This window comes from Variovorax sp. LjRoot84, assembly GCF_964254305.1.
In the GTDB taxonomy this organism is placed as follows: Bacteria; Pseudomonadota; Gammaproteobacteria; order Burkholderiales; family Burkholderiaceae_C; genus Variovorax.
Genome location: NZ_CAXUTE020000001.1, coordinates 108887 through 162688 on the forward strand (window position 1 = coordinate 108887; position 53802 = coordinate 162688).

The 53802-nt window shown below is 66.4% G+C and carries 60 protein-coding genes (2 of these 60 only partly in view); 28 read left to right on the forward strand and 32 right to left on the reverse strand.

Annotation, left to right across the window (positions count from 1 at the left end; translation table 11 throughout):
• The 7 genes from ACSQ9I_RS00565 to ACSQ9I_RS00595 form a co-directional block, all read right to left on the reverse strand.
• On the reverse strand, positions 1-188 hold the beginning of the coding sequence (locus ACSQ9I_RS00565; protein ID WP_436311921.1) for a branched-chain amino acid ABC transporter permease. It extends 766 nt beyond the left edge of the window; only the first 188 of its 954 coding nucleotides appear in the window; its start codon is at positions 186-188; the stop codon falls past the left edge of the window.
• 1 nt (position 189) lies between these two features.
• Positions 190-1062: a branched-chain amino acid ABC transporter permease gene (locus tag ACSQ9I_RS00570; protein ID WP_436311922.1), complete on the reverse strand. Its 873-nt coding sequence runs from the start codon at positions 1060-1062 to the stop codon at positions 190-192.
• A gap of 20 nt (positions 1063-1082) precedes the next feature.
• The gene (locus ACSQ9I_RS00575) at positions 1083-2249 is read right to left on the reverse strand and encodes an ABC transporter substrate-binding protein (protein ID WP_436311923.1); all 1167 of its coding nucleotides are present in this window, start codon (positions 2247-2249) and stop codon (positions 1083-1085) included.
• A gap of 136 nt (positions 2250-2385) precedes the next feature.
• Positions 2386-3207, reverse strand: a complete 822-nt coding sequence (locus ACSQ9I_RS00580) for an alpha/beta fold hydrolase (protein WP_436311924.1) — start codon at positions 3205-3207, stop codon at positions 2386-2388.
• 115 nt (positions 3208-3322) lie between these two features.
• Positions 3323-4873 (reverse strand): benzoate-CoA ligase family protein, encoded by a 1551-nt coding sequence (locus ACSQ9I_RS00585; RefSeq protein ID WP_436311925.1) that lies wholly within the window; start codon positions 4871-4873, stop codon positions 3323-3325.
• A 37-nt stretch (positions 4874-4910) separates the two neighbouring features.
• Positions 4911-6470: a 3,4-dehydroadipyl-CoA semialdehyde dehydrogenase gene (locus tag ACSQ9I_RS00590; protein WP_436311926.1), complete on the reverse strand. Its 1560-nt coding sequence runs from the start codon at positions 6468-6470 to the stop codon at positions 4911-4913.
• An 8-nt stretch (positions 6471-6478) separates the two neighbouring features.
• Complete coding sequence (locus ACSQ9I_RS00595) at positions 6479-6946, reverse strand: 4-hydroxylaminobenzoate lyase (RefSeq protein WP_436315688.1); 468 nt, start codon at positions 6944-6946, stop codon at positions 6479-6481.
• Between the two features lie 160 nt (positions 6947-7106).
• On the opposite strand from ACSQ9I_RS00595, the gene ACSQ9I_RS00600 reads away from it, so the two are divergent.
• From ACSQ9I_RS00600 to ACSQ9I_RS00620, 5 genes are all read left to right on the forward strand, one after another.
• Positions 7107-8036, forward strand: coding sequence for a helix-turn-helix transcriptional regulator (locus ACSQ9I_RS00600; protein ID WP_436311927.1), 930 nt, complete (start codon positions 7107-7109; stop codon positions 8034-8036).
• A 134-nt stretch (positions 8037-8170) separates the two neighbouring features.
• Positions 8171-9841 carry a 2,3-epoxybenzoyl-CoA dihydrolase gene (gene boxC / locus ACSQ9I_RS00605; protein ID WP_436311928.1) on the forward strand — a complete coding sequence of 557 codons (1671 nt, stop codon included), beginning with the start codon at positions 8171-8173 and terminating at the stop codon, positions 9839-9841.
• Between the two features lie 103 nt (positions 9842-9944).
• Positions 9945-11372 (forward strand): benzoyl-CoA 2,3-epoxidase subunit BoxB, encoded by a 1428-nt coding sequence (boxB, locus tag ACSQ9I_RS00610; RefSeq protein ID WP_093104585.1) that lies wholly within the window; start codon positions 9945-9947, stop codon positions 11370-11372.
• Between the two features lie 122 nt (positions 11373-11494).
• Positions 11495-12775, forward strand: a complete 1281-nt coding sequence (gene boxA / locus ACSQ9I_RS00615; RefSeq protein WP_436311929.1) for a benzoyl-CoA 2,3-epoxidase subunit BoxA — start codon at positions 11495-11497, stop codon at positions 12773-12775.
• A 9-nt stretch (positions 12776-12784) separates the two neighbouring features.
• The gene (locus ACSQ9I_RS00620) at positions 12785-13222 is read left to right on the forward strand and encodes a MaoC family dehydratase (protein WP_436311930.1); all 438 of its coding nucleotides are present in this window, start codon (positions 12785-12787) and stop codon (positions 13220-13222) included.
• Here ACSQ9I_RS00620 and ACSQ9I_RS00625 read toward each other — a convergent pair.
• The 3 genes from ACSQ9I_RS00625 to ACSQ9I_RS00635 are packed head-to-tail and all read right to left on the reverse strand — an operon-like array spanning position 13206 to position 15500.
• Positions 13206-14078 carry a DMT family transporter gene (locus ACSQ9I_RS00625; protein ID WP_436311931.1) on the reverse strand — a complete coding sequence of 291 codons (873 nt, stop codon included), beginning with the start codon at positions 14076-14078 and terminating at the stop codon, positions 13206-13208. The two genes, ACSQ9I_RS00620 and ACSQ9I_RS00625, sit on opposite strands and share 17 nt — an antisense overlap.
• Positions 14071-14901 carry a DUF2182 domain-containing protein gene (locus ACSQ9I_RS00630; RefSeq protein WP_093104579.1) on the reverse strand — a complete coding sequence of 277 codons (831 nt, stop codon included), beginning with the start codon at positions 14899-14901 and terminating at the stop codon, positions 14071-14073. Before ACSQ9I_RS00630 ends, ACSQ9I_RS00625 begins: the two co-directional genes overlap by 8 nt.
• Positions 14898-15500: a DUF1326 domain-containing protein gene (locus tag ACSQ9I_RS00635; protein WP_436311932.1), complete on the reverse strand. Its 603-nt coding sequence runs from the start codon at positions 15498-15500 to the stop codon at positions 14898-14900. Before ACSQ9I_RS00635 ends, ACSQ9I_RS00630 begins: the two co-directional genes overlap by 4 nt.
• A 184-nt stretch (positions 15501-15684) precedes the next feature.
• Between ACSQ9I_RS00635 and ACSQ9I_RS00640 the strand changes: the two genes are divergently transcribed.
• The 3 genes from ACSQ9I_RS00640 (at position 15685) to ACSQ9I_RS00650 (ending at position 18544) form a co-directional block, all read left to right on the forward strand.
• Positions 15685-16245, forward strand: a complete 561-nt coding sequence (locus ACSQ9I_RS00640) for a GAF domain-containing protein (protein ID WP_436311933.1) — start codon at positions 15685-15687, stop codon at positions 16243-16245.
• A gap of 84 nt (positions 16246-16329) precedes the next feature.
• Positions 16330-17130, forward strand: a complete 801-nt coding sequence (locus ACSQ9I_RS00645) for an alpha/beta fold hydrolase (RefSeq protein ID WP_436311934.1) — start codon at positions 16330-16332, stop codon at positions 17128-17130.
• A 220-nt stretch (positions 17131-17350) separates the two neighbouring features.
• The gene (locus ACSQ9I_RS00650; RefSeq protein WP_436315689.1) at positions 17351-18544 is read left to right on the forward strand and encodes a DUF4382 domain-containing protein; all 1194 of its coding nucleotides are present in this window, start codon (positions 17351-17353) and stop codon (positions 18542-18544) included.
• A 35-nt stretch (positions 18545-18579) separates the two neighbouring features.
• On the opposite strand, the gene ACSQ9I_RS00655 is transcribed toward ACSQ9I_RS00650, so the two are convergent.
• Positions 18580-18744, reverse strand: coding sequence for a hypothetical protein (locus ACSQ9I_RS00655; RefSeq protein ID WP_436302318.1), 165 nt, complete (start codon positions 18742-18744; stop codon positions 18580-18582).
• Between the two features lie 76 nt (positions 18745-18820).
• On the opposite strand from ACSQ9I_RS00655, the gene ACSQ9I_RS00660 reads away from it, so the two are divergent.
• Positions 18821-19288, forward strand: coding sequence for an ASCH domain-containing protein (locus ACSQ9I_RS00660; RefSeq protein WP_436292239.1), 468 nt, complete (start codon positions 18821-18823; stop codon positions 19286-19288).
• A 13-nt stretch (positions 19289-19301) separates the two neighbouring features.
• On the opposite strand, the gene ACSQ9I_RS00665 is transcribed toward ACSQ9I_RS00660, so the two are convergent.
• Positions 19302-19841, reverse strand: coding sequence for a cysteine hydrolase family protein (locus ACSQ9I_RS00665; protein WP_436311935.1), 540 nt, complete (start codon positions 19839-19841; stop codon positions 19302-19304).
• 214 nt (positions 19842-20055) lie between these two features.
• Here ACSQ9I_RS00665 and ACSQ9I_RS00670 point away from each other — a divergent pair, with 214 nt between their 5' ends.
• Positions 20056-20628, forward strand: a complete 573-nt coding sequence (locus ACSQ9I_RS00670; protein WP_436311936.1) for a hypothetical protein — start codon at positions 20056-20058, stop codon at positions 20626-20628.
• Between the two features lie 177 nt (positions 20629-20805).
• Here the strand turns inward: ACSQ9I_RS00670 and ACSQ9I_RS00675 are convergent, their stop codons facing one another.
• Complete coding sequence (locus ACSQ9I_RS00675; RefSeq protein WP_436311937.1) at positions 20806-21192, reverse strand: SMI1/KNR4 family protein; 387 nt, start codon at positions 21190-21192, stop codon at positions 20806-20808.
• Between the two features lie 45 nt (positions 21193-21237).
• Complete coding sequence (locus tag ACSQ9I_RS00680) at positions 21238-21762, reverse strand: class IV adenylate cyclase (protein WP_436311938.1); 525 nt, start codon at positions 21760-21762, stop codon at positions 21238-21240.
• A 199-nt stretch (positions 21763-21961) separates the two neighbouring features.
• On the opposite strand from ACSQ9I_RS00680, the gene ACSQ9I_RS00685 reads away from it, so the two are divergent.
• Complete coding sequence (locus ACSQ9I_RS00685) at positions 21962-22720, forward strand: carbonic anhydrase (protein ID WP_436311939.1); 759 nt, start codon at positions 21962-21964, stop codon at positions 22718-22720.
• A 72-nt stretch (positions 22721-22792) separates the two neighbouring features.
• Here the strand turns inward: ACSQ9I_RS00685 and ACSQ9I_RS00690 are convergent, their stop codons facing one another.
• The 5 genes from ACSQ9I_RS00690 to ACSQ9I_RS00710 form a co-directional block, all read right to left on the reverse strand.
• Entirely contained in the window at positions 22793-24040 is a 1248-nt protein-coding gene (locus tag ACSQ9I_RS00690; RefSeq protein ID WP_436311940.1) for a cation:proton antiporter domain-containing protein, read from the reverse strand.
• Between the two features lie 123 nt (positions 24041-24163).
• Positions 24164-24364: a hypothetical protein gene (locus ACSQ9I_RS00695; RefSeq protein WP_436311941.1), complete on the reverse strand. Its 201-nt coding sequence runs from the start codon at positions 24362-24364 to the stop codon at positions 24164-24166.
• Positions 24365-24487: 123 nt separating this feature from the next.
• Positions 24488-24802, reverse strand: coding sequence for a DUF1090 family protein (locus tag ACSQ9I_RS00700; RefSeq protein WP_436311942.1), 315 nt, complete (start codon positions 24800-24802; stop codon positions 24488-24490).
• 127 nt (positions 24803-24929) lie between these two features.
• Entirely contained in the window at positions 24930-25466 is a 537-nt protein-coding gene (locus ACSQ9I_RS00705) for a GrpB family protein (protein ID WP_436311943.1), read from the reverse strand.
• A gap of 94 nt (positions 25467-25560) precedes the next feature.
• Positions 25561-26472, reverse strand: coding sequence for a LysR family transcriptional regulator (locus ACSQ9I_RS00710; protein WP_436311944.1), 912 nt, complete (start codon positions 26470-26472; stop codon positions 25561-25563).
• 128 nt (positions 26473-26600) lie between these two features.
• On the opposite strand from ACSQ9I_RS00710, the gene ACSQ9I_RS00715 reads away from it, so the two are divergent.
• The 4 genes from ACSQ9I_RS00715 to ACSQ9I_RS00730 are packed head-to-tail and all read left to right on the forward strand — an operon-like array spanning position 26601 to position 30401.
• Entirely contained in the window at positions 26601-27533 is a 933-nt protein-coding gene (locus ACSQ9I_RS00715; protein ID WP_436292249.1) for a dihydrodipicolinate synthase family protein, read from the forward strand.
• Between the two features lie 29 nt (positions 27534-27562).
• Positions 27563-28531 (forward strand): Bug family tripartite tricarboxylate transporter substrate binding protein, encoded by a 969-nt coding sequence (locus ACSQ9I_RS00720; protein WP_436311945.1) that lies wholly within the window; start codon positions 27563-27565, stop codon positions 28529-28531.
• The gene (locus ACSQ9I_RS00725) at positions 28521-29216 is read left to right on the forward strand and encodes an SDR family NAD(P)-dependent oxidoreductase (protein ID WP_436311946.1); all 696 of its coding nucleotides are present in this window, start codon (positions 28521-28523) and stop codon (positions 29214-29216) included. Before ACSQ9I_RS00720 ends, ACSQ9I_RS00725 begins: the two co-directional genes overlap by 11 nt.
• 18 nt (positions 29217-29234) lie before the next feature.
• Entirely contained in the window at positions 29235-30401 is a 1167-nt protein-coding gene (locus ACSQ9I_RS00730; RefSeq protein ID WP_436311947.1) for a mandelate racemase/muconate lactonizing enzyme family protein, read from the forward strand.
• A gap of 18 nt (positions 30402-30419) precedes the next feature.
• Here the strand turns inward: ACSQ9I_RS00730 and ACSQ9I_RS00735 are convergent, their stop codons facing one another.
• Together ACSQ9I_RS00735 and ACSQ9I_RS00740 are read right to left on the reverse strand one after the other, a co-directional pair.
• Positions 30420-30791, reverse strand: a complete 372-nt coding sequence (locus tag ACSQ9I_RS00735; RefSeq protein ID WP_436311948.1) for a hypothetical protein — start codon at positions 30789-30791, stop codon at positions 30420-30422.
• Positions 30792-30855: 64 nt separating this feature from the next.
• Positions 30856-31881, reverse strand: coding sequence for an alpha/beta hydrolase family protein (locus ACSQ9I_RS00740; protein ID WP_436311949.1), 1026 nt, complete (start codon positions 31879-31881; stop codon positions 30856-30858).
• Positions 31882-32015: 134 nt separating this feature from the next.
• Here ACSQ9I_RS00740 and ACSQ9I_RS00745 point away from each other — a divergent pair, with 134 nt between their 5' ends.
• Positions 32016-32921 carry a DMT family transporter gene (locus tag ACSQ9I_RS00745; RefSeq protein WP_436311950.1) on the forward strand — a complete coding sequence of 302 codons (906 nt, stop codon included), beginning with the start codon at positions 32016-32018 and terminating at the stop codon, positions 32919-32921.
• 2 nt (positions 32922-32923) lie between these two features.
• Here the strand turns inward: ACSQ9I_RS00745 and ACSQ9I_RS00750 are convergent, their stop codons facing one another.
• Positions 32924-35080, reverse strand: coding sequence for a TonB-dependent receptor family protein (locus ACSQ9I_RS00750; protein ID WP_436311951.1), 2157 nt, complete (start codon positions 35078-35080; stop codon positions 32924-32926).
• Positions 35081-35125: 45 nt separating this feature from the next.
• Positions 35126-36256 (reverse strand): PepSY-associated TM helix domain-containing protein, encoded by a 1131-nt coding sequence (locus ACSQ9I_RS00755; protein WP_436311952.1) that lies wholly within the window; start codon positions 36254-36256, stop codon positions 35126-35128.
• Between the two features lie 169 nt (positions 36257-36425).
• Between ACSQ9I_RS00755 and ACSQ9I_RS00760 the strand changes: the two genes are divergently transcribed.
• Together ACSQ9I_RS00760 and ACSQ9I_RS00765 are read left to right on the forward strand one after the other, a co-directional pair.
• Entirely contained in the window at positions 36426-37364 is a 939-nt protein-coding gene (locus tag ACSQ9I_RS00760; RefSeq protein WP_436311953.1) for a hypothetical protein, read from the forward strand.
• Between the two features lie 70 nt (positions 37365-37434).
• Complete coding sequence (locus ACSQ9I_RS00765; protein ID WP_436292257.1) at positions 37435-38724, forward strand: phospholipase D-like domain-containing protein; 1290 nt, start codon at positions 37435-37437, stop codon at positions 38722-38724.
• 27 nt (positions 38725-38751) lie between these two features.
• Here ACSQ9I_RS00765 and ACSQ9I_RS00770 read toward each other — a convergent pair whose 3' ends face one another.
• Positions 38752-39414 carry a MarR family winged helix-turn-helix transcriptional regulator gene (locus ACSQ9I_RS00770; protein WP_436311954.1) on the reverse strand — a complete coding sequence of 221 codons (663 nt, stop codon included), beginning with the start codon at positions 39412-39414 and terminating at the stop codon, positions 38752-38754.
• Here ACSQ9I_RS00770 and ACSQ9I_RS00775 point away from each other — a divergent pair.
• Positions 39355-40620, forward strand: coding sequence for a nucleotide disphospho-sugar-binding domain-containing protein (locus ACSQ9I_RS00775; RefSeq protein WP_436311955.1), 1266 nt, complete (start codon positions 39355-39357; stop codon positions 40618-40620). The two genes, ACSQ9I_RS00770 and ACSQ9I_RS00775, sit on opposite strands and share 60 nt — an antisense overlap.
• Here the strand turns inward: ACSQ9I_RS00775 and ACSQ9I_RS00780 are convergent.
• A complete protein-coding gene (locus tag ACSQ9I_RS00780) occupies positions 40601-41056 on the reverse strand; it encodes a GNAT family N-acetyltransferase (RefSeq protein WP_436302341.1) in 456 nt (151 codons plus the stop codon). The two genes, ACSQ9I_RS00775 and ACSQ9I_RS00780, sit on opposite strands and share 20 nt — an antisense overlap.
• A 74-nt stretch (positions 41057-41130) precedes the next feature.
• A complete protein-coding gene (locus tag ACSQ9I_RS00785; RefSeq protein ID WP_093104533.1) occupies positions 41131-41619 on the reverse strand; it encodes an adhesin in 489 nt (162 codons plus the stop codon).
• Between the two features lie 273 nt (positions 41620-41892).
• Between ACSQ9I_RS00785 and ACSQ9I_RS00790 the strand changes: the two genes are divergently transcribed.
• The 8 genes from ACSQ9I_RS00790 to ACSQ9I_RS00825 all read left to right on the forward strand — a co-directional run bounded on the left by ACSQ9I_RS00790 (position 41893) and on the right by ACSQ9I_RS00825 (position 47311).
• Positions 41893-42060 (forward strand): hypothetical protein, encoded by a 168-nt coding sequence (locus ACSQ9I_RS00790; protein ID WP_170855548.1) that lies wholly within the window; start codon positions 41893-41895, stop codon positions 42058-42060.
• Between the two features lie 33 nt (positions 42061-42093).
• Positions 42094-42477, forward strand: coding sequence for a hypothetical protein (locus tag ACSQ9I_RS00795; protein ID WP_436292262.1), 384 nt, complete (start codon positions 42094-42096; stop codon positions 42475-42477).
• A 70-nt stretch (positions 42478-42547) separates the two neighbouring features.
• The gene (locus ACSQ9I_RS00800) at positions 42548-43222 is read left to right on the forward strand and encodes a response regulator transcription factor (RefSeq protein ID WP_093104530.1); all 675 of its coding nucleotides are present in this window, start codon (positions 42548-42550) and stop codon (positions 43220-43222) included.
• Entirely contained in the window at positions 43209-44600 is a 1392-nt protein-coding gene (locus ACSQ9I_RS00805) for a sensor histidine kinase (RefSeq protein ID WP_436308309.1), read from the forward strand. The genes ACSQ9I_RS00800 and ACSQ9I_RS00805 overlap by 14 nt, the downstream gene beginning before the upstream one ends.
• Before the next feature lie 144 nt (positions 44601-44744).
• Entirely contained in the window at positions 44745-45461 is a 717-nt protein-coding gene (locus tag ACSQ9I_RS00810) for a TerC family protein (protein ID WP_093104527.1), read from the forward strand.
• 10 nt (positions 45462-45471) lie between these two features.
• A complete protein-coding gene (locus tag ACSQ9I_RS00815) occupies positions 45472-45903 on the forward strand; it encodes a universal stress protein (protein WP_093104525.1) in 432 nt (143 codons plus the stop codon).
• Positions 45904-46050: 147 nt separating this feature from the next.
• A complete protein-coding gene (locus ACSQ9I_RS00820) occupies positions 46051-46731 on the forward strand; it encodes a hypothetical protein (RefSeq protein WP_436311956.1) in 681 nt (226 codons plus the stop codon).
• Between the two features lie 214 nt (positions 46732-46945).
• Positions 46946-47311, forward strand: coding sequence for a hypothetical protein (locus ACSQ9I_RS00825; protein WP_436311957.1), 366 nt, complete (start codon positions 46946-46948; stop codon positions 47309-47311).
• A 309-nt stretch (positions 47312-47620) separates the two neighbouring features.
• Here the strand turns inward: ACSQ9I_RS00825 and ACSQ9I_RS00830 are convergent, their stop codons facing one another.
• From ACSQ9I_RS00830 to ACSQ9I_RS00850, 5 genes are all read right to left on the reverse strand, one after another.
• Positions 47621-47881 carry a hypothetical protein gene (locus ACSQ9I_RS00830; protein WP_436311958.1) on the reverse strand — a complete coding sequence of 87 codons (261 nt, stop codon included), beginning with the start codon at positions 47879-47881 and terminating at the stop codon, positions 47621-47623.
• Between the two features lie 212 nt (positions 47882-48093).
• The gene (locus ACSQ9I_RS00835) at positions 48094-48285 is read right to left on the reverse strand and encodes a hypothetical protein (protein ID WP_093104516.1); all 192 of its coding nucleotides are present in this window, start codon (positions 48283-48285) and stop codon (positions 48094-48096) included.
• A gap of 657 nt (positions 48286-48942) precedes the next feature.
• Entirely contained in the window at positions 48943-49155 is a 213-nt protein-coding gene (locus ACSQ9I_RS00840) for a hypothetical protein (RefSeq protein ID WP_436311959.1), read from the reverse strand.
• Between the two features lie 177 nt (positions 49156-49332).
• Positions 49333-49740, reverse strand: coding sequence for an MAPEG family protein (locus ACSQ9I_RS00845; RefSeq protein ID WP_436311960.1), 408 nt, complete (start codon positions 49738-49740; stop codon positions 49333-49335).
• Positions 49741-49917: 177 nt separating this feature from the next.
• Positions 49918-50511, reverse strand: coding sequence for a TetR/AcrR family transcriptional regulator (locus ACSQ9I_RS00850; RefSeq protein ID WP_436311961.1), 594 nt, complete (start codon positions 50509-50511; stop codon positions 49918-49920).
• 268 nt (positions 50512-50779) lie between these two features.
• Between ACSQ9I_RS00850 and ACSQ9I_RS00855 the strand changes: the two genes are divergently transcribed.
• A complete protein-coding gene (locus ACSQ9I_RS00855; RefSeq protein WP_436311962.1) occupies positions 50780-51982 on the forward strand; it encodes an aromatic ring-hydroxylating oxygenase subunit alpha in 1203 nt (400 codons plus the stop codon).
• Here the strand turns inward: ACSQ9I_RS00855 and ACSQ9I_RS00860 are convergent.
• Positions 51979-53802, reverse strand: partial view of an ATP-binding protein gene (locus tag ACSQ9I_RS00860; protein ID WP_436311963.1) — the 3' portion only. 1008 nt of this gene lie beyond the right edge of the window; only the last 1824 of its 2832 coding nucleotides appear in the window; its start codon lies beyond the right edge, outside the window; its stop codon occupies positions 51979-51981. The genes ACSQ9I_RS00855 and ACSQ9I_RS00860 overlap by 4 nt on opposite strands.

The window sequence follows — 53802 nt, forward strand, 5'->3', positions numbered from 1 at the left end:
CCGTAGAAAGCCGCATGGCCGAGGCTCACCAGGCCGGTCATGCCGACCAGCAGCTCGAGGCTCAACGCGAAGATCGAGAGGATCATCACCTTGACCACGAGGTCCGAGAGGTAGGGGCTCAGCATCGGGCCGAGCAGCGCGAGCGCGATGGCGCAGACGAGCGGGAGGAAATGCGAGAAGCGTTTCATGTCAGGTCTTGCGCCCCATCAAGCCTTCAGGACGCCAGATCAGCACGATGGCCATCAGCACATACACCCCCATGCCGCTCAGCTCGGCGAAGAACACCTTGCCGAAGGTGTCGACGAAGCCGACCAGGAGCGAAGCGACCAGCGCACCCGTGATCGAGCCGATGCCGCCGATCACCACCACCACGAAGCAGATGATCAGCACGCTCGCGCCCATGTTCGGATAGACCGAGGACATCGGCGCCGCGATCATGCCGGCCAGCGCGGCCAGCGCCACGCCGGCCGCGAACACGATGCGGTAGAGCCGGCGGATGTCGATGCCCAGGCCGCGCACCATGTCGCGGTTGCTGGCGCCGGCGCGGATCATCATGCCCAGGCGCGTGCGGTTGACCACGTAGTAGAGCCCGACTGCGAGCACCACGCAGGCCGCCGAAGCGAAGAGCCGGTACCACGGGTAGCTCATGAGATCGCCGAGCGCGAAGCTGCCGTCCAGCCAGGGCGGCACCCTGACGCCGTGCACGTCGTTGCCCACCAAGAGCGAGCGCAGCTCCTCGAACACGAGGATCAGCCCGTAGGTCATCAGCACCTGCTGCAGGTGGTCGCGCTGGTAGAGGTAGCTGAAGAAGGCCCACTCCAGCAGATAGCCGAAGAGCGCGCTGAGCACCACGCCCGCCAGCAGCATCACGATGAACTGGTCACCGAAGAGCGGCGAGAGCGCGAACGCCATGTAGGCGCCGATCATGTAGAAGCTGCCGTGGGCCAGGTTGATCACGCCCATGATGCCGAAGATCAGCGTCAGTCCGGAGGCCACCAAAAACAACAGAAGCCCGTACTGCACCGAATTCAGGCATTGGACTAGAAAGGTACCGAGGTCCACGACAGGTCGTCACTTTCCGCTCAGAGTTTGCAGCCGCGGGCCGGGTCGGCCAGGCCCTTGATGGCCACGTTGACCATCTTGTTTTCCTTGCCTTCCACCTTGCGCAGGTAGATGTCCTGCACCGGGTTGTGCGACTTGCCGATCGTGAAGGCGCCGCGCGGGCTGTCGATCCTGGCCTTCTCGATGGCGCCTGCGAACTCGGCCTTCTTGCTGATGTCGCCCTTGGTCGCCGCCAGGCCGATCGCGAGCATCTGCGCCGCGTCGTAGCCCTGCACCGCGTACACGTCGGGCTGCAGCTTGAACATCTTGGCGTAGGCGGTGCGGAAGCTGTTGTCGCGCGGCGTGTTGAGGCCGTCGGCATAGTGCAGCGTGGTCAGCATGCCCTGGGCCGATTCGCCCTGCGCGTCCAGCGTGCCGTCGGTCAGGAAGCCGGGGCCGTAGAGCGGGATGTTCTTGTTGAGGCCGGCCGCCGCGTAGTCCTTGACGAACTTGACCGCGCCGCCGCCCGCGAAGAAGGAATACACCGCATCGGGCTTGGCCGCCGCGATCTCGGTCAGGAGCGCCTGGAACTCCACGTTCGGGAAGGGCACGGTGAGCTGCTTCACGACCTTGCCGCCGCCCTTCTCGAAGCCTTCCTTGAAGCCGTTGACCGACTCGTCGCCGGCCGCGTACTTCCAGGTGAGCGTCATCGCGGTCTTCTTGCCCTGCTTGGCCGCGACCTCGCCCATCGCGTAGGCCGGCTGCCAGTTCGAGAACGAGCTGCGGAAGATGTTCTGCGCGCACATCGGGCCGGTCACCGCGTCGGCGCCGGCATTGGGCACGATCAGCACGGTGCCGCTTTCCTTGGCGGCCTTGGCCATTGCCATCGCGACGCCGGAGTGCACGGTGCCGACGATCACGTCGACGTTGTCGCGCTTGATCAGCTTGTTGACGTTGTCGGTGGCCTTGGCCGGGTCCGATTCGTCGTCGACCTTGATGTATTCGATCTCGCGGCCGCCGAGCTTGCCGCCCTGTTCCTCGACGCGCAGCTTGAAGCCGTTCTCGATGGCCACGCCGAGCGCCGCATAGGTGCCGCTGAAGGGCAACATCAGGCCGACCTTGAGCTTGCCCTGCTGGGCGTGGCCGACGGTCGCGATGCAGGCCAGCGCAAGAGCGGTTAGCGTGGTGCGTGCGATGCGAGTGGTCATGGGTATCTCCTGGCGTTGATGATGAGTGAAAAGGACGGGAACGGCCTGGCGACGGATCGGCAGGGGATGGGTCGGGACGGGTTTCTCCATGGCGAACCGTGAGACGCAGATACTTTAAGGGTAAATCATTTATCTCTCAAACACGAGTTTTCCCTGCCCGCCGATCCGCTGCTTCGACAAACGAAACGGCCGCCACTATGACCTGTTCCGGCTGGTCCCGATGCGGGGAATGCCCGCAGTCGCGCAGCTCGAGCAGCCGGGTTCCTGGCACCCGCTCGGCGATGCCGCGAACCTGGCGGAGTGTGCCGTACTCGTCGTCGATCCCCTGGATAGCAAGAACCGGGCAACGGATGGCGTCGAGCTCAGCCTCGATGTTCCATTGCTTGAAGGGCGGGTGCAGCCAGATGCGGTTCCAGCCCCAGAAGGCCGAATCCACGTCCTCGTGGTAGCGGCCCAGCTTCTTCGGCAGGTCGGATTCCAGGTAGGCCTGGCGTGCCAGCTCGATGTTGGCGACCGTCACCTCTTCCACGAAGATGTGCGGCGCGAGCACCACCAGGCCGGCCACGCGCTCCGAGAAGCGCGACGCGTAGAGCAGCGAGATCGACCCGCCGTCGCTGTGGCCGAAGAGCCAGGGCTTCTCCTTGAGGCCGATGGCCTCGAAGAAGGCCGGCAGCACCTCGTGCGCCTGGCGATGCATGAAATCCACGTCCCAGGACTCGTCGGGTTCGCGCGGCGTCGAGCGGCCGTAGCCGGGGCGCGAGAACACCAGGCCGCGAAAGCCGCCGCGCTCGCAGAGCTTCTCGGGGAAATCCTTCCACATCGCGATCGAGCCCAGGCCTTCATGCAGGAACACAAGCAGCGGCGCATCGGTCCGTTCGGGTGCGATGCGCTGATACTCGATGCGCACTTCGCGGTCGCGCCACGCGATCACGGCGAACGCTGTGTTGTGGCCGCTCATGGCATTGCTCCTTCCCCCTCTGGGGGAAGGTGGGGATGGGGACCGCCGTCGATGGTGGCGCCGCGTGCCCCCACCCCAGCCCTCCCCCAGAGGGGGAGGGAGACGGACCGGGGCCTCAATGCTGATGCTCCCGCTCGCGCAGCCGGAAGCGCTGGATTTTTCCTGTGGCCGTCTTCGGCAGCTCCTCGACGAACTCGATGAAGCGCGGGTACTTGTAGGGCGCGAGGCGCTCCTTGACGAAGGCCTTGAGTTCCTCGTCCGTCACCGACTGGCCGGACTTGAGCACCACGTAAGCCTTGGTCTTGGTCAGCCCATCGGCGTCTTCCTTGCCGATCACCGCGGCCTCGAGCACCGCCGGATGCTGCATCAGCGTGGCCTCGACCTCGAAGGGCGAGACGTAGATGCCGCTGACCTTGAGCATGTCGTCGCTGCGGCCGGCGTAGGTGTAGTAGCCGTCGGCGTCGCGCGAGTACTTGTCGCCGCTCTTGGTCCAGCCCTCGCGGAAGGTGTCGGCGCTCTTCTCGGGGTTGCCCCAGTACATCACCGCCGTGCTCGGCCCCTTGATGTAGAGGTCGCCGACTTCGCCCACGGGCACGGGCTTGCCGTCCTCGCCGCGCAGCTCGATCGCATAGCCCTCGACCGGCCGGCCGGTGGTGCCGTAGCGGATGTCGCCGGGCCGGTTGGAGATGAAGATGTGCAGCATCTCGGTGGAACCGATGCCGTCGATGATCTCGCAGCCGAAGTGCTGCTTGAAGCGTTGGGCGAGCTCGCCCGGCAAGGCTTCGCCGGCCGAGGAGCACATGCGCAGCGACACGGCTTCGCGCGCAGGCAGATTGGGCGAGGCCAGCATGCCGGCGAAGCCCGTGGGTGCGCCGAAGAACACCGTGGGTTTGTGCGTGCCGGTCCAGCGCTTGAAGACCGCGTCGGGCGTCGGCCGCTCGGCCATCAGCAGCACCGTCGCGCCGACCGAAAGCGGGAAGGTCAGCGCATTGCCCAGGCCGTAGGCGAAGTAGAGCTTGGCGGCCGAGAAGCAGACGTCGTTCTCGGTCAGCCCCAGCACCGGCTTGCCATAGAGCTCGGCCGTCCACCACGGGTTGCCGTGCGTGTGCACCGTGCCCTTGGGCTTGCCGGTGGAGCCGGAGGAGTAGAGCCAGAAGGCATGGTCCTGCGGCGTGGTGGCGGCGGGTTCGGCCAGCGGCTGGTGCGCGGCGATCACCGCTTCGAAATCCTGTGCGCCGTCGGGCAGGGCGCCGGTGGGTTGCGAGACGATCAAGGTCTTGAGTTCGTTCGACCCCTTGACCCGCGCGTCCTGCAGCACCGGTAGCAGCGCGCCCGAGACCAGCGCCGCCTTGGCGCCGCTGTGTTCGAGCATGTAGGCGTAGTCCTCGGTCGTGAGCAGCGTGTTGACTGCCACCGGCACGATGCCGGCATAGAGGCAGCCGAGAAAACTCACCGGCCAGTCGCTGCTGTCGAGCATCAGCAGCAGCACGCGCTCTTCGCGCTTCACGCCTGATGCGAGCAGCGCCGCGGCGAGCCGCCGCGCGCGGTCTTCGAGCTGGCCGTAGGCGAGGGTGCCGCGGTCGTCGACGTAGGCGATCTTCTGCGCGCGGCCACGGTTGAGGGCGAGCAGGTGTTCGGCGAAATTGAAGGATGCTGGCAGGCTCATCGTGTCTCCTCGGGTCGCATTTTTCTTCGGGCGGTCTTCAGCCGGCCGAGAGGCCGAGCTGCGCGAGAACCGCCGGGCTGGCCTGCACCGCGCTCTTGCGGTGATAGAAGTCCAGCGCCCGCAGGCCGCCCAGTTCGGCGCCGCCGCCCGCGCGGCCGGGGCCGCCGTGCAGCGACTGGGGCATCACGTTGCCATGGCCCGTGTGGGCCTGCGCCACGTCCGGCGTGATCACGTGCACGCGGCCGTGGCTCGCGGCCAATTGCACCGCTGCTTGGCCGAGCGCCGCCTCGTCGGCGCCGTAGAGCGAAGTCACGAGCGAGCCCTGGCCGCGGTGTGCGAGCGCGATCGCATGCTCGACGTCACGATAGGGCAGCAGGGTGGCGACCGGGCCGAAGACCTCGACGTCGTGCACGCGCTGCGCGGCATCGGCATCGCGCGCGCCCAGCAGCACCGGGCCGATGCAGGCGGCGATGGCAGGGTCGGCATCGACCGGCGGGGCCGTGCTGCCGTCATGCAGCACGCTCGCCTGCGCCTTGAGTTCCTCCAGCCCTTCGCGCACGGCATTCAGTTGCGCACGGCTCACCAGCGAGCCCATGCGCACGCTCTCGTTGCGCGGATTGCCGACCGTGATGCCGGCCAACTTGGCGCCGATGGCTTCGGCCGCCGCGTCGTAGACGGCAGCCGGCACGAGGATGCGGCGGATCGCGGTGCACTTCTGGCCCGACTTGACCGTCATCTCGCGCACCACCTCGCGCACCAGCAAATTGAAGGCCTCGCTGCCCGGCGCCGCATCGGGCAAGAGCAGGGCGGAATTCAGGCTGTCGGCCTCGATGTTGACGCGCACCGAGCGCTGGGCCACCGCGGGGTGCGAGCGGATCACGGCGCCGGTATCGGCCGAGCCGGTGAAGGACACCACGTCGAAGCCCTGCAGCTGGTCCATCAGACCGTTCGAGCTGCCGCAGATCACCGACAGCGCGCCGGCCGGCAGCACGCCTGCCTCGACCACGTCGCGCACCATGCGCTGCGTGAGCCAGGCGGTGGAGGTGGCGGGCTTCACGATCACCGGCACGCCCGAGAGCAGGGCGGGCGCGGCCTTCTCCCACAGGCCCCAGGACGGGAAGTTGAAGGCATTGATGAAGAGCGCCACGCCGCGCGTTGGCACCTGCAGGTGCAGCGACTGGAATACCGGCTCCTTGCCGAGCTTGGTCGCATCGCCGTCGCGCAGCGCGCGCACATCGCCCAGCGCATCGCCCCACTTGGCGTACTGGCCGAGCGTGAAGATCGCACCGTCGATGTCGACGGCCGAGTCGTTCTTCACCGTGCCCGAGTTGGCGGTGGCGATCTCGTAGTAGGCGTCGCGGTTCGCCTGCAGCACCTTCACGACCGCGCCCAGCAGCGCGGCGCGCTCTTTATAAGTGAGGGCGCGCAGGGCAGCGCCGCCGGTCTCGCGCGCGAAGCCGAAGGCCGCGGCCAGGTCCAGCCCGGTCGCATCGACCCGGGCCAGCTCGGTGCCGAGCACCGGATCGACAAGCGCCGTGCCGGCGCCGCTGCCGGCCTGCCAGCGGCCGGCGACGTAGTTGGAAAGAAGTTCGGTCATGGAGCGTCTCAAGTCTTGGTGAACTGGATCTGGCCTTCGGGCAGCAGGTAGAGGACCAGCGCGCGCCCTTGGGCGACGGTGGGGTGATGAGCCGTTCCCGGCGGATAGACGCACCAGCCCGCCGCCCGCCCGTCGAAGGTGGCATCGCCCTCCAGCGGCATGATCAAATCGATCTCGCCATTCGGATGCGTGTGGTGCGGGCCGGCGATGTCCTTCATGTCAACCACGTCGACCGAGAAGCGATGCAGCGCGTCCTCGGCCTTGAAGACCCGGCCGTACTTGATGCCGCCGCCTTCGCGATCGCACAGCCAGCCTTCCGCCACGCCGTCGATGCAGGCCTGTTTCAGGCGCTCGAAGGCGGGGCTGCCGGCGCCGTGGACGGTGTTGAGCCAGCGGTCGAGTTCGTGATCGAGCGCTCTGCCGGCGAGCTGCGCTGTCACGTCGGCAACGATCTGGTGGAAGGCTTCCTTGGACATCGTGGTGGTGCTCATGCGTGGGTGGAACTTGCGGCAATTGGCCGCGTGCAGTATCTTGCCTGTGCACGAACCATAAGCATCGACACAAAAGGTGTCAAGCAATATAGTGCATATATGGTGTTTACCCGGATAGGGGTGAACCGGGAGACGAAGGAGCGACATGAATGAGCGAGCCGACGCGGTGCTGACCGCACCCGCGGACCCGGCCCTGCCGGCCGAAGAAGCGAAGAACCCCCTGCTGGTGGCGCTGGGCGAGCGCGTGCGCAACCTGCGCGCGCGCCGCGGGCTCACGCGCAAGGCCGTGGCGCAGGCGGCGGAGGTCTCGGAGCGCCACCTGGCCAATCTCGAATACGGCATCGGCAATGCGTCGATCCTGGTGCTGCAGCAGGTGGCGACCGCGCTGCAATGCTCGCTGGCCGAGCTGGTGGGCGACGTCACGACCAGCTCGCCCGAGTGGCTGCTGATCCGCGAGCTGCTGGAGCGCCGCGACGAGGCCGACCTGCGGCGCGCCCGCATCGCGCTCGGCGAGTTGCTCGGCACCGCTGCCGGCGACCCGGCGCGCAACCGCCGCATCGCGCTGGTGGGCCTGCGCGGCGCGGGCAAGTCCACGCTGGGCCAGATGCTGGCGGACGATCTCGAGGTGCCCTTCATCGAGCTGAGCCGCGAGATCGAAAAGCTGGCCGGCTGCAGCGTACGCGAGATCCACGACCTCTACGGCACCAACGCCTACCGCCGCTACGAGCGCCGCGCGCTCGAGGAGACGGTGCAGATCTACAGCGAGGTGGTGATCGCCACCCCGGGCGGCATCGTGTCCGACCCCGCCACCTTCAACCAGCTGCTGGCCCACTGCACCACCGTCTGGCTGCAGGCCGCGCCCGAGGAGCACATGGGCCGCGTCGCCGCCCAGGGCGACACCCGTCCGATGGCCGCCAGCAAGGAAGCGATGGACGACCTGCGCCGCATCCTCGCCGGCCGCGCCGCCTTCTACTCCAAGGCCGACCTCAGCGTCGACACCAGCGGACAGGATCTGGCGCAGAGCTTCCACGCGCTGCGCTCGGCGGTGCGGGAGGCGATGAGCCGGGCCGGCTGACGGCGCCAACGAGGAACGTAAAAAAAGTCCGTCGCAGGGTTGACGCGCCTCGGAACATGCAGCATGATGCATGCTCAGTCGCCAGACAAATGCATTATTGTTCCTAGACCCCACGGCACCCAGGAGACCTCGACATGACCGACACCGCCGCCCATCCCGCCCGCGTCGACTACCGCACCGACCCCACGCAATACCGCCACTGGAAGCTCAGCGTGGAGGGCCCCGTGGCCCGCCTGTCGCTGGACATCGCCGAAGACGGCGGCATCCGTCCCGGCTACAAGCTCAAGCTCAACAGCTACGACCTGGGCGTGGACATCGAGCTCAACGATGCGCTGAACCGCGTGCGCTTCGAGCATCCGCAGGTGCGCTCGGTCATCGTCACCAGCGGCAAGGACCGCATCTTCTGTTCGGGCGCCAACATCTTCATGCTCGGCGTCTCCAGCCACGCTTGGAAGGTGAACTTCTGCAAGTTCACCAACGAGACGCGCAACGGCATCGAGGATTCGTCCAAGCACTCGGGCCTCAAGTTCATCGCGGCCGTGAATGGCGCCTGCGCCGGCGGTGGCTACGAGCTGGCCCTGGCCTGCGACGAGATCGTGCTGGTCGACGACCGCTCCTCCTCCGTCTCGCTGCCGGAGGTGCCGCTGCTCGGCGTGCTGCCCGGCACCGGCGGCCTGACCCGCGTCACCGACAAGCGCCACGTGCGCCATGACCTGGCCGACATCTTCTGCACCAGCGTCGAGGGCGTGCGCGGCCAGCGCGCGGTCGAGTGGCGCCTGGTCGATGCGATCGCCAAGCCGGCGCAGTTCGGCGCCGCGGTGCAGGAGCGCGCCGCCAAGCTGGGCGAGGGCAGCGACCGCCCCGCCGACGGCAAGGGCGTGAGCCTCACGCGCCTGGAGCGCGAGGACGGCGCCGACAGCCTGCGCTACGAACACGTCACGGTCGAGATCGACCGCGCACGCCGCACCGCCACCTTCACCGTCAAGGCGCCGAAGGGCGCGCAGCCGGCCGACATCGCCGCGATCGAAGCCGCCGGCGCCGCCTGGTGGCCGCTCGCGATGGCGCGCCAGCTCGACGACGCGATCCTCAACCTGCGCACCAACGAGCTCGACATCGGCACCTGGCTGCTCAAGACCGAGGGCGATGCGCAAGCCGTGCTCGCGAGCGACAAGACCATGCTCGCCCACAAGGACCACTGGCTGGTGCGCGAAACCATCGGCGCGCTGCGCCGCACGCTGGCGCGGCTCGACGTCTCCTCGCGCAGCCTGTTCGCGCTCGTCGAATCCGGCTCCTGCTTCGCCGGCACGCTGGCCGAGATCGCCTTCGCGGCCGACCGCGCCTACATGCTCGCGCTGCCCGACGATGCCGAGCGGGCACCGAAGATCACGCTGGACGAGTTCAACTTCGGTTTCTTCCCGATGGTCAACGACCAGAGCCGCCTGCAGCGCCGCTTCTACGAAGAGGCCGCGCCGATGGAGGCCGCGCGCGGCGCGGTCGGCCGCGCGCTGGACGCCGACGAGGCGCTCAAGCTCGGCCTCGTCACCGCCGCGCCCGACGACATCGACTGGGAGGACGAGATCCGCATCGCCATCGAGGAGCGCGCCGCCATGTCGCCCGACGCGCTCACCGGCCTCGAAGCCAACCTGCGCTTCGCCAGCCAGGAGAACATGGCCACGCGCATCTTCGGCCGGCTGACCGCCTGGCAGAACTGGATCTTCAACCGCCCGAACGCCGTCGGCGAGAAGGGTGCCCTCAAGGTTTACGGCACCGGCGAAAAAGCCGGCTTCGATCTCAACCGCGTCTGAGTCCACCCCGACCGTTCGGGCTGAGCTTGTCGAAGCCCCCCGCGAGCCTTCGACAAGCTCAGGCCGAACGGATTTTCGGATTTCCATCCAAGCAGGAGCCCCCATGAGCACGATCAACTACAGCGAGAAGATCCCCAACAACGTCAACCTCGGCGAAGACCGCACGCTGCAGCGCGCGCTCGAAGGCTGGCAGCCGAACTTCATCAACTGGTGGGACGACGTCGGCCCCGACGGCTCGACCAACTACGAGGTCTACCTGCGCACCGCCGTCAGCGTCGACCCGCAGGGCTGGGCCCAGTTCGGCCACGTGAAGATGCGCGACTACCGCTGGGGCATCTTCCTGAACCCGGGCGATGCCAACCGCGAGATCCACTTCGGCGATCACAAGGGCGAGAAGGCCTGGCAGGACGTGCCCGGCGAACACCGCGCCAACCTGCGCCGCATCATCGTCACGCAGGGCGACACCGAGCCGGCCTCGGTCGAGCAGCAGCGCCACCTGGGCCTCACCGCGCCGAGCATGTACGACCTGCGCAACCTGTTCCAGATCAACGTGGAAGAGGGCCGCCACCTCTGGGCCATGGTCTACCTGCTGCACAAGCACTTCGGCCGCGACGGCCGCGAAGAGGCCGAGGCGCTGCTGCAGCGCACCTCGGGCGACGAGAACAACCCGCGCATCCTCGGCGCCTTCAACGAGAAGACGCCCGACTGGCTGGCCTTCTTCATGTTCACCTACTTCACCGACCGCGACGGCAAGTTCCAGCTGTCGGCCCTGGCCGAGAGCGCCTTCGATCCGCTGGCACGCACCACCAAGTTCATGCTGACCGAGGAAGCGCACCACATGTTCGTGGGCGAGAGCGGCGTCTCGCGCGTGCTGCAGCGCACCGCGCAGGTGATGAACGAGCTGAAGACCGACGACCCGCAGAAGGTGCGCGCGGCCGGCGCCATCGACCTCGGCACGATCCAGCGCTACCTCAACTTCCACTACAGCGTGACCATCGACCTGTTCGGCGCCGACCAGTCGAGCAACGCTGCCACCTTCTACAGCTCGGGCCTGAAGGGCCGCTACGAGGAAGGCAAGCGAGGTGACGACCACGTGCTCAAGGGCCAGACCTACAAGGTGCTCGAGGTGCAGAACGGCCAGCTCGTCGAGAAGGACGTGCCGATGCTGAATGCGCTCAACGAAGTGCTGCGCGACGACTTCATCAAGGACTCGGTGGCCGGCGTGAGCCGCTGGAACAAGGTGCTGGAGAAGGCCGGCATCCCGACCCGCCTGGTCGTGCCGCACAAGGCCTTCAACCGCCAGATCGGCGCCCTGGCCGGCATCAAGATGTCGCCCGAAGGCCGCGTGGTGAACGAGGCCGAATGGGCCGCCAAGAAGGACGAGTGGCTGCCCACGGGCGAGGACTTCGCATTCGTGGCATCGTTGATGGGCCGCGTGGTCGACCCGGGCAAGTTCGCCGGCTGGATCGCGCCGCCGGTGATGGGCATCAACCGGCAGCCGGTGGATTTCGAGTACGTGAGATTCGGCTGATCGGTGTGACTCCTTCCCCCTCTGGGGGAAGGCAGGGACGGGGGCAAGCAGCGTACCCACGACAAGCGCCGCGTGCCCCCACCCAACCCTCCCCCAGAGGGGGAGGGCTTTAGGAGAGACTAATGGAAACGGCCACCATCGACATCGGCGTCATCAGGCAGCACCTGATCGACCCTGAAATCTGCATCCGCTGCAACACCTGCGAAGCCACCTGCCCGGTCAACGCGATCACGCACGACGACCGCAACTACGTGGTGCGCGCCGATGTCTGCAACGGCTGCATGGCCTGCATCTCGCCGTGCCCGACCGGCTCGATCGACAACTGGCGCACCATGCCCGTGGCGCGCGCCTATTCGATCGAGGAGCAGCTCACCTGGGACGAACTGCCGGCCGAACTCACGCCCGAGCAGCTCGAAGCCGAAGGCGTCGCATCGCCTGCCGAAACGCTGGCGCCTGCGCCGGCCGCACCGCCGCAGCCGCCGGCCGAGCCGGGCGAAGTGCCCTTCAACTCCGCACAGTACGGCGCCACCACGCCGCCCTGGTCGGCTGCGCACGCCTACACCAACCTGTTCCCGCCGAAGAGCCCGACCACCGCCACCGTGGTGGGCAACTTCAACTGCACCGAGGCCGGCTACGAGAACCAGACGCACCACATCGTGCTGGACTTCGGCAGCATGCCCTTCCCGGTGCTGGAGGGCCAGTCCATCGCCATCATCCCGCCGGCCACCGATGCCAACGGCAAGCCGCACTTCGCGCGCCAGTACTCCGTCGCCAGTCCGCGCAACGGCGAGCGGCCCGGCTACAACAACGTGTCGCTCACGGTGAAGCGCGTGCTGCAGGACCACCAGGGCAAGCCGGTGCGCGGCGTCGCCAGCAACTACGTGTGCGACCTCAAGGTCGGCGACAAGGTGCAGGTGGTCGGCCCCTTCGGCGCCTCCTTCCTGATGCCGAACCATCCGAAGTCGCACATCGTGATGATCTGCACCGGCACCGGCAGCGCGCCGATGCGCGCGATGACCGAATGGCGCCGGCGCCTGCGCAAGAGCGGCAAGTTCGAAGGCGGCAAGCTGATGCTCTTCTTCGGCGCACGCACGCAGCAGGAGCTGCCGTACTTCGGCCCGCTGCAGACCCTGCCCAAGGACTTCATCGACATCAACTTCGCGTTCTCGCGCACGCCCGGCCAACCCAAGCGCTATGTGCAGGACGCGATGCGCGAACGCGCCGCCGACCTGGCCGCGCTGCTCAAGGACAGCCAGAGCCACTTCTACGTGTGCGGCCTGAAGAGCATGGAAGAGGGCGTGGTGCTCGCGCTGCGCGACGTGGCGGTGGAAGCCGGACTCGACTGGGACACGGTCGGTGCCAGCCTGAAGCGCGAAGGCCGCCTGCACCTCGAAACCTACTAAGCTCGGCCGATGAAGTTCGCCGAGTTCCACACCGGCCAGGTCATCGAGGCCGGCCCCTATCTCGTGACCGAGGCGGAGCTGCTGCAGTTCGCGAAGGCCTACGACCCGCAGTGGTTCCACACCGATCCGGAGGCGGCGGCCGAAGGTCCCTTCGGCGGATTGATCGCGAGCGGCTGGCATACCGGCGCGATCGCGATGCGGCTGGTCACCGATGCGGCGCTCGCGGGTTCCGAATCCTTCGCATCGCCGGGCCTCGGCCACGTGAAATGGCCGAACCCCGTGCGGCCCGGCGATTCGCTGCGACTCGTGGCCGACGTGATCCAGGTGCGCCGTTCGGAGAAGCGCCCCACGCTGGGCATCCTGCGCTGGCGCTGGCGCCTGTTCAACCAGCGCGAGCTGCTCGTGCTCGACCTCGAGGCGACCAGTCTGTTCAAGCTCGGCGCTTAGCCTTGGCCATCAGCACCAGCGCGATGCCTCCGAGGATCGCGACCGAGGCGAAGGCCAGCCGCGGCGAAATCGCTTCCGACAGGAACAACACGCCGCCGAAGGCGGCGATCAGCGGCACCGACAGCTGCACCGTCGCCGCGCGCATGGCCGAGAGCCCCGGCAGCGCCGCATACCAGATGACATAGCCGATGCCGGAGGTGACCGCGCCGGAGGCCACGGCCAGCGCGATCCCGGCCGCGTCCGCGTGGGCTCGGGACGCCAGCGCCAAGCTAAGCAGCAGCGCAAGCGGCGCCGCGCGCAAGAAGTTGCGCGCGGTGGCAGCCAGCGGGTCGGCCACGCCGCGGCCGCGCAGCGAGTACACGCCCCATGCGATGCCGGCGATGGCCATCAGTGCGGCCCCGAGCGGCGGCGGCGCCGTCACGCCCGGCGAGACCAGGTAGACCAGGCCCGCGACCGCCAGCACGAAGCCGGACCAGGCGAGCGGTCCGAACATCTCGCCCGAACGCAGCCCGACGCCCAGCATCGTCAGCTGCACCGCGCCGAACAGGATCAGCGCCCCCGTGCCCGCCGACAGGCTGAGGTAGGCGAAGGAGAAGAAGGCGACGTAGGCGAACAGCATGGCCGCAGCCAGCCAGTCGGCGCGGCCCGCGGCCGGCGGCATCGTGCGCAGCCGCACGATGAGCGTGAGCGCGAGCGCGCCCGACATCAGCCGGATGCTGCCGAAGCTGGCCGCGTCGATGGCCTCTTGCTGCAGCGCCAGCCGGCACAGCAGCGAGTTGGCCGCGAAGGCCAGCATGGCGGCCACGGTGAGCGCGAGGGTCTGCAGGCCGGGCGGGCCGTCGCGCGCTTCAGGCATGAACGGCCACCAGGACCATGGCCCATGCCAGCAGCGCGACGCCGAGCGGCGTGCTGAGGCGATGGCCCCAGCGAAAGTTCTTCTCGATCGCCATCACGGCGGCCAGCAGCAGCATCCAGCCCAGGCTGCCGGTGCCGAGCGCGAACATCAACAGCATCAGCGCCCAGCAGCAACCGACGCAGAACAGGCCGTGGTGCATGCCCAGCGCGAAGGCGTGGCGCGCCTGCGCCTGCCCGCGCCAGTGCTCGATGACGAAGCTCAAGGGCGTGCGGCACTTCTCCAGGCAGCGGTGCTTGAGCTTGCTGAACTGGAAGGCCCCGGCCAGCGCGATGGTCGCGGCGCCGATCAGCCAGCCATGCCAGGCCAGCGTGGGCGCGCTGGAAAGCAGCGCCAGCAGGGTGCCGTGCAGCGCATGCGCCAGCAGGCCGAAGGCGCCCCACACCGCCATGTAGCCCAGGGCGAGCAGCGCCAGCAGGCGCCCATGGTCCGGGCGCTCGGCCGTCAATCGGTCGAAGGCGTTGAAGAGCGGCAGCGTGGTCGGCAGCATCATGGCCGCCGTCATGAGGATCCACGCGAGGCCGTAGAGCAGCGCGGGCACGAGCACGTCGCCCGCCGGAACGACGCGGCACAGGAACGCCGCCGGTCCCGATGCCGTCCAGTCGCCGTGCTCGAGATAGCGTCCGTAGGGGCTGCGCGCCCAGGCCCACAGCGCCAGCCACGCGAGCGCAATCAGCGCGGCCAGCAGCGGCAGGAACACGCGGCGGTGACGGGAGGCGCCGGCGGGCAGCCGACCCGCTCGCCCGGCGCCTGCGGCGGCGCTCATGCGTCGAAGACGAAGGTGCTTTGCAGGGCGTTGTGGTTCTTGATGTCGAGATCGATACCGAGGGCCGGGTTCTTGGAGCGATAAGTCGGCGCCTTGCCGACGAACACCGGCGCGCCCGGTACCGTCGAGAACACGGTGTCGGAGAGGGTGGTCAGGCCGCCCATCGCGCCGCGATAGGGCTCGAGTTCGGCGTAGTAGTTCTTGCCGATCGCGAGTTCGCCCTTGCCCTCGTCCACGGTGAAGCGGATCGGCGCCCGCTCCACCGACACCACCGTGCCGATCAGCTTGGCGAGGTCGGCAATCGGCCCGCCGGCCTGGCCGGTGTAGACCTTGATCAGCGCTTCCTCTTGCGCCTTGGAGGCGTTCTCGTCGACGAAGATCGCGGCGGTCCAGTTGCCTTCCAGGATGTTGCCGGGCACATGGGCCACGGCTGCGATGGTGTTGCCGCCCACGTCAAGGCCGTCCACCGTTCCCTTGTCGATGCGCCACGCGACGATGGTGTCGCAGGTGCCGTTGTCAGGGTCCTCGCCGATCCAGCAGGGGCACAGCACATTGCAGTTGCAAACCTCGAGCAGGCGACCTTCCAGGTGATAGCTCATACGCACCTCCGTTGAAGCCACTGGGACATGGACTTGTCGCCGCGACGTTGGCGCCAAGGGGGAATCGATGCTACGCCGCGTGCCGGGCCAAGTCCATATCGGAGTTTCTGTGCCTTTCAAGGCTATTCTTCACGCGCGAAATCGCCGGGGTCCGCTTAGGATCGATTCATGAAAGTGGATATACATGAGAACGATCTTCGACAGTGAATCGGAGAACCCGGAGGGCTGGGAGACGCGCATCGCCGCCATCACAGCGGACGCAGTCGCGAATGCGGACGCCGGCCTCATCGAGCGTTGCATCGGCAGTCTTCTGCGCGTCGTGCGCGAACAGCTCAATCTCGAGGTGCTGTTCGTCGGCGAGTTCGTGAACGCCAATCGCGTGTTCCGCCACATCGATTCGAAGACCGCGCCGGCCATCGTTCAGCCGGGGCAGTTCCACCCGCTGGACGAAACCATCTGCCAGCGGATCATTGACGGCCGGATGGATTGCCTGGTGCCCGACATCACGCGCGTGCGGATCGCGAATGGTTTGCCCGACTACTACGACGGCATGGGCGCCCACATCGGCGTGCCGGTGCGGTTCACCGACGGCACCCTCTACGGCGTGCTGTGCGGTTTCAGCTTCGAGCCGGGCGCCGATCTCGAAGAGCGCGACGTGAAGCGCCTGGAAATGGCGGCCGACGCGATTGCCCAGCTCCTGGCGCAGGCCGAAGGGCATGAGGTGAGGCTGTCCCACACGCGTTGACGGCAGCGACATGCGGACGATCGGGCAAGCATGCCCGACGCGCGGGCAGGACGCCGCCGCGCATCGGCACGACAGTCGGTGCCCATGCCACAACAGCAACCGCCTTATTTCCGCGAAGCCGGCGCCGGGCCCGGCGTCGTCTGCATCCACGCCAATGCGAGCGCTTCCGCGCAGTGGCGTGCGCTGATGGAGCGCCTGTCGCCGAGTTACCGCGTCTTCGCTCCCGACTCCTTCGGCGCCGGCAGGAGTCCTGCCTGGCCGCCTGACCGTGTCGTCGCGCTGGGCGACGAGGTCGCGCTCCTGGAGCCTGTGTTCGCGGCGGCCGGCGAACCTTTCTTCCTGGTCGGGCACTCCTACGGCGCCGCGGTGGCCCTGATGGCGGCGCTCGCCCGCCCCGAGCGGATTCGCGCCATCGCGTTGTACGAACCGACCCTGTTCGCGCTGCTCGAAGAAGAAGCGCCAGGCCAGGAGGCGGCGAACGGCATCCGCTTTGCCGTGGCCGATGCCGCCGCGGCCATCGATGCCGGCGACCAGGCTGCCGCCGCCCAGCGCTTCATCGACTACTGGATGGGCCCGGGAAGCTGGAGCGGCATGCCCGAGGCGCGCCAGGCGCCCGTCGCCGCATCCATGGTCAACGTCGCGGGCTGGGCCCGGGCGCTCTTCTCCGAGCCCACGCCCCTGCGGGCCTTTCGCGCGCTCGATCTCCCGGTGCTGTACATGATGGGCGGGCAGTCTCCCGCTTCGTCGCGCGGGGTGGCCAGGCTTTTGACCGGCACGCTGGCCAAGGTCACCGTCATCGAATTCGCCGGGCTCGGGCACATGGGGCCGCTCACGCATCCGGAGCTGGTCAACGACGTCGTGGCGGGCTTTCTCGCATGCCATTGAGGATTCGGCCGAAGGCCAGCCTGTCGGTTGCCGGGACGAGCCAGGAGCTTGACCAACGACCACATCGCCTGCTGATAACACCATCGTTGTCTTGCAGCGTGCACCCCTGCCTTGTAGGATTCAGACGTCGAATGTGACTTTTTCACATTTGCTTCTGAACCTCGAAACAACAGAGCCGGACATGCTGAAAATCAAGAACCCCTTGGCGTACTCACTTCGCATGCTGACCCTGAGCAGTGCCCTCGTGCTCTCGGCCTGCGGAGGTGGGGGCGGCGGAGGCGGCGGGTTCTCGGCCGGGTCCGGGACGACGGCTGCCAATTCTTCAGGCACGCTGCGCGTATCGATGACAGATGCGCCCGCCTGCGGCTTCGACAATGTCTTCGTCACCGTCGAGAAAGTGCGGGTCCACGGCGATGCCGGCGTCGACGCAGGCGGATCCGGATGGGTTGACATCGCGGTCGATCCGGCTCGACGCATCGATCTTTTGTCGTTGACCAACGGCGTGCTCACGACGCTTGGCCAGACGCCGCTCGCAGCCGGCACGTACCAGCAGATTCGCCTGGTGCTCGCGGCCAACGGGGCCGGCAAGGTCGCCAACTCGGTGGTGCCTACCGGCGGTGTCGAGCAGCCGCTCGACACCCCCAGCGCGGTGCAGTCCGGCATCAAGATCATCCGTCCCTTCACCGTGGCGGCCGACACGCTGACCGACCTGATCCTGGACTTCGATGCCTGCAAGTCGATCGTGACGCGCGGCAACGGCACCTACGGCCTCAAGCCGGTAGTGACGGCGCTTCCGAGCGCGGTCAGCGGCTCGGTGACCGGCGTGTTGGGCAGTGCGCCGGGTGCCAGGGTCTATGCCGAACGCAACGGTACGGTGGTCAAGGCTTCGGTGGCGGACGCGAACGGCAACTTCACCTTGTCGCCGATCGAGCAGAGCAGCAGCGTGGGCACCGTGGACGTGGTGATCGTGCCCACCTCGACCAACGCTCGCGGCACCGGCATCATTCGGGACGTTCCGGTCACCGCCGGCGGCAGCACGGCCCTGGCCACCGCGGGCGCCCCCATCACACTGCCGAGCTCGGCATTTCGCAAGGTTTCCGGGGCTGTCAGCCCGGCCAGCGCGCAGGCAACGATCCGGGCCCTGCAGCTGAGCGGCGCGCGCACATTCGAGATCGCCGCCACGGCGAGCAACCTCGATACAGGAGCCTACGGCCTTTTCGATGCGCAGCCGGCGCTGCCGGCGGCCGCGCCCATGGTGGGCACCTATCAGACGACGCTTCCCATTCCGCTGACGGCAGACACCGCCGCCGCGGGCAAATACAGCATCCAGGCAACCAGTGACGCGGGCACTGTCAGCACGCGGCAGGTCGACATCACTGCGAGCGACCTTGTCGATCAGAATTTCCAGTTCTGATCGATCGGACTACCTTCGCACGCGCAGCCGCAACTTCAGCCCCACCAGCGGCGTTCGAAGCGCTGCGTGACCTTCACCAGCGTGGGATGGAAGGCCTTGATATGGGCCGGGTCCGGGCCGCGCAGCACCATGGGGCGCTGCCGCTTCCGATGATCGCCATGTCGGCCCCTTCGTACGCCGGTGCGCTCCAAGCGGGGCATCTTGCATCAAGATGCGGACCGCCCAGCGCAAACTGATTGCGCTGGCCATGAAGCGAAGTCAACCCGCAGGAAACGCATGAACATCCCACCAAGCATCGCCGCGTTCTGGCAGGACTTCTGCACCGAGATGGGAGAAGATCGCTCCGCCCGGTTCTTCGAGGCCTTCCACTTCCACGACAACGAAGCCGGCGCCAACGAACTGGCGCAGCTCGTGCTCGCGGGCGTCAAGCGTGCCACTGCCGGTCTTGTCTGGACGTACGAGAGCGCAGGCGTCTCGCCACCCAAGCCAGGCGCCCTCAGCGTCGTCACTTACTGGGACGGCAAGCCCGCGTGCGTCATCGAGACTCTGGAGATCGAGGTGGTGCCCTTCGAGCAGGTCACAGCCGAGTTCGCCGCCAGCGAGGGCGAAGGCGACGGGTCTTTGGCGTACTGGCGCCACGTCCATTGGGCCTACTTCGGCCGCGAGTGCGCTCGCATCGGGCGAGCGCCAAGCCAAGTCATGCCCGTAGTCTGTGAGCGCTTCAGCGTCATCTACATGTCTTGATAAACCGCAACCTTCACGCGCCGATTCGAAAGTCTGCAGTCGAGACCAGGCGAACGCGAGGGCCAAAACTGCTGATGTTGCTGAGGGTTGTGTTGTGGTGCTGAACCACCTGAGGCGCCGACAGGTACTGATTCCCCTCCGTCGTGTGCGCGTCCTCGACCAGGATCACCGGGTAGCCCAGCGCCAGAGCCCTTCGCGTCGTCGTGTCCACGCAGAACTCCGTGTGCATTCCGCAAACGACAAGGTCCGTGACGCCGTTGTCCTTGAGCACTTGCTCGAGCTCCGTGCGATGGAACGAGTCAGGGGAGGTCTTTCGGATGCGCAGGTCCGTCGCCTTCACTTCGAGGCCACGGGCCAGCTGCCACGAATCCGTTCCGAACTCGAGGTAGCCGGCATTCGATTCATGCTGGATGAAGACCACCAATGCGCCAGCGGCGCGAGCCCTGTCCGCCACCTGATTGATTCGACGGATGACTTGCTGCGACTCGAAGGCATCATGCTCGCCTTCGCAAAGGCCCTGCTGGACATCGATAACAAGGAGCGCGGTATTCATGCTTGGAGTGTGTCAGGCCGGAAGCCGGCTCAATTCGAGTTGATCGCCAACGGCTTGCGGCCATTTGGTCGACGCCGGCGATTGTAGGCACCGGCGCGCGGCCATGAAGACGCGATCGACCGGCTAAACAATTGCAGCGCTCTGCCGATATGCATGGGAGGCTGCAGGTGCACTCCTGCCGTCAGGCACCTCACCCTTCCTTCAAAAGATCTTCATGACCCAACCATCATTTGCGGGGCGCGCAGCCACACGGCTTCTCGTCGTACTGAACACCATCGTGCTGTTGGCTGCCTGCGGCTCGCGTCAGCCCGCAGCGCCGCAGGCAGAGCCGGCCGCCGCCAGCGCGCGCAATACGGTGGTGATGCCTGCCATCGCATATGGCACGACCGCCAAGGGCCTTCAGCTATCGAAGAAAGACGATCCGTGCGATGTGCCGGCCTCGTTGCAGCAGGCCGTGCAAGACCAGTTGATCGCGCCCTACGAATACCTGCTTCCGGCCCGCTCGTCCGGCACCGACGGAGCGCCTGTGCTGAAGATCGAGATCACCGACATTCTTGCGAACGCCGGCGGCCTCTATGGCGGACCCAAGATCGTGCAATTGCGCGGCACCTTGGAACGCAGCGGAGAGCCGACCGCCGGCTTCACGGCGCAGCGACAGATGTTCATCTACTTCGGCGTGCCGCGCAGCACCTGCAGCATGGTGGGCGTGGTGACCTATGCGTTGGGCGGCGACATCGCGAACTGGCTGCAGAAGCCGACCAACGGTGCGACGCTCGGGGAGTTCTGACGTGGCTGGGCGCTGACTATGGCCGACAGCTCAAACGATCGGATGAATTCACGCGGCCAAGCTCAAACGTTGAACGCTCCTTTGCGGTGTCGAAGTTGGTCTCTCGAACTTCCGTAATGGGCCCTAAGCCGACTTCTGCGTCGCTCCGAAGCGGCCCTTCAATCTGACTACTGCAGCTCAGAAGCGAAAGGTGGAAAGCCACGCCGCGAATGAATCCGCCACATGCTCGACGGTCACGTCGTCGTGGTTCCACAGCACCACGCCAGGTTCATCCAAACCCAGCGTCGACCATCCGTACAGGTCGCCACATCCGTTGTCGGCAAATGGGACGATTGGGGTGGCACCCGTGTGGCGCTTGGCCTCAACAATCTCCGATGGCCTCAAAACACGGTGACGAATGCGAAGCTCGCCGAGCCCTCCGAAGGCGATGAACTCGCGGTAGCTTGTCGGAAACGAGCGGCCGAGCGTTGCTTCTGCCTCCCGTATCTCTTGGTCGAGTACGGCGGGGACGTCCTCGTCGCGTGCGGTCTTGCCGTTCTTCAATAGCGCTTCAATCTCTGTCACGTGTCGCACTCCGATGTCGGGTCCTGGCCGATGGCCGTCACATTGTTATGCCGCCATGGTGTGCTGCTTGAGGAGGTCTACGTACGCGACCTCCACCAACTGGGCAGCATCAATCGCGAGACGCTCCATGAGTTGTGCCGCTTCGCGGGTTCCGTCGTCGCGTCCCTCGTCGTCCCGCAGTACCACTTCAAGTTCGAGGAAGGCACCCAGCCCACGAACCTCGTCAAGATGGATGCGCGTACGTCCGGCGATATACAGAACCCGATGCTTCACAACTCGCCCGACCGTGCCATAGGCAAGGTTCAGCGCTTCGCGGAGCCCGTCCGGTTCAGAGGTCGGCGTGCGAACGTAGAAAGACTCTTTCGGCCCGGCCTGGTCGGGGCGCCTGTAGAAAATCAACTCCCCAGTCCCATCGCTGAATGCCCGCAGCTTCAGCCGACCGCTTGGGCATGCAAAGAAGGTGTCATCCTGGAAGATGTCGACCGGCCCCGTGTCGGCAAAACTGGCCGTCACGGCAGCTAGCCGTGCAAGGTCCTGCACGCGTGCTTTGATTTCTACGTTTCGAGCCATGTTCAGTCCAGCGGACGACCGCGATTGGCCCGCATTCTGCCCGTTACGGCTCGACCGTGACGCGCTGAAACTTCATCGCAGCGACGAAGCTTCGCGCAATTGCGCCTGCATGTCGGCGGAGCACTGCAACTGTCTTGACGGTTAAGACTGTGTTCATTGCCAGTACCTACAATCGCCGGCGTTTACCCAACGAGGATCCATGAAATCAAGACTGTTGCTCGCTGCGGCATGTGCACTGAGCGTCGCCCCCCTGGCCTTTGCCCAAGGCCATCCCCATTGGAGCTACCAGGGCCACGGCAGCGCCGCCCACTGGGCTGAGTTGGATGAAAGCTTCAAGCTCTGCAAGCTAGGCAAGCACCAATCGCCGATCAACGTCGACACCCGGGCGGTCGAGAAGTCGCCTGGCGCGAAGCCCCTCGGCTTTGCCTACGCGGCCGAGACCGGCGAAGTGGTCAACAACGGCCACACGATCCAGGTGAATCTGCCCGCGGCCGGCTCGGTCACTCTCGACGGGGTCGAGTACAAGCTGCTGCAGTTCCATTTCCACACGCCGAGCGAAGAGAAGATCGACGGCAAGGCGTACCCCTTGGTTGCGCATCTCGTGCATAAGAACGCAGAGGGACAGCTCGCCGTCATTGCGGTGCTGTTCAAGGCCGGCAAGGAGAACGCGGCGCTGAAGCCCGTGTTCGACCACCTGCCGGCCAAGGAAGGCGAAACCCTGAAGCTGGGCGTCGCCATCAACCCGGCCGATCTGCTACCTGCCGATCGTGCCTACTACGCCTTCATGGGATCGCTGACGACGCCGCCTTGCAGCGAAGAGGTGCGTTGGCAGGTGCTGAAGACGCCAGTCGAGCTCTCCGCCTCGCAGCTTGCCGCGTTCAGGAAGCTCTACAAGATGAATGCACGGCCTGTGCAACCGTTGAATGGCCGCAAGGTGTTGACGGCCAACTCGAATTGAGCTGGCTTCCGGCCTCATGCACGCCGCATGCGACCGCGATGACAAGTCCGTCACCGCGCCTCCGGGCGCGGTCTAGGCGCTCGTCGGCCGATCGATCGGCTTCGGGCTCTTCCGGGCGATCAACGAAAGTAGCGGGCCTGTCGCGGCCGTCGTGACCAGAGCCATCACCAGCAGCATCGTGAACAACTCGGCCCCGATCAGTCCAGCGTCAAGCCCGACCTTGATCACGATGAGTTCCATCAGGCCACGTGAATTCATCAGCGATCCCGTCGCCAGGCTCTCCCGCCAGCCGTAGCCGCACATCCGCGCACCGGCCGCGCCGCCAACGATCTTGCCGACGCTGGCCACCAGCAGAATCAGTGCAAGCATGCCCAGGCCGCTGTTCGCGAACGCGCCGGCACTGGTTCCCAGCCCAGCCAGCGCAAAGAAGATCGGCATCAGCACGACGATCGACAGTGGCTCTATCCGCTCGGCCAGCGCGTGCAGAAGCCGGTCGTCGCGCGGAAGAGCAACACCGAAGAGGAACGCGCCGAAGACTGCGTGCAGATGCAGCCATTCAGTGAGCATGGCGCAGACGAACATGCCGATCAGCAGCACTGCCAGCATCATCGGCGAAGGCACGCCGTCCGGCGCGTGGGTGCGCAGCAACCAGGCCAGCATCGGCTTCACAGCGAGGAATACCACGGTCACCAGCACAACCAGGCCGATCGCGATGCGCATGAAACCCTGCAGTCCGGCGCCAGCACTCGCCAGCGCGACAACCAGCGCCAGCAGAATCCACGCCAGCGCATCCACCACGCCGGCGGCGCCGAGCGACAGCTGGCCGATGCGCGTGCGCGTCATGTTGCGGTCCTTGAGGATGCGGGCCAGCACCGGGAACGCGGTGATCGACAGTGCCACGCCGAGGAACAGCGCGAATGGCCAGAATTCCACACCCTGCGGTGCGAGCGCAGGATGAAAGACCGGCGCGATCGCCAGGCCCAGGACCATCGGGAGCACCATGCTCGATACGCCGACCCAGCCCGCAGCCCTGAACTGCGCCCCCATGCCGCTGGGCGCGCGCAACTCGGCGCCGACGATGAACATGAACAGCACGACCCCCACGGTCGCTAGCGAGGACAGCCCTGGAAGCGATGCTAGGGGAAAAAGCTGTTGATGCCACTGCGGGAACAGCGCGCCGAACACGACCGGCCCGAGCAGGATCCCCGCCGCCATCTCGCCAATGACCATCGGTTGGCCGAATGCCCGAAGCACGAGGCCGCAGGTCCGAGCGGTGACCAGGATGACGGTGAGCTGCAGGAAGAGGAGTGTCAGGGACATGTGGCCGGTGCCGGTTTGTCGAAGGCCCGCATCCTGCCACACCGCGCACCGACGCTATCGGGCTCTAAGCCGTCCCCAGGACCAGCGCTGGAATGATGCGGGGCATGTGCGCCTTTGCCCTGCCTAGAAGTTCGCAAACTCGGTGGTGTGATAGCCGGTTAGCCGACCACCCTGAGTCGCTTCGGATGCTCGCGCCTGCCCAGTTGAAAACACAAAGGTTGCGGCGGTGAGCGCGACGAACGCGATGAGCAGCCAGAAGCCGAACGTGTAGATGAGCCAGAGCGGGCCTAGGGCAACAAGGAGAAGAAGCAGCGCTCTGAACATGCGATCAGTTTGCCCCAACCAGCGCAACGCGTTGCGTGATGGAATCGACGAATCACCTGAGAAAAAGCAGGGGCCGCCGTCCGCTCGTAGCTGGGCTCTCCCCAACGGATGCGCGGCGAGCCGTTACGGCCCTCCGTGCTTCAACTCGCGCAATTGCTCCTCTGCACGGTTGAGTTCCAGCCGCAGTTCCCGGATTTCTTGCTCCAGCCTCTCGATGCGCGCTGTGCGACTTTGCTCCGGGGCGGCGACCGCCTTGCAACGAGTTTGCAGTGCGGCCAACGCCTCGGCGAGCTGCCTTCGGCGCAGCATTTGGCCTTTGGAGCGGGCGATGTCGATGTCCCGCTCGAGCGCAGCTTCCTTAGCTTTGCAATCGGTGTTGTCCGCCTGGTCTACGGGCTGTGCGATGGCGGGAATTGCCAGAGCCAGCGCGATGGCCAAGAAGGAAGGTTTCACGCGCATACCGGTACCAGTGAGAGCAAGGAGAAGTCGAGTTTGCCAGCAACTTCCCGCGGTCGGCCGCTACCGGTTGCTCCGCCGGTCTCGCAACACGCTGACCGGCCCGCCTCTACGCCAGCCCGATCTGTGCGTGTATCTCTTTGATCACAGCCTCTTTTTCCCGGTTGTAGACCTCTGGATTGACCGGATCGATCATGTGAGCATGATCCTTGGCTTCCTCGTACTTCCTACGCAGGTCTGGACGTCGATGGAGGATGTCCATGAATGCCAAGGAGTCCTTGTGAACCGGATCACCCCGATGGCAGATGTGTATGTTGATGTTGAACCTGCGTCCGTCGTGTTGAATGCACCCGCAGACGTACGGCTTCTCATCTTTGTCCACCCACACGGCACGCCGGTGAAATCCAAGCCTCTCAAACTCCTCTTGCGCAGCGCGTAGATCCTCTCGGCTCGTGATGGCGGCGATATCCACCATGGGTTTGCCCCGCAAACCGCGGATGGCTGTGCTCCCAATGTGAACGAGCTCCACGCTCTCCAGATTCTCTTGGACGTACCGCCGTACTTGCGCGAACACATCGGAGTACGCGGGATCGTAGGGCAGGATGTTGCGGTGCTCCAAGCCCTCGTCAAACGTGTCGACCTTCATGGCGCCTCCATGCGATGCAGCGACGAGATCGTCCCTGGTTGCGAAGTGTCCTCTCGCCGAGCGGTCAGGGCTGTCAAAGACCGGACCGTATAGCTCAGACGCGTCGCGCCGATTGCATGGCCGCCCCCCAGAACATTTCTGCCGCCCTCGGCAGCTGTCCGGGCGTGCGGAACAACCGGATCTCGAGCTCCACATTCCATTTGCCGTCTCCGACCGGCAAGAGCGTTTCTTCCGCCAGCTCGGTTTGAATGAGGCTGACAGGCAGCCAGGCGATACCGCGCGCCTCGAGCGCCATCGTCTTCAAGACCGTCGCGAGGTGCGCGGTGAGGACCACGTTCGTCGCCAGCTGCTCGAGCCTGGCGCCGAGGACGGCGCGCATGATGCGGCCCAGGCCGGACTCGGTGCTGTAGGCGAGCATGGGAACGCGCGCCGAATCCGTGCCGCGCAGCGCATGGACCGGCGTGTTGCGTTTACCGGGGGCGCAGACCGGGATCAGCGCGTCGGCACCGACCACGCACGAGGGAAAGCCGCCTGCCTCCAGCCGTCCGGGAACCTGGGCATGCCCATGGCACAGCAGGAACTGCGTGCGGCCTTGCAGCATCAGTGCTTCGCATTGCTGCATCACGTCCGACACCAGTTGCATCGGGCCGGCGGACGCACCGGATTCCAGTCCGCGCAGCCATGCCGGCATGAAGGTCAGCGACAAGGCGTGCGTGGAGGCGATCCGCAGCGTGGCCGAACTCGCGTCGGCGACGGCGCGCGCCTCGTCCGGCATGCGGGCCACGCGCGCCAGCAGCTCCTGCGCCGATGAGCGGAACCACTCGCCGGCTTCGGTCAGCGTTGCCGGATGGCTGGTGCGGTCGACCAGCACCACGCCGAGCCACTCCTCCAGCGCGCGGATGCGCCGGCTGAAAGCCGGCTGGGTCATGTGCCGCTCCTCGGCGGCTCGGGAGAAGTTGCCCGTGGCGGCCAGGGCGAGGAAGTCTTCGAGCCACAAGAAATTCATCGGCGGTGCTTTGGCGGCATACAAGAAGAGAAAACGGGCATTGGCCTTTGGCGCGCTGCAGGGCGACCATGGGGCCACTCGGACGCGACTTGCTCGCCGTTCCAGGAGTTTTTAACCCAGGAGACATCATGCCGACCATCCAGAATTACCGCGGGATCATTCCTGCCATCGCCTGCCCCTTCACGCGCGACTTCCGCATCGACGAGCCCGAGCTGCGACGCCATGCGTCCTGGCTGGCCGAGCAGCCCGGCGTGGTCGCGGTCATGACCAACGGCCACACCGGCGAGGTGTTCTCGCTGACGGCGAAGGAGCGCGCGGAGGTCACGCGCATCGTGGCCAGCGAGCTCGAGGGCAGGCTCCCGGTGATCTCCTCGATCGTCTGCGAAGGCCTGCTGGAAGCCAAGGAGCATGCGCGCATGGCGCGCGACGCGGGCGCCCGCGCACTTGACGTGATGCCGCCGCACCACTGGCTGCGCTTCGGCTTCCGCGCCGGGCACGTCGCCGACTACTTCGAGGCGATCTCGGAGGCCGGCCTGGACCTGGTGGCCCACGTGTATCCCGCCTGGACGCGGGCCGCCTATTCGTCCGCCACGCTGGCAGAACTGGCGAAGCTGCCGTACGTGCAGGCCTTCAAGGTCGGCCAGCGCGACATGAACAAGTACGCAAGCGACATCAAGGCGATTCGCGAGGCCGATGCCTCCAAGTCCATCCTCACCTGCCATGACGAATACCTGCTGGCGTCGATGGTGCAGGGCGTCGACGGTGCACTGGTCGGCTTCGCGACCTTCATTCCCGGCCTCATCAACGATCTCTGGGAAGCGGTCAAGGCCGGCGACCTGAAGAAGGCCATGAAGGTCCAGGCCCTGATCACGCCGCTGAAGGACGCGGTGTATGGCGGCGGCGAGCCCACGGGCGAGGCGCATGCGCGCATGAAGGCCGGTATGTATCTCGCCGGCGTCATCAAGGACCCGACCGCCCGCCCGCCGACCGAAGCGCCGAGCGAGGCCGAGATGCAGGCGCTGCGCGCCGCGCTCGACAACGCGGGTCTGCTGAAGCGCTGAGCGCGCGGCGAGACTCAAGGATGACTGCCATGCAACGCAGAAAATTCGCGCATTGCGCACTGTCCGCCACGCTGCTGGCCCTCGCAGGCGCCGCCGGCGCCCAGGCCTGGCCGAGCAAGCCCATCACGATGATCATTCCGTTCCCGCCCGGCGGCACGCTCGACACGGTGGGCCGCATGCTGGCGCAGAAGCTCGGCGAGCAGCTGGGCCAGAGCGTGGTCGTCGACAACCGCGCCGGCGCCGGCGGCGCCATCGGCTCGGCGGCCGTCGCCCGCGCGGCGCCCGACGGCTACACGGTCCTCTTCAGCCCGTCGACCTTCACCACCACGCCGATGGTGGTGAAGACGACGCCCTACGACGTCAACAAGGACTTCCAGCCCGTCGCGCTGGTCGCGAAGGCGCCGCTCTCCGTTGCGGTCAACAAGAACCTGCCGGTGAACGACCTCAAGGGCTTGATCGCGCATGCGAAGTCCAACCCCGGCAAGCTGAGCTTCGCCATCGGCTCGCCGGCCTCGGCAGGCCATCTGTCGACCGAGCTGCTCAAGCGCGCGAGCGGCATCGACTACCTGGTCGTGCCTTACAAGGGCTCCGGCCCCGCCTACCAGGACCTGATCGGCGGCCAGATCGACGGCTTCGTCGACCCGGTGCTCGGCTCGACGCAGTACGCGAAGAGCGGCATGCTGAAGGTGCTGGCCGTGACCTCGAAGACGCGCATCGCGAGCATGCCCAACACGCCGACGGTCGCGGAGACCGTGCCCGGCTACGAGTTCTACAGCTGGTACGGCATGTGGGCGCCGGCAAAGATGCCGCAGGAGATCGCGCAGCGGCTGAATACCGAGATCAACAAGGCGCTGGAAGCGCCCGACATCAAGGACAAGCTCACCGTCCAGGGCCTGCTGCTGACGCCGGGCAGCATCGCCGACTTCGCCACCTTCCAGAAGGAAGACATGGCACGTTCGGCCAAAATCATCTCCGAGGCGAACATCCGTGCCGAATAGCCCGCGTACCCTCGTGACCGGCAGCAGTTCCGGCATCGGCCTCGCCATCGCGCAGGCCTTGCTGGCGGCCGGGTGGCAAGTCACCGGTTTCGATCGATCTGCGCCGGCCATCGCGCACGCCGCGTTCACGGCCGTCGAGGTCGACCTCTCGGACGCAGCCGCGACCGACGAGGCGGCGCGGCGGGCGGCCGGCGTCACGGCCTTCGTCCATGCGGCGGGCGTGCTGCGCGTCGGCGCCATCGGAAGCCTGAACCCGTCCGACGGCGAGCTGATGTGGCGCTTGCACGTCGACGCCGCCACGCGCATCGCCGACGTGCTGGTGCCGGCCATGGCAGCGGCAGGCCATGGCCGCGTCGTCCTCGTCGGCAGCCGCGTCGCGCAGGGCAAGGCCGGCCGGAGCCAGTACGCCGCGTCCAAGGCAGCGCTGGTCGCGCTGGCGCGCAGCTGGGCGGCGGAAGTGGCCGCGCGCGGCGTCACGGTGAACGTGGTGTCGCCGGCGGCCACGCAGACCGCGATGACCACCGACCCTTCGCGCGCCGCGGAAGCGCCCGTGCTGCCGCCGATCGGCCGCCTGATCAGGCCAGACGAGATTGCCGCACTCGTCGGCTTTCTCCTGTCTGCGCAAGCCGGCGCCATCACCGGCCAGGACATCCAGATCTGCGGCGGCTCCTCGCTGCCGCGCTAACCCTGATCGAGTTCGACCATGAAGATCATCGACATCAAAGAAGAGACCAAGCCCATCAAGTCCAACATCCGCAACGCCTACATCGACTTCTCGAAGATGACCCTGAGCCTCGTGGCCGTGGTCACCGACGTGATTCGCGACGGCAAGCCGGTGGTGGGCTACGGCTTCAATTCGAACGGCCGCTACGGCCAGGGCTCGCTCATCCGCGAGCGATTCCGCCCCCGCATCCTGGAGGCCGACCCCGCCTCGCTGATCGACGACAAGCACGACAACCTCGATCCCCACAAGATCTGGGCCGCCATGATGACGAACGAGAAGCCCGGCGGGCATGGCGAGCGCTCGGTCGCGGTCGGCACCATCGACATGGCCGTGTGGGATGCGGTCGCCAAGATCGAACAGAAGCCCCTGTACCAGTTGCTCGCCGAGCGCTACGGCTCCGGCCGCGCCGAGCGCAAGGTCTTCGTCTACGCGGCCGGCGGCTACTACTGGCCGGGCCAGGGCGTCGAGGGCCTGGAGCGCGAGATGCGCAGCTACCTGGACCGCGGCTATTCCGTCGTCAAGAAGAAGATCGGCGGCGCTTCGCTGGCCGAGGATCGCAAGCGCATCGAGGCGGTGCTCAGGCTGCTCGGGCCGGGCCAGAAGCTTGCGGTGGACGCCAACGGCCGCTTCGACCTGAAGACCGCCATCGAGTACGCGAAGGCGCTGTCGGAGTACGACCTGTTCTGGTACGAGGAAGCCGGCGATCCGCTGGACTATGCGCTGCAGGCCGAGCTCGCCCAGCACTACCGCGGCCCCATGGCCACCGGCGAGAACCTGTTCTCGATGCAGGACGCACGCAACCTGATCCGCTACGGCGGCATGCGGCCCGACCGCGACTATCTGCAGTTCGACTGCGCACTCAGCTACGGCCTGGTGGAGTACCTGCGGACCTTGGAGATGCTGAAGGAAAACGGCTGGTCTGCGTCGCGCTGCGTCCCGCATGGCGGTCACCAGATGTCCCTGGCGATCGCGGCCGGCCTGGGCCTGGGAGGCAATGAGTCCTACCCCGACCTGTTCCAGCCTTACGGTGGCTTTCCCGATGGCGTCAAGGTCGACAACAGCTACGTTGTGCTGCCGGAGCTTCCGGGCATCGGCTTCGAGGGCAAGACGGACCTTTATGCGGAGATGAAGAGGCTGGCTTCCTGATGCGCCGCGGAGAAAGCGTCAAGTACGAGACTCGGCGATGCGACGCGCAAGCAGCAGTGCCGAAGCGAGCATCAGCATGAACCCGCTGGCAGCTTCGGACCATATGGTCGCGTTGGTCGCGAGCGTGTGTTCGGAGCAGAGCGCAAGGGTGTAGTGGCCGAGGCCGCCGAGCCCGAGGGCACCGTACGCGCCGACAAGAAGCACGCCGAGCGCACGAAGCCCCAGCCGAGCGACGAGCAGACCGGCGATGCCGAGGCTGTTGACGGCCAGCCAGGCGAGATACACCTGCTCCCGGGTGAGCCAGCTCGGCATGTTGGGATAGAAGGCGATGAACTCGGCGTTGTGGGCGAAGTGCGCCAGGCTGGCGACGAAGTACACCGCGACGAGCACCCACATATGCGCGGGCAGAAGTGACCTTTTGAGCATGGGCGCATTGTGTGCTGGACGGTGCGGATCAAGGCAGCAGGTGCCGGCTGAAGAAGGCGGTGGTCTTGCGGTCCACCTCCGGCATCGCGCTGCGATCGAAGCCCGGCGGGTCGTTGAGCATCTCGCCGACAAGGCCGGTGAGCCCCGGCGGCGGCGGCGACAGCAGCGCGCCGTGGCCGCCGGTGGGCAGGTCGGCGATGTGTTCGCAGCGCGGCATGCAGGCCTCAAGCACCCGGTCGCTGTGGAAGCGCGGCACCAGCCAGCGGTCTTGCTGCGCGGTGATCAGCCCCAGCGGCACGCGCGGCACGGCCAGCGATGCCATGTCGAAGTCGGCGGAGGAGGGCACGCCGGCCACCACGGCGGCCACGCGCGCATCGGTGTGGGAACGCGGCGCGGCATCGTCGAAGCGATGGCGGATCACGGCCAGGGCGGCCCACTTTTTCACGCCGTCGAAGATGCCGCCGGTCAGCCGGGTGATCAGGCCGGCGCAGGACTGGAAGTCCTCCACCAGGTGCGCCTCGCAATGCTGCTTGAAGCCCGCCGGCGACCAGCGTCCGCCGGCCATGCTCAAGGCCGTGTGGCCGCCGGCCGACATGCCGTAGACGCCGACCTTGTCCAGCTTCAGCAGCGGCGCGAAGCGCGCGTCGCGCCCGACCGCGTCGATGGCCCGCGACACCTCGGCCGGCCGCATCGTCCAGCTGTCGGGGCCGGGGTCGCTGTCGTCCCTGTAGTTGTCGGCCCGGTGCTCGGGCATGGCGACGACGAAGCCGGCTTCCACCAGGTTGCGCGCCAGGTCCGCATGCACCCAGGGCGAGCCGCCCGAGCCATGCGAGATCACCACCAGCCGGCCATTCCCGCGCGCCGGCATACCCTGCGGCGCCAGCGTCAGGGTGAAGCGCCCGCGCTGGACCGGCCGGGCCTCGTCGCCCGACGGGTAGTACAGCGTGACCGGGCCGTCGTCGGCCGTGGCGGGGATTTCGCCCAGGCCGACGGAGGCCTGCGCCAGGCCGGACAGCAGCGCCAGCGCCAGGGCCGGCCAACGGAATGAACGCATCGAATCAGCTCCTCATCAAAACTTAAAAATGGAAGTATTCGTTTTGCCTGCGCAGGCTGCGGGATAGAGAACTTCATCCGCACAAGGCCGGCATCTCGTGGCATTCTCGGCCGCTTGAGTTTGAACGGGCTGGCATGAAGAACAGGACGCGCGGCACGGTCGAGATGACCGCCGCCATGGTGATTTCCGGAACCATCGGATGGTTCGTCGTGCAATCGGGTCTGCAGATCATCGACTTGCTGTTCTGGCGCTGCGTCTTCGGCGCCGCGACGCTCCTGATCGTCTGCGCGGCCATGGGCATGCTGCGCGGCAAGCTCCCGCTTCGGCTCATCGGCTGGGCCGCGCTCGGCGGTGCGGCCATCGTGCTCAACTGGGTGCTGATCTTCGCCTCGTTCTCGCGCGCCTCCATCTCCATCGCCACGGCGGTCTACAACACCCAGCCTTTCATGCTGGTCCTGCTGGGCGCGTTGCTGTTCTCCGAGCGGCTGACCGCGAACAAGTTCATGTGGCTCGGCCTGGCTTTCATCGGCGTGCTGCTCATCGTGCAGGCCAAGTCCGATGCGGACTACGCCGGCACCGGCTATCTCACCGGCATTCTGTTGGCGCTCGGCGCGGCCTTCTTCTATGCGCTGGCCGCCATCATCACCAAGAAGCTCACCGGCACGCCGCCGCATCTGATCGCGCTCATCCAGGTCTGCGTCGGCATCCTCATGCTGGCGCCCTTCGCCCACTGGTCGGAGCTCCCCACCGACAGCCAGGCGTGGGGCAACTTCCTCATCATGGGTGCCGTGTACACCGGCCTCGTGTTTGTGCTGCTCTACGGCGCGATACAGAAACTGCCGACGCACGTGACGGGCGCACTGTCTTTCGTCTACCCCATCGTCGCGATCGTCGTCGACTTCGTGGCCTTCGACAATCGGCTGCATCCGGTGCAGATGCTCGGCGTGGCCGCCATCCTGCTGGCGGCCGCGGGCATCAACCTCGGCTGGTCCTTCGGGCGGGCGAAGGCCTGCGTCGAAGGATCCCGGGCGCTCGATTGAGCTCAGAACGCCACTGAGGCCTGGACGTACAGCGTGCGCGGCTGGCCGACGTACTTGCCGCCGTTGTTGTCGACCGAGCGCGTGTAGTAGCGGCGGTCGAACAGGTTCTTCACGCCGACGGCCAGCTTCAGGTTGCTGAGCTGCGAGCCGAAGTCGTAGCCCGCGCGCAGGTTCACGGTCGCGTAGCCGGGAATGTCACCGAGCCGCCCGCTCGCATCTTCCAGCGTGACGTACTGGGCGCCCGCGTCGGGCGATCCGGGCGAGCGCTGTTTGGACTGCGCGAACACGTCCGCATTCAAGGTCCAGGGACCGCGCTGGTAGCGAGCGCCGAGCGATGCCACCTGGCGCGAGTAGAAGGGCAGGTCGCGCCCGGCGAAGACGCCGGCCTTGGAAATGGCCTGCGTGTAGGTGTAGGTCGCATAGACCGAGAAGCCCTTGAGCGCGGCGTTCAGCGCCCCGAGCTCGTAGCGCATCGCCGCTTCCAGGCCGCGATGCCGTGTCGCGCCCAGGTCGGTCCACGTGCCTTCGCCCACGATCGAGCGGGCCAGCTGCAGTTCCTTGTCGAAGTCGATGTTGAACAGCGTCAGCTCGGAGCTCCAGGCTTCGCCCTTGTAGTGGGTGCCGATCTCGTAGGTGTTGGCCTTTTCGGGGTGCAGGCCCTCCGTGGCCTGAGCGAGCTGCGCGTACTGCTGCGGTCCGAAGGACACGCCCGCGTTCGCGAACAGCGACCAGCGTTCGTTCATGCGGTACATGACCGACAGCGTGGGCAGCACCTCGTTGGAGTCGATCTTCGGAAACAGGGTGCTGGTGATCCTGCTGCCGGTGAGGTTCACCACGTCGTTGTGCGTGCGGATGGCTTCGTAGCGCACGCCGGGCGTGACGGTCCAGTTGCCGAAGTCGATCCGGTCGTCGATGTAGAACGCATGCGCGGTCGTGCCGCCCGCGCTGGTCTGGTAAGTCGGCGAGGCCAGCGTGTAGGCATCGAAACCCGGACGCGGCCGGTAGGACGCGCTGCGCGTCGCCACTTCCGAACTCGACTCCTTCAGGTAGCGGTAGCCGACGCTGACTTCCTGGACCACGCTGCCGGAATCGAAGAGCCGCGAGTAGCGGGGCTCGACCGCGAAGGTGTTGTAGTTGCGCGGGGCCGCGGTGAGGCGGCGCAGGCCGGCGCTGGCGCCGGTGCCCTCCTGCTCGATGTGGCTGCCGCGGAAGGAGTCGGTGTAGTAGCTGAGCAGCTCGAACTTGTTGATGCCGTCGTTGTGCGTGTACTTGATCGAGCCGTCGGTCCGGCGCCCGGTGAATTCGTCGAAGGGGCGGTCGGACTGGAAGGGGTTCGCGGCGTACTGCGCCGTGGTCAACCCGCCCGGCATGCGCCCGCTGCCCTCGAAGTGATGCAGCGACAGCGCGATGTCGTCGTATTTGGAGAAACGGTAGGCGCCCTTCAGCATCACATCGTCGATCCTGGTGCTGTCGTTGCTGCTGCGATAACCGTCACCGTGCGTTCCGGAATACAGGAGCGCCAGGCCGAGCCCCTGCTCGTTGGTGCCGCCGACGAACAGGCTCGGCGTCGTCTTGACGCCGCCGCCGTGGCTCGCGCTCTCGACGCCGATGCTCGCGTCGGCAGTGAACTGCCGGGGAATCGAACGCGTCACGAAGTTGATGATGCCGCCGACGTTCTGCGGGCCATAGCGCACCGAACCCGCGCCCCGCACCACGTCGACCGCCTCGAGGCTGCCGAGCGACAGCGGTGCCAGCGACAGCTGCGGCTGGCCGTATGGCGCGTACGCCAGCGGCACGCCGTCCAGCAGGATGGTGGAACGCGGCGACAGCCGGGACGTCAGCCCGCGCACCCCGACGTTGAGCGAGATGTCGCTGCCGCCGGTGCCGTTGCTCTCCTGCACCTGCACACCGGGGATCTGGCGCAGCACGTCGCGCACGCTGGTGGAGCCGCTTTCCTCGATCTGCTTGCGTTCGATGATGGTGCGTGCGCCGGGATGTTCGAGCACCTTGGTTTCGCTGGGGCTGCCGAGCCAGTCGCCGGTGACGGTGACCGTTTCCAGCTGCGCGCCGGGCGACGCATCGGCTTCGGCAGCAAGGGCTTGCAGGCTGATCTGAAGCAGCGCGATGGCGATGGCCACGCGGGTTTTTGGGGGGGACAAGGCTTCTCCTTCGAATAAAAAACTGGCGACGCAGGACGGCCTGGCTCAGGACGTCGTGCGGCTGGAAAGTGCGTTGCTGCGGGCGGCGCCGGCCACGGCGCGCCGGCGCCACCAGAGCCAGACGCCGCTCAGCCCGAGGCCGCCGAGCGCGAGGCCGAGCAGGGCAGTGACGGCTTCGTGCACCGGCCCGCCGAGCACGCCGGTGTGCAGCGGATAGATCACCGCCACCGCGCCGTTGCCGGCGTCGAGCTCCTGCCATCGGCGCACCGCCAGCACCTCGCCCGTTCGCGGATGCAGCCAGACCGAGCTGATGCCGTTCGGATGCGGATCGTCGGCAAGCCGGAAGCGCACGCGCAACGGACGGTCGGCCTTGGCGGGTACGTGCATGTAGCCGATCGGCTGGCCCGGAAGCTCTTGCTGCGCACGGGCCACGAGTTCGTCGAGCGAAAGCTGCGCCCCGGCCGGCGCTCCCTTGGGCACCACGGGCGGCTTGACGGGCTGCTGCCCGATCGCGGTGGAGATGAAGTTGCCCAGCGGCCGCCAGGCCATGTAGGCGCCGGTCGCTACCGAGACGGCGATCAGCAGCCCGAGCACCGCGCCGCCGGTGCGGTGCAGGTCGAACAGCCCGCGCAGCAGGCCGCGATGGAGCGTGATGCGCAACGAGGGCGGCCAGCGCGTCGGCCACCAGAGCACCAGGCCGGTGATCAGAAGGAACAGATAGGCCAGCGCAGCGCAGGCCAGGATGCCCTTGCCGGCGTCGTCCAGGAGCAGGCTGCTGTGCAGCTCGAAGAGCAGGTTGTACGCACCTTCGTGCGTGCCGCGCCGTCCTTGTTCTGCGCCGGTCGCGGGGTCGAGGTAGAGCGTGCCCTCCCACTTGCCGCGCACCATCACCCAGAGCGTTTCGCCGGGCTTGCGCGGCGGGCGCAGCGTGAGGTTGGTGTCCGGGCCGAACTCGACCAGGAGGCGCTGGCGCAGCGACTCGAGCGGCAGCGCCGCTGTCGCCGCGTCACCGGCCGTGCGTGCGACGAAGAAGGCGGGATGGGCGTAGCGGTCGAGCGGCAGCGCCACCACCAGCATCGCGCCGAGCAAGGCGGTGAGGGCGAGCAGCGGACCGAGCGAGAGGCCGATCCAGCGGTGAATCCTGAGCCAGAGACGTCTCAGCGGGGCGCGCAGCATGAACAACAGGGACGGCGAGTCCCATCACGATGGTTGTTGGCTGCGCACCGCTGGCGGTGCGTTGGCTGGGGAGGGGGGTGGGAAAAAGATGCTAACGCATTTCCCATCGTCGGCCAGAATGCCGAGCCGCTCGAACGCGGCCATCAATATCAACAATGGAGTTTCGACCGTGACCTTGAGGATCCCTTTTTCCACCCTGGCCATGACGGCCGCGATCGTGGTGCTGGCCGCGGGCTGCTCGACGCAGTCCCGCACCTCTTCTCAAGCCGCCGCTCCGGCGCCGGCAACCCAGGCGGCACCGGCACCGGCCGCGCCCCCCGCGCCACCGGTGCCCGAGGGCATGAGCTACGGCGAGCTCACCGGCGTGCTGGGCAACGGCAACGAGAAGCGCGTCAGGCAGGAGCTGGTCGGCAAGACCGTGGCGCTGAACCTTGCCAAGGCCAAGGCCAAGGGCCGCGGGGTGCCAGCCGGGCACTACGAGGTCGATGACACGGATGCGATCTACTTCCGCTGCAGGACCGCCGCCCCCGGCTTCGCAGGCGGCGAGATCAGCACCAAGGTCAGCGGCTATCGCTTCGTGACCAGGGCCAAGCAGAAGATCGTCGACCTCGAACGCTGCGCACCGCCAGAGCCCGTCAGGACTGCCGCGGCACCGGCCGCAGCGCCGGCACCTGCCGCGGCACCCGCACCGCAACCGGCAGCACCCGCCCGTTCGAGCGGCGGCGTCGCCAAGGCCGGCATGGACGCGCAAGGCAACGTGGTCGATTCATCCAAGGTCGAGGCCGGCAGCGGCCGCACCGTGAAGGGCCTGAACGACTACGAGGGCGAGATCACCGGCAACCCCGCGCCCAACAGCAAGTTCAGCAAGTTGCAGATCGGCATGCCGGCGCGCCAGGTGACCGACCTCGCGGGCCCGCCCACCGACCAGGGCGCCTACATCACGGGCAAGGCCTGGATCCCCTTCTACTTCGGCGCCGACCGGCATCGCTTCGAGATGACCTACAAGGGCCAGGGCCGCCTCATCTTCGCCGGCGGCGGCATGGGCGATTTCTCCAGCGGCAACCTGATCTGGATCATCCACAACGCCAACGAGGCCGGCTACCGCTGATCGAAGACCAGGGCCTGGTGCCGGTCCAGCGCTTACGATCCCGCGCACCGGCATTCTGCGAAAGGGCTACATGAGCGATGGTTTCCTGGCAACGCTCTCGTGGCCCTCGGCACTCGCCTTCGTGCTGGCGCTCCTGGTCGTCCTGCTCGGGCTCGTCATCTGGTCGATCCGCCGGCACCGCGATCCACGCCTCGTAATCGACTGCGATGCGCCGATCACCGAACTGATGCCGTCGCTGTCCGGTCTGACGCAAGGCACGATCTACGAAGGCAACGCGGTCGAGCTGCTGGCGAACGGTGCCTTCTTCGACGCGATGTTCGAAGAGATCCGCGCCGCCACCTGCTCGGTGCACTTCGAGACCTTCCTGTGGAAAGAAGGCGTTCTCGGCACGCGCCTGGTCGATGCGCTCGTCGAACGCCGCCGCGCCGGCGTGCCGGTGCGCGTGCTGGTCGACGCCGATGGCGGCAAGAAGATGGGCGAGGGCGCCTCGCGCCGCCTGCGCGAGGCCGGCTGCCGGCTCGCGATGCACCACCCGCGCCACGTGCGCAACATCGGCGTCTTCAACGACCGCGACCATCGCAAGCTGGTGGTGGTCGACGGCAAGGTGGCGCTGGTCGGCGGCCATTGCATCGTCGACGGCTGGCTCGGCGACGGGCAAGACCGTGAGCACGTGCGCGACCTCGGCGTGCGCCTGCGCGGGCCCATCGTGCATGCGGTGCAGGCCGCCTTCAGCGAGAACTGGGTGGAAGACACCGGCGAGCTGTTCGTCGGCGACGCGGTGTTCCCGCCGCTGGAGCGCGTGGGCGAGGTGGCGGTGCATGTCGCGAGCCTCAAGCCCGAAGGCTCGCCGCCGGCGGTGAAGATCCTGCACCACCTGGTGGTGTGCGTCGCGCGCAAGCGCATCCGCATCCAGAACCCTTACTTCCTGCCGGACCGCGAGGCCATCGACGCGCTGTGCGAGGCGGCGCAGCGCGGGGTCGACGTGCGCGTGATGGTGCCTTCGACCGAGGCCTCCGACATGCCCATGGTGCAGCACGCCGCACACCGCAACTTTCATTTGCTGCTGGCCGGCGGCGTGCGCATCTTCGAATACCAGAAGTGCCTGCTGCACCAGAAGGTGATGACCATCGACGGCGCCTGGTGCGCCATCGGTTCGAGCAACTTCGACGACCGCTCCTTCGAGACCAACGACGAGATCACGCTCGGCCTGCGCGACGAGGCGCTGGCCGCGCAGCTGGAGGAGATCTTCGAGCGCGACACGCGCGACTGCATCGAGCTGCAGGCCGACGCGTGGGCGCGCCGCGGGCTGTGGCACCGCTGCAAGGACAACGTGCTCTACGTGTTCAACGAGCTGCTGTGAGACGGACGCCTCGGGCGATGCCGCCGGCTATCGCTCACCCCTCGATTGCATCAATGCGCGATGCAGCTTGTCCAGCCCTCGCACGAGGGCGCGAACTTCGGCGAGCGACAGCGCCGCTGTCCACTGCCCGACCTTCGCGTGGTCGTCCGTGTTCCGGCGCTTCCAGAAGCGATGGTGCTGCTTCGTGAGGTGCAGGCGGCGCACGCGGCCGTCCTGCTCGTCCGTGGTGATCTCGAGGAAGCCTTTGCGCTCGAGCACGTTGGCGATCTGCTTGAGGTTCTGGTGGCTCATTGCCAGCGTTGAGGCCAGTTGCTTGAGCGTCGGCGCCTCGGCCTGACCTTGCAGCACCTGCAGCACCATCGCCTGCTGGGTCGTGAGGCCGCTGTCCGAAAGCTGCCGATCCATGCGCGTGCGCAGCTCCATGCCGTTGGCGAGCAGAAGCCGGAACAGCAGGACGCGCTCGGCCTGCTCGGCATCGCGATCGGCCTCGAGTCCGAGGCTAAGAATTTGACGGCGCAACTCCATAGGGAATATATTACCTATATTCGATCGGCCTGACGACTCCTGAAGTGAGGTGGCACCATGATCGCGCTGTTCCCCCACTGCGGCTTTCTCTCCGAGACCTCGCGCATGCTGGCCATTGCGCGCGCGCTTGTGCAGCGCGGCGAACAGATCGCCGTCGCCACGCATGGCGGCCCCTACACGCGCGTGCTCGACGAGGCAGGCATGCCCTACACGCTGCTGGCACCGGCAATGGACGACCGGCGCTGCGAGGAATATTTGGCCGGCATCGTCACGCTCGGCAAGCCCGGCGCCCGGCTCCAGCCGGCGGACGAAGTGCGCGCCGGCGTGCGCAGCGAGGTCGAGTTCCTGCGTGCGCACGCGGCCAGCATGGTCGTGATCGGGTTCACGCTGACGGCTTACCTTTCGGCGCGGGTGGTCGGCATCCCGCTCGCCGCTTCGCATGGCGGGTCCTATGTTCCACCGGTGTTCGAGCAGGGCCTTGCACCCGCACCATCGCAGTCGCCGGTTCCCCAGCTCGATTGGCTGCCGGCTCCGATGCAGAAGCTGATGGCCAATCTCGGGCCGCCGCGCATGCGTGGGCCGGTCGCATTCCTGAACGAGATCGCGGCGGAACTCGGCGTCGAACCTGTGCCCAGCCTGGCCGCGCTGATGCTCGGCGATCTGACCTTGGTCACCGACGTTCCCGAGGTGCTCGGCATCTCCGACGCCGACATGTCGGCATGGAGGCCGAATGGTCACGGGGCCTACCGGGTAGACACGAGGCTGCGCTACGTCGGCCCGCTCTATGCCCGGCTCGACCTGCCCATTTCCGCGCGCGTGGAAGCCTTCCTCGGCGATGCGCGATCCACGGCCTACGTCTGCCTGTCGTCCAGCACGCCGGCGTACATACGACGTGTCGTGTCCGGCGTCCGTGATGCGGGCCTGCGGGTGCTCGTTGGCGCAACAATCCATGAACTGCGCGACCTGGAGAACTCCGACGTCCTGGTGGAAGGCATCCTCCCAAGCCATCGCATCATGCCGCGCGTCGCGGTGGCGCTGATCATGGGCGGCCAGGGCAGCGTGCAGACGGCAATGGCCGGCGGCACTCCCTTTGTCGGCTTTCCCCTGCAGCCTGAGCAGGAACTCAACGTGGCCCTGGCCGTGCGCCAGGGCATGGCCATCGCGATCGGCCCGCGACGCGCGGACGAAGCGAAGGTTGCGCGGGCGGTGCGCGAGATCGTCACCCAGCCGGCATACGCGGCGGCCGCCGCGCGCACGCGGCAGCACTACATCGATGTCGATGGCGCCGGTCGCGCTGCCGACGCAGTGATCGAGCACCTTCGCGAACGCGCGCGTGGCGACGTGACGATGGCTACAGCCGCATCGTCATGAACACGCTGTACGGGTCTTCGGCATAGCCACCGAAGGGCCCGCTGCGCGCGAACCCGAAACTCTCGTAGAGTCTGTGGGCAGGCTCGAAGGCCTCCTGCGGGCCCGTCTCGAGGCTCAGGCGCCGATAGCCGCGAGACCTTGCGACCTCGATGATGTGGGCGAGGATCGCGCGTCCGGCGCCTTGGCGGCGAAGTGCGCTGGGCGTGCGCATCGACTTGATTTCGCCATGCTCCAGATCCAGTTCTTTGAGGGCACCGCAACCCAGCAGGAGCGAGCCGTTCCAAGCAGACCAGAAGGTGATCCCGGGCTGGCGAAGCTTGGCCATATCGAGCGCGTGCACGCTCTCGGGCGGCGACACCGCATACATGTTCTGCAGGTGCTCATCGAGCAGTGCATGGATTTCGGGGCGCGAGAGGTCGTCGATTTCGATCTTCATATGTCGCGCGATTCTCAATCAAAAAAAAGCCCGCAACGCGCGAGCGCTGCGGGCCTTTGCGACCGACCTCTTGCTTACTTGCTGACGCCGAGCGAGCCCGACCCTTGAGCCTTGCCGCCGGCCTTGGCGCCGGCGCCACTGGGCTTCAGTGCATCGCCGGCCGAGCCCGCGGCACCGGCCGCGCCATCGACCGTGCTACCCACGGCATTCGTGGCGCCGCCGACCGCATTGGTCGCGCCACCCACTGCACCCGTGGCGCCCCCGACCACGCCGCCGATGGTTCCGCCGGCGCCGCTCGTCGCGTTGCCGACCGCTTCGGTCGCCGTTCCGGCGCCTGCGCTACCAGCCCTCGTCTGCGCGCCCGCATCGGTGCGCGCGCCGGCCTTGGCGCCTGCACCCGTAGTGCCTTGCTTGGGCGCTGCATTGGCTTTGCCCGATGTGTTGACATCGGCACCCACGCCTACGCCCACGCCGACGGACTGTGCCTGGGCGAATCCGCTCATGGCGAGAAGACCCGCGAGCAATGCGCCGAGCGCGATACGGTGTTGGTTATGCATCTTCATGTGTGACGGTCCCTTTCATTGAATGGTCACTGACAACGAACCGGCTTGCGGCCAGTTCGGGGTGAACCGTAGGCGAGGCGTCGCATGTCGCCATGTGCGGATGTGCCGCTCATGGGTGTGGGAAGTGGCTGTCGGCGAGATGAAGGGCTGATACGTTGGGCCCGCGCGCGTCGTAACGAGTTGTGCAAGTCACACGCCTCGCCCAGCGGCTGGGCAAGTGTAGAAAATCGCCCGATGCTCGCGCCCCTGCTCTGAACAGCCCACGGACCACCCATGAACTACCTTCGAGCGCTTGCTCAGACCCGGCGTCATCCCTCGGCAGTCCTGCTGCTGGTGCAGCTGGCCGGCATCCTCGTCTACCCCTTTGTCGAGTCGACTCGCGCGGGAGCCCACGCACTGGCCGTGTTCGGGCTCTTGGTGCTGTTCGTGTCTCGCGGCTGATCGGGCCGACGCTGCAGCCGCGCAGGTGATCGAATGAACCTCGACCCGTTCATCAGCGTCGATCAAACACCGTTCTCGTCTTCAAGAGAAGCGGTGGTGAAGATGCGAGGCAAGCCCACGAGAACGAGCCGAAACGGCGTCGGACTCCATGAGCTCGACTACGAATCGGTCATCTACCGATTTCAGGACAGCGGCAGGTTGGAAGAGATCACCATGCAAGCGCCGGTGGTGAACATCGGCAATCTGTCGGTGCCATTCACCGTGCTTGCATCCTTCATTCGCACCGCGGATTCGTCTGCGTTCGAGAGGGCAGGCTTTATCGTCTCTCCCAGGTTCGGACTCGCCTTCGATCCGGATGAGCCCTTCTGGATCACCGCACTTGCCGCTCACTGCCTCGACGCATGGCGCGCTCTGTGAAACCGGAAACGGCCTGGCGCGCAAGAGGCTTGCGGTTAGCATCGCCAGGAGACACGCAGTCAGGAAATCAATGCGGATATTGCTCGTCGAGGATGACCGGGTGCTGGCGGATGCGCTTTCGCGCGCGCTGGTGCAGTCCGCCCATGCCGTCGACGTCGTCTCCACCGGCGAGGAGGCCGACCATGCCCTCGCCCTGGGCATCTATGACCTGGCAATCCTGGACATCGGCTTGCCGGGGCTGAGCGGACTGGATGTGCTGAAGCGCCTCCGGGGGCGCAAGTCCACGACGCCCGTGCTGATGCTTACCGCCTTCGACACCCTCGCAGACCGTGTCCGCGGGCTCGATCTGGGCGCCGACGATTACCTGGCCAAGCCGTTCGACCTGCCGGAGCTGGAAGCGCGCGTGCGGGCGCTGCTGCGCCGCAGTACCCGGTCCACACCCTACCTCGAGCATGGTCGGCTGCGCTTCGATACCGTGGGCCGCCGCGTGTTCCACGAAAAGCGGCCGTTGGATCTGTCGCCGCGCGAACTCGCCTTGCTGGAACTGCTGCTGATGCGCGCGGGGCGTGTCGTGAGCAAGGAGCACATGGTCAACCATCTCTATGGCTGGGGCGAAGAGGTCGGCGACAACGCGATCGAGGTCAACGTCTACAGGCTGCGCAAGAAGCTGGAGCCGCTCGGTTGCGAGATCCGCACCGTGCGCGGCATGGGCTACCTGATCGACAGCAGCGATGTGGAGGCCTGAGCCTCGGCTGCAGCGCAAGCTGCTGGCTTGGCTGCTCGGGCCGCTCGCCGTACTGTTGGTGCTCGATACCGCCGCCGCCTACTGGAACTCGCTGCGGTTCTCCAACCTCGCCTACGACCGCGCGCTGCACGAGATCGGACGCGAGATCGCGCTGCATGTGAAGCTCGACGGAACACGTCCCCGGCTCGAGCTCTCGGAGGTCGCGGCCAACATCCTGTTGCTGGATCAGGAAGACCAGCTCTTCTACCGCGTTGTCGGCGAGGACGGAGCCAATTTGGGCGGCGATGCGCAATTGCCTCCACCGCGCGTTGAAAAGACCGCCAAGCCGGACTTCTACGGCGATGTGGTGCGCGGGGAGCCGGTGAGAATGATGGTGGCGTGGATGCCCATCGGTCCGGACGCCGGGCCTCCGCTGGTTTTGGTGCAGGTGGCCGAAACGCTCAACAAGCGAGCGCGCTTCACCTGGGAGATGGTCGCCAATGTGGTGCTGCCGCAGCTGCTCCTGATCGTCATGGCGACAGCGGTGGTCTGGTTCGGGGTTTCGCGTGGGCTCGAGCCGCTGCAGCGGCTGCGGCGTGCCGTATCAGACCGCTCGCACCTCGACCTGAGCCCGATCGACACCCACGACGTTCCGGGAGAGGTGCGGCCGCTGGTGGATGACGTCAACGAGTTGATGGCACGCCTTGGGCGCACCTTCGATTTCCAGAACCGCTTCGTGGCGGACGCCGCTCACCAGCTGAAGACACCGGTCAGCGGCCTGAAGGCCCAGATCGAGCTGGCGCTGCGGGAGAACGATCCGCAGCGGGTGCGCCATTCGCTCGCGCAGCTCTATATCAGCGCCGACCGGCTGTCGAGGCTGGTGCGCCAGCTGCTTTCGCTGGCCCGCAACGAGCCCGGTGCGCTCGACTCCATGCAATTGCAGCCGCTGGACCTGAATGCTCACGCCCTGGAGGTGAGCATGGAGTGGGTGCCGCAGGCGATCAAGCGAAACATCGACCTCGGCTTCGAAGGTGCCGATCATCCGCTGATGATCGACGCCGACCGGGACCGCTTGCGTGAGCTGGTCAATAACCTGATCGACAACGCGATCCGCTACAGCCAGTCGGGCGGCCGGGTGACCGTGCAGGCCGGCCAGATCGGAAACGACCAATGCCGCCTGGCCATCAGCGACGATGGCCTCCGAATCCCTGTCGAGGAGCGTGCCCGCATCTTCGAACGCTTTCACCGCCTCCTCGGCACGCAGGAGGATGGCAGCGGTCTCGGTCTCGCCATCGTCAGCGAGATCGCCACGCTGCACGGCGCGCGCATCACGCTGGAGGAAGACGCCGACGGCGTGGGCAACACCTTCAGCGTCTTCTTCCCATTGCGCGCTGCCTGATCGGCGCAGCAGCGCTCTGTAAGCTTACTGACAGCTCGCAGACAACCGGCTGTCAGCGCGCCGGCAGAAAGGTGACAGGACAGGTCTCTACGCTCGAAAAGGGCGGAACCGCTGTGGTTCCGAACCATTTACCGAGGAGACACCGTGTCGCTTTTGTCGAGTGCCGAATTCTGGATCGCCCTGTCGCAGATCATCCTGATCAACATCGTCCTGAGCGGGGACAACGCCGTCGTCATAGCGATGGCCTCCCGCTCGCTACCGCCCGCCCAGCAAAAGAAGGCAATCCTGTTCGGCAGCGTCGGCGCCATCGTGTTGCGCGTGGTCCTGACCTTCTTTGCCGTCTATCTGCTGACCCTGCCGTACCTCAAGCTGGTCGGCGCAGCGCTGCTGCTCTGGATCGGCATTGGCTTGCTTCAAGAAGAGGACGAGGGGAAGAGCATGGAAGGCCACGCCGGTCTGGCTGCGGCCATCAAGACCATCGTGGTTGCCGACCTGGTCATGAGCCTGGACAACGTCGTCGGCGTCGCTGCTGCAGCGAAGGGCAATGTTCCACTGCTTGTGTTCGGTCTCGTGATCAGCATTCCCCTGATCATTTTCGGCAGCACCTTGATCCTGAAACTGATGGATCGATTCCCGATCATCATCGTGCTCGGCGCCGCCCTGCTCGGTTGGGTGGCCGGCGAAATGGCGATGACAGATCCGTCCATCGTCGGCTTGGCCGCCAATCAACACGCGCTGCACACGGTGGTCCCGGCGCTCGGTGCCATGTTCGTGGTGGCGATCGGCAAGTGGCTGAGCACCCGCCGCGGGCAGCGCCGCGAACAACAACTACAAGCGACCAAGAAGCAACCCGCCGTCTGAAGGTGCCCGCATGACGCGCATTCTGGTACCTATCGACCCGAATGAACCGGCTCGTACGCGCTCGGCCATCGAGCAGGTCGTGCGCATGAGCCGAACCGAGCGGGTGACCGTTCGCTTGCTGCGGGTGCAGCCCAAGGTCTCGGGTCATGTTGCGATGCTCTTCGGCACACGCGAGCTGCTCGACCTGCAGCTGGACGCAGGCGCCGAGGATCTGCAGTACGCACAGAGCCTGCTCAACCTGGCTGGGGTCCGCTACACAAGCATCGTGCTGGTGGGGCGCAGTGCCGAGACGATTGCCATGGCCGCTCGCGACTACGGCTGCAGCCGTATCGTCTTCGGCAGCGATGAACCCGGTCTGGCAGGAAAGATCTTCGGCTCGATGGCGCAGCAGGTGCGCCAGCACCTGGGTGCGAGCGGCGACCCCCAGGTCATCAGCTCCTGAATGGGAAGAGCTGGTCGAGATGAGCGCCACGTCCGTGGCGACCGTCGCCAGAGCTGAACCGGTGCCGTTGCGTGTCGGTGCCCTGATGCCGGCGCCGGTCACCCGCGTTCAACGATGAACAGCCGGTTCAAGCTCTAACATCCTCTCATGTACGTCGGTCATTTCGCCATCGGCATGGCGCTGAAAGCACGCTATCCAAAAGTACCCGCCTTGCCAATCATGCTCGGCGCGGGTTTCCTGGACATTCTTGATGGCACCTTCATCGTTCTGGGCTGGGATCGCGTGACGCCGAATCCGCTCGCCGGCCCGTACCTCTTCTTCGACCTCACGTTCATAGATTGGGACCACTCATTGCTGGCCGCGTTGTTCTGGTCAGCGATGTGGGGCGCGCTTTTCCTGCGAGACAGGCGGGTCGCGACCTTGGCGTTCGTCGCGGCCCTTTCGCATTTCCTCGCGGACTTGCCCGTGCACAACAACGATATGGCGCTGTACCCACACGCCGAGACCCATTTGGGCTATGGGCTGTGGGGCAAGCTGGGCACTGCATCCTGGGTTCTAGAGGGTGTGTTTGCTGCAGCCTTGGTCGCGTACGCATGGGTCACAAGCGCTCGTCGCGGGGTGAGCCTGCTCTGGCCCTCGATAGTGCTCGTCGTCCTGTTCCTGAATCTGTCACCCTGGCTTTCGCCTATGAAGCACGTCGCAGGGCTGAACGAACCTTTGGCTCATCTGCTGCACGGCATCTTGGTCACCCTCGGCTTTCTCGTGCCCGGTACCTTGCTGACATGGCTTATCAACAAGGCGGAGAGCAAGGCGACGCGCTGCGGTTGACTTGGCTTGCGTCAACCTGTGGTGGTCAGCGTCTCGCAAACTCGCTTCAGGCGAATACCGCCTGTATTCCCGCAAGACGGACCCGAGGACTGGCAAGCGCGAGGACTGGGCCCAAGGATCCCCCTGGTCAGGGGGTAAGCAGCTCGCTCGCCATTGAATCGACCAGGAGCACCCGGAGTCCCGGGAGAGACGGGCGCGTTTCGGCCACGATCTCGTGAAAGTCCTCATCGGCGATAAATCGCGCCTGGCAGTCGCCGATCATGACCGTGTCGCCGCTCCGGAGGGCGGCGCACGTCCTATCACTGTTCTGGGCATCGACAGCGCGAACAGTTCCGTGCGTCCATTCGCGCTCCATGGCGCACACTTCGCCTTCGCGGTTCGCCGCAGGAGAAACGCAGTGACTAAAACGGATCTTGCCCGCCGGCGCGGGTTGCTCGTCTGGGAAGCGGCGTGCGAGCAGTTGAACGACGCTCTTCAGTCCGCACCTGCGCGTCCTCCGCTGACGCTGGAACAGATCGACGAAGCCATTCGGCTTGCCCGCAAGGCGCTCGACGAACTGGAGGACGCGTTCTACACCTGAGAGCGCCCGCCACCGAGGGAGATCACGCCTTCCTTGCGCCGTCTATCAGCCGCTGAGCACGCGGCGCGCGCTGGGCCGGCTTGCGGGGCCCAAGCAGCTCCGTGATTGCCGTCGGTTGCACGCCGTCCTGCGGCGAGTGATTGGGCAGGGACGGATCGAGGACGCGGCCCATGCCGACAGAGAACTCCTGAAGCGCTCGCTGAAATTCAGCGACAGCCTCCAAGTACTCGCGACGTGCGGCCCTCGTGCTCATGACCGGAAGGTACTCGCATTCGGCTTGGGTGGCTATGCCGAACGCCAGTGCATCCGTCAATTGCCGAAGCGCTGGACCGCAGCCAGCCTGACTGCCAGAGCGGGCGGGGTGCCTTGCTTCACAAGACCCTTCATCGCCTCGTAGACCCCGAGCATCACGTCCTCCTTGAACTCGGTGGAATCGGGATCGAGCACGGGGTAGTCGCACTCGACCGAGCGCAAGGCGAGTTCATATTCGTCAATGAACGCAGTCCAAACCACGCCGTTGCGGCGCGCAGTGTCGACGTTCGTTGCGCTTGGTAGTGCATCAGCTCTCATGTCATGTCCATCTGGTTGACCAGGCTGGATACTGGAGCCACTGGTGCAAGCAGGGGCTTCGTCTACGCGCGCTCCTCCTGTAGGTTTCCGCCCTTGGCCGTCGTCGGCCAATTGCGCAGGAGCTCGCGGTCTTGCTGGAGGTGGCTAAGCACCAGGCTGATGAAGGGGTGCGGAGGCTCCTGCGTGCGGTCTCGCACCAGCAGCGTTTCCCCTCACCACGCGATGAACATCGCGACGAGCACCGCAACAACCACAAGCGCGGCGACGCCCATGTTGCGCCGCCAGCCGGAAGCGCGCTGCTCACGTTCCTCGAGCCGATGGTGGAGGGTCAGGTCCTCCAGCCGGGAAGGGGCGCTGTCGAGTTCGGCAGCGAAGCGGTTGTGGGTGTTGAATCGTCTTGACATGGCTCTAGAGGTTTAGCGGCTGGAAGCTCGTGTGCCCCACCGATCTACTTTCTCGACGGCGACTTGGAAGCACTGCGAGGCAAACACACCGTCTGGGAGTAGTCCTGAGGGGGAACCGTGTTCCCCGTAGCTGCCGCTTCGGTGAAGTTGGCGAAAACGGTGGCGTCGAAGGTGGTTTGACGCTTGATCGGAACAGGCGCGTGGCGCTCCCTGGAACTCGCGCGAAGGCGCGCCAGATCGGCTCTCATCTCATCCAGCGAGCGCATCGTCTTGGCCCGATCGCGTACGCCTGTGGCGACCGCAGGTGCCGGCGGCACCGACGCCCGAGGCTTCGACGAACCCAAGGACCGTGCAGGAGCCTCCGACCTCATGGGAGCTGACCCGGGCGGTACTCGGTAGGCGGAACGCACACCGAGCGTCTGACCTGACGCAGATTTCGCTGAACGCGCGACGACTCGTCTGCCGATCTGCGCCAGAAGGCTCAGCAGTCGTCGGAAAGAGGAAGAAGTCTCCATGGCTGTCAAAGCCTTCGTAAGAGATGGGACCTGATTTTGAGCGCGCCAAGATGAATACCAAAGGATTCATTTGTCTTGCTTCGCTCGATGTGTGAGATATCGCACGGATGAGGCGCTGACTCTGGCGGCCCGCCCAATCAACCTAGCCCCCGAGGCGGCTCCGACCGGGATGCTGCCCACCCGCGGATGCCAGCGGCTCGAGCCACAGCGTGGCCGCATCGTCGGGCGCGAGGGCCCGCAGCCTCTCGTCCTCCCACAAATCCGCCGCCAGCTCGTCGAGCTGCTCGGGGTCTACGGTGCGCCACTGTCGTTGCAGCCGGTGCGCACAGACGGCAATCCAGATTTCGCGGTCCATGGACGACACTGTACATTCATCCAGTATTCTTGTGAAATGTTAGCCATGGTTTTCCGATGCCGGCGGGAGGGGCTCTTGCTGCGGAGCGAGCTGATCATGGGCGGAGGCGCTGCGTGCCCTCACCCCCGCCCTCTCCAGGGGGAGGGAGCAGGACAGGCCATCATGCGGATGCGCTCCTCACAGCGCGCGCATCAGCACCACCACTGCGAAGGTAATGAACGCCAACCAGGCCACCGTGAACAACACGGTGCGCGCGAAGAACCGCCCGAAGCCGCTGATGTGGATCACCGCATGCGCCAGGCGCGCATAGAAGTAGACCGCGGCGCACACCTCCGTCACCCCGCTGGATATGCCAGCGGCGTACGCGATCAGCACCACGGCCGCGAAGGGCGCCAGGTTCTCGACTGCGTTCTGGTGCGTCCGGTTGGCGCGGGTGACCCAGTCGGGCAGCGGTGACGTCGGCGGCGTCTTGTAGGCGGCCGGCGTCAGCGGCCCGCGCGACCTCACATACCCGATGACGACGGGAATCCAGAGAACGCCGGTCAGGATGGCGGTCAGCAGCAGATAGAAAAGTTCGGTCCTCATGGTTGCCTCCCCGGCGTGGATACGCAGGTACTCGGAAGACGTTTCGGTCCTGCAAAAGGATGCGGTCCCTGCTCGAAAAAGCCGCCGCACCGCAGGTGTGGTTCATCACCGGCAGTTTGCGTGGCCTCAAGGATGTCAGGGTCGAGATAACCATGGGCGTCTGCAGCGAAGCCAACGCTAGCGCGTCCGCGCGCCTCCGCACTTTCTTCTCTCCAGCAGGAAGTAGCCGTTGACCGCACATTCCACGTCTTCCACCACCTGGCCCGCGTCGGGGCAGGACTCTTGCACGAGCAATGCGTGCTTGGCTATGGCATCGACGATGGAGAACGCATTCAAGGCGACGCGCTCGCGATCGAACTCCGCAGGCCAGTCCGATGCCGACGCAAAGGCATCGCGAAACAGATGAACAAACTGCCTGTAGAGCTCGCGATAGGTTTCGGAAGAGGAGATGCGCCGCTCCAGAACAAAGAGGGCTCGCCATTCCGCAGCTTGGCCCAGCAAGGTTCCGACAAGCGCTTGCGCCAGGGCATGAACCATCTGCTCCAGCGTACGCGGGCTCGAAGCGACGCCAGCCTCTTCCACGCGCGCGGCCAATCCGCGCAGCCGGCTGCGAACGGTGACGGCGGCGATGGAATCCCTGCCCGGAAAGTACTGATAGAGCGTACCAAGGCCGACGCCCGCGACCGCCGCGATATGGCGCATCGACACCTTCTCGTACCCGCGCTCGAGCAGAAGAAGGACGAAGGCATCCTGAATGGCGCGCGAGGTCATCCACGCCCGCGCCTGCGAAGGCTTGCGGCGAGGCTTAACAGTCAAGATCATGTGCTGTCTGCTGGGGTGGCACCGAAGACTTCATCTTCCAAAGCTGAACACTTGCTTTCCGTGGAGCCGCAACGCCGCTCGTCCGGGCGGGCGCCACGAGGGGGGAGCACGTGCCATTGCGACGCGCGCGCATGGGCGGGAAAACCGAACACGCCGAGCGTACATCTCACATAAGCTTTCAGGGCGCCTTCGAACTCGAAACTGGGGATCGCCCGCCATGACACAGCAGACCTCTGCTCCGCCGCCTGCGACGCTGGCCGATCTGATTCACCGGCTCGATCACGCCCGTTCAACCGGCGAGCGCGAGATGGGAACCGAGACGGGCACGGTGCCCGTCAGCCATTACACCGACCGTCACCATTGGCAGCAGGAGCAGGACATTCTTTTCGCGCAGTGGCCGATCGTCGCGGCGCACAGCTCGGAAGTGCCTGCAGGATCGGCGCTGCCATTCGATGTGCTCGGCGTGCCCATGGTGGTGACCCGATCCGGCGACGGTCGCGTCCGCGCGTTCTTCAATGTTTGCAGGCACCGCGGAATGGCGCTGGTTCAAGCCGAAGGGCCGGAGCCCGCAAAGGCCAAAAGCTGCAAGACACTGGTTTGTCCGTATCACGGCTGGACCTACGGGCTCGACGGGCACTTGCGTCATCGCTTGCATGCGGAGACTTTCGACGGGATCGACCCGGCCACGCTCCATCTGGTCGAACTGCCCTGCGCCGAAGCCGGTGGGCTGATATTCGTGAAGCGCACGCCTGGCCCGGCGTTCTCGGCCGCCGGCTTCCTGCAAGGGCTCGAAGAGCACCTGCAATGGCTGGGGCTGGCGGACATGAAGGTGTTCCGCAAGATCGATCGGGTGTATGCCGCAAACTGGAAGCTCACCGTCGACGCGTTCCTCGAGGGCTATCACATCCGCGTCCTGCATCGCGACACCATCTATCCGTTCTTCGCCGATGCGTACACGGTCAACCTGGATGCCGGCCCGCATCAGGACTCGCTGGTCGCCCGGCGCGGAGCCTTCGAGGCATTCGAGACGCCACGCGACCGCGGCGCGCTGTGCAAGCTTGCGACGCCGACACAGTTTCTGTTCCCGAACACCTTCCTGATCTGGCACCCGGACTATGTCAGCCTCATCGGCATGTTCTCGCCGGCCGTCGGCGAAGTGCGGTGGATGCACACCATGTTGATTCCTCCCGAGCGCACCGGCGACGACTGGATTCCGCACTGGGAAAAGACTTTCCGGCTGATCGAGGAGACGGTCTTTCAGAAGGAAGACATCGCGACGGCGGTGGCGATCCAGCGCGGCCTGCACAGCGGCGCCAACGCGGGCTTGCAGGCAGGTCGGCTCGAACACGGGGTGCTGCGCTTTCATCGCGGCATCGACGCGGCGATCGGCGGGACGCTCGTGCCCGCGGGCGAGGGCTAGCGCATCGATCCGAGCAGGGCGCGAGCCTGCTGCAGGTCGGCCGTGTCGAAACCCTCCGTGAACTGTGCGTACACGGGCGCCAGCAGTTCGCATGCTTCCACGCGACGCCCCTGTTGCAGCCAAGCCCGCGCAAGGCTCGTCGCGCATCGCAGCTTCCAGGCCAGGGAATCCTGTTGTCGCGACGCTTTGACGGCCTCGATGAACTGCGCTTCGGCCAAATCCTTCGAAGCGGGCTCGCGATCCAGCAGCTCGCCCTTCACGCGCAACAGCTCGGCCACGGAGCACCGATCGCCGGCCTGCCGTGCGCGCCCGATGGCGGCCTCGATCAGTTCGAAGGCTTCGGCCACGCATCCCTGCAGGCCGAGTTCCATGCAGGCGGCGGAAACGTAGCCCGTGTAGTGCAGGACGAAGAGCGCTTCCCCGATCTCGTCGAAGGCCGGGCGGAGTTCGCGCGCATACGCCTCCGTGTCGCCTTGGCTCAGCAGCAGCAAGCCGCGCCACATGCGGCCGCGCGCCTTCCAGGTCGATACGCCGTGCCGCCGCGTCGCGTCTATCGCCGATGCCGCGGGCTCCGCCAGCGCGGCGACGCCGCCGGTGAGCAGCGCGATGGCGCACGCGCCTTCCGTCAGCACGTAGCACACCGAAGGCGGATGGTCGATGGCGCGCGCACCCTCCGTCGCCTGCTGCACGACCCGCATCGCCTGGTCCGCAAAGCCCTGGAGCCAGAGGGTGTGCGCGAGCGAGTTCTGCGCAATCATCTTCTGCTCGTAGATGAAGCGGATCAGGTGCGACCGATAGACCGGCGCGGCATACCGCCCGACCATGCGTTCGAGCCCGTCGCGGGCATCGGCCAGTCGCCCGAGGCAGAGCAGCGACATGCCGGCCATGCGCTCGCCGATCAGGCGGTCGGCCTGGTGGGGCAAGGGGGCCGACAGTTCCGAGAAGCGCCGGGCCAGCGAAAGCGATGCCTCGTACCTGCCCGTCAGGTAGCTCACGCACCACAAGCCCCAGATCGCGCGCAACTGGTACTCGGCCTCGCCCAGGCGCTCGGCGAATTCGAGCGCGCGCTGGAAGGCCGCGCCCGTTTCCAGGCCGACGCCCTGGTACAGCAGCGACGCGCCCTTGGCGGCGTACAGCCTCATGTGCGAGCGATCGTCGACGATGCGTTCGCGGTTCAGATGCGTGATCGCCTCGTCCACCCGGGCCAGGCATTCCTCTAGCAGCGCGAGGTGCAGCCAGAGCGGCACCGCGCTGGTGGTCAAGGCGACGCCGAGGGCGGGCGAGCCCTCCGGCGAAAAGCTCCAGTTGATGGCTGCGCGCAGGTCTTCGAGATGGCGTCCGTAGACCGCGATCCATTCGACGGTGGGGCGCGTCTCCCATTCGAGCTCGGCGCGCGTCAGCAGCTCGCAGTGGTATTGCGCATGGCGATGCGCGTACTCGCGCAGCACGCCGCTCGCGGCCATCTTCTCGCGCGCATAGACCTGCGTCGTTTCCAGCAGCCTGTATTGCATGGCCGCGGCGACGTCGACGGACACCAGCGACTTCTCGACCAGCTGCGCGAGGCAGTCCACCACCGCGTCGGTCGGGATCTCCGCAGACGACGCCACCGCCGTCGCCGAGTCGATCGAGAAGGGGCCGGCGAAGACGCTCAGCCGGCCCAGCACTTCGCGCTCCGGAACCGACAACAGTTCGTAGCTCCAGTCGAGCGTGGCGCGCAGCGTCTTCTGCCGCGGCAATGCCGTGCGGGCACCGTTGGTCAGCAGGTTGAAGCGGTCGTCGATGCGCTCGGCCACGCCCTCGATGCCGAACACCCGCACGCG

Bases quoted from the DNA above. Each gene is read 5' to 3' on its own strand.
- ACSQ9I_RS00635 (WP_436311932.1), bottom strand. From the start codon at position 15,500: ATGAGCTATCACCTGGAAGGTCGCCTGCTCGAGGTTTGCAACTGCAAT.
- ACSQ9I_RS00575 (WP_436311923.1), bottom strand. From the start codon at position 2,249: ATGACCACTCGCATCGCACGCACCACGCTAACCGCTCTTGCGCTGGCC.
- ACSQ9I_RS00645 (WP_436311934.1), top strand. From the start codon at position 16,330: ATGCCACAACAGCAACCGCCTTATTTCCGCGAAGCCGGCGCCGGGCCC.
- ACSQ9I_RS00590 (WP_436311926.1), bottom strand. From the start codon at position 6,470: ATGACCGAACTTCTTTCCAACTACGTCGCCGGCCGCTGGCAGGCCGGC.
- ACSQ9I_RS00830 (WP_436311958.1), bottom strand. From the start codon at position 47,881: ATGAGAGCTGATGCACTACCAAGCGCAACGAACGTCGACACTGCGCGC.
- ACSQ9I_RS00780 (WP_436302341.1), bottom strand. From the start codon at position 41,056: ATGAAGATCGAAATCGACGACCTCTCGCGCCCCGAAATCCATGCACTG.
- ACSQ9I_RS00720 (WP_436311945.1), top strand. From the start codon at position 27,563: ATGCAACGCAGAAAATTCGCGCATTGCGCACTGTCCGCCACGCTGCTG.
- ACSQ9I_RS00775 (WP_436311955.1), top strand. From the start codon at position 39,355: ATGCTGGCCATTGCGCGCGCGCTTGTGCAGCGCGGCGAACAGATCGCC.
- ACSQ9I_RS00685 (WP_436311939.1), top strand. From the start codon at position 21,962: ATGAAATCAAGACTGTTGCTCGCTGCGGCATGTGCACTGAGCGTCGCC.
- ACSQ9I_RS00640 (WP_436311933.1), top strand. From the start codon at position 15,685: ATGAGAACGATCTTCGACAGTGAATCGGAGAACCCGGAGGGCTGGGAG.
- ACSQ9I_RS00670 (WP_436311936.1), top strand. From the start codon at position 20,056: ATGACCCAACCATCATTTGCGGGGCGCGCAGCCACACGGCTTCTCGTC.
- ACSQ9I_RS00745 (WP_436311950.1), top strand. From the start codon at position 32,016: ATGAAGAACAGGACGCGCGGCACGGTCGAGATGACCGCCGCCATGGTG.
- ACSQ9I_RS00740 (WP_436311949.1), bottom strand. From the start codon at position 31,881: ATGCGTTCATTCCGTTGGCCGGCCCTGGCGCTGGCGCTGCTGTCCGGC.
- boxC (WP_436311928.1), top strand. From the start codon at position 8,171: ATGACCGACACCGCCGCCCATCCCGCCCGCGTCGACTACCGCACCGAC.
- ACSQ9I_RS00855 (WP_436311962.1), top strand. From the start codon at position 50,780: ATGACACAGCAGACCTCTGCTCCGCCGCCTGCGACGCTGGCCGATCTG.
- ACSQ9I_RS00660 (WP_436292239.1), top strand. From the start codon at position 18,821: ATGAACATCCCACCAAGCATCGCCGCGTTCTGGCAGGACTTCTGCACC.
- ACSQ9I_RS00600 (WP_436311927.1), top strand. From the start codon at position 7,107: ATGAATGAGCGAGCCGACGCGGTGCTGACCGCACCCGCGGACCCGGCC.
- ACSQ9I_RS00690 (WP_436311940.1), bottom strand. From the start codon at position 24,040: ATGTCCCTGACACTCCTCTTCCTGCAGCTCACCGTCATCCTGGTCACC.
- ACSQ9I_RS00730 (WP_436311947.1), top strand. From the start codon at position 29,235: ATGAAGATCATCGACATCAAAGAAGAGACCAAGCCCATCAAGTCCAAC.
- boxB (WP_093104585.1), top strand. From the start codon at position 9,945: ATGAGCACGATCAACTACAGCGAGAAGATCCCCAACAACGTCAACCTC.
- ACSQ9I_RS00755 (WP_436311952.1), bottom strand. From the start codon at position 36,256: ATGCTGCGCGCCCCGCTGAGACGTCTCTGGCTCAGGATTCACCGCTGG.
- ACSQ9I_RS00820 (WP_436311956.1), top strand. From the start codon at position 46,051: ATGTACGTCGGTCATTTCGCCATCGGCATGGCGCTGAAAGCACGCTAT.
- ACSQ9I_RS00705 (WP_436311943.1), bottom strand. From the start codon at position 25,466: ATGAAGGTCGACACGTTTGACGAGGGCTTGGAGCACCGCAACATCCTG.
- ACSQ9I_RS00655 (WP_436302318.1), bottom strand. From the start codon at position 18,744: ATGCCCCGCTTGGAGCGCACCGGCGTACGAAGGGGCCGACATGGCGAT.
- ACSQ9I_RS00805 (WP_436308309.1), top strand. From the start codon at position 43,209: ATGTGGAGGCCTGAGCCTCGGCTGCAGCGCAAGCTGCTGGCTTGGCTG.
- ACSQ9I_RS00625 (WP_436311931.1), bottom strand. From the start codon at position 14,078: ATGCCTGAAGCGCGCGACGGCCCGCCCGGCCTGCAGACCCTCGCGCTC.
- ACSQ9I_RS00715 (WP_436292249.1), top strand. From the start codon at position 26,601: ATGCCGACCATCCAGAATTACCGCGGGATCATTCCTGCCATCGCCTGC.
- ACSQ9I_RS00680 (WP_436311938.1), bottom strand. From the start codon at position 21,762: ATGGCTCGAAACGTAGAAATCAAAGCACGCGTGCAGGACCTTGCACGG.
- ACSQ9I_RS00850 (WP_436311961.1), bottom strand. From the start codon at position 50,511: ATGACCTCGCGCGCCATTCAGGATGCCTTCGTCCTTCTTCTGCTCGAG.
- ACSQ9I_RS00800 (WP_093104530.1), top strand. From the start codon at position 42,548: ATGCGGATATTGCTCGTCGAGGATGACCGGGTGCTGGCGGATGCGCTT.
- ACSQ9I_RS00595 (WP_436315688.1), bottom strand. From the start codon at position 6,946: ATGTCCAAGGAAGCCTTCCACCAGATCGTTGCCGACGTGACAGCGCAG.
- ACSQ9I_RS00765 (WP_436292257.1), top strand. From the start codon at position 37,435: ATGAGCGATGGTTTCCTGGCAACGCTCTCGTGGCCCTCGGCACTCGCC.
- boxA (WP_436311929.1), top strand. From the start codon at position 11,495: ATGGAAACGGCCACCATCGACATCGGCGTCATCAGGCAGCACCTGATC.
- ACSQ9I_RS00630 (WP_093104579.1), bottom strand. From the start codon at position 14,901: ATGAGCGCCGCCGCAGGCGCCGGGCGAGCGGGTCGGCTGCCCGCCGGC.
- ACSQ9I_RS00580 (WP_436311924.1), bottom strand. From the start codon at position 3,207: ATGAGCGGCCACAACACAGCGTTCGCCGTGATCGCGTGGCGCGACCGC.
- ACSQ9I_RS00845 (WP_436311960.1), bottom strand. From the start codon at position 49,740: ATGAGGACCGAACTTTTCTATCTGCTGCTGACCGCCATCCTGACCGGC.
- ACSQ9I_RS00650 (WP_436315689.1), top strand. From the start codon at position 17,351: ATGCTGACCCTGAGCAGTGCCCTCGTGCTCTCGGCCTGCGGAGGTGGG.
- ACSQ9I_RS00795 (WP_436292262.1), top strand. From the start codon at position 42,094: ATGAACCTCGACCCGTTCATCAGCGTCGATCAAACACCGTTCTCGTCT.
- ACSQ9I_RS00790 (WP_170855548.1), top strand. From the start codon at position 41,893: ATGAACTACCTTCGAGCGCTTGCTCAGACCCGGCGTCATCCCTCGGCA.
- ACSQ9I_RS00620 (WP_436311930.1), top strand. From the start codon at position 12,785: ATGAAGTTCGCCGAGTTCCACACCGGCCAGGTCATCGAGGCCGGCCCC.
- ACSQ9I_RS00585 (WP_436311925.1), bottom strand. From the start codon at position 4,873: ATGAGCCTGCCAGCATCCTTCAATTTCGCCGAACACCTGCTCGCCCTC.
- ACSQ9I_RS00695 (WP_436311941.1), bottom strand. From the start codon at position 24,364: ATGTTCAGAGCGCTGCTTCTTCTCCTTGTTGCCCTAGGCCCGCTCTGG.
- ACSQ9I_RS00835 (WP_093104516.1), bottom strand. From the start codon at position 48,285: ATGTCAAGACGATTCAACACCCACAACCGCTTCGCTGCCGAACTCGAC.
- ACSQ9I_RS00815 (WP_093104525.1), top strand. From the start codon at position 45,472: ATGACGCGCATTCTGGTACCTATCGACCCGAATGAACCGGCTCGTACG.
- ACSQ9I_RS00840 (WP_436311959.1), bottom strand. From the start codon at position 49,155: ATGGACCGCGAAATCTGGATTGCCGTCTGTGCGCACCGGCTGCAACGA.
- ACSQ9I_RS00710 (WP_436311944.1), bottom strand. From the start codon at position 26,472: ATGAATTTCTTGTGGCTCGAAGACTTCCTCGCCCTGGCCGCCACGGGC.
- ACSQ9I_RS00770 (WP_436311954.1), bottom strand. From the start codon at position 39,414: ATGCGTGGCGACGGCGATCTGTTCGCCGCGCTGCACAAGCGCGCGCGC.
- ACSQ9I_RS00665 (WP_436311935.1), bottom strand. From the start codon at position 19,841: ATGAATACCGCGCTCCTTGTTATCGATGTCCAGCAGGGCCTTTGCGAA.
- ACSQ9I_RS00785 (WP_093104533.1), bottom strand. From the start codon at position 41,619: ATGAAGATGCATAACCAACACCGTATCGCGCTCGGCGCATTGCTCGCG.